The 57,671-nt window shown below is 44.1% G+C and carries 54 protein-coding genes (2 of these 54 cut by a window edge); 39 read left to right on the forward strand and 15 right to left on the reverse strand.

Annotated elements, in window-relative coordinates; all coding sequences use genetic code 11:
- From IRQ95_RS03160 to radD, 4 genes are all read right to left on the reverse strand, one after another.
- On the reverse strand, window positions 1-111 hold the 5' end (the start) of the coding sequence (locus tag IRQ95_RS03160; protein WP_194435552.1) for an ATP-binding protein. 1,230 nt of this gene lie to the left of the window's left edge; only the first 111 of its 1,341 coding nucleotides appear in the window; it begins with the start codon at window positions 109-111; the stop codon falls past the left edge of the window.
- The gene (locus IRQ95_RS03165; RefSeq protein WP_075649096.1) at window positions 101-760 is read right to left on the reverse strand and encodes a response regulator transcription factor; all 660 of its coding nucleotides are present in this window, start codon (window positions 758-760) and stop codon (window positions 101-103) included. The genes IRQ95_RS03160 and IRQ95_RS03165 overlap by 11 nt, the downstream gene beginning before the upstream one ends.
- On the reverse strand, window positions 760-1,164 hold the full coding sequence (locus IRQ95_RS03170; protein WP_194435553.1) for a PepSY domain-containing protein: 405 nt from the start codon (window positions 1,162-1,164) through the stop codon (window positions 760-762). The genes IRQ95_RS03165 and IRQ95_RS03170 overlap by 1 nt, the downstream gene beginning before the upstream one ends.
- A gap of 138 nt (window positions 1,165-1,302) precedes the next feature.
- Complete coding sequence (gene radD, locus IRQ95_RS03175) at window positions 1,303-3,045, reverse strand: DNA repair helicase RadD (RefSeq protein WP_194435554.1); 1,743 nt, start codon at window positions 3,043-3,045, stop codon at window positions 1,303-1,305.
- A 127-nt stretch (window positions 3,046-3,172) separates the two neighbouring features.
- On the opposite strand from radD, the gene rsuA reads away from it, so the two are divergent.
- The 5 genes from rsuA (at window position 3,173) to IRQ95_RS03200 (ending at window position 7,365) form a co-directional block, all read left to right on the forward strand.
- Window positions 3,173-3,874, forward strand: coding sequence for a 16S rRNA pseudouridine(516) synthase RsuA (rsuA, locus tag IRQ95_RS03180; protein ID WP_194435668.1), 702 nt, complete (start codon window positions 3,173-3,175; stop codon window positions 3,872-3,874).
- A 295-nt stretch (window positions 3,875-4,169) separates the two neighbouring features.
- Window positions 4,170-5,375 carry a Bcr/CflA family multidrug efflux MFS transporter gene (locus IRQ95_RS03185; RefSeq protein WP_194435555.1) on the forward strand — a complete coding sequence of 402 codons (1,206 nt, stop codon included), beginning with the start codon at window positions 4,170-4,172 and terminating at the stop codon, window positions 5,373-5,375.
- A complete protein-coding gene (locus tag IRQ95_RS03190) occupies window positions 5,375-6,040 on the forward strand; it encodes a DUF2913 family protein (protein WP_194435556.1) in 666 nt (221 codons plus the stop codon). Before IRQ95_RS03185 ends, IRQ95_RS03190 begins: the two co-directional genes overlap by 1 nt.
- 300 nt (window positions 6,041-6,340) lie before the next feature.
- A complete protein-coding gene (locus IRQ95_RS03195; protein ID WP_194435557.1) occupies window positions 6,341-6,826 on the forward strand; it encodes a T6SS immunity protein Tdi1 domain-containing protein in 486 nt (161 codons plus the stop codon).
- 164 nt (window positions 6,827-6,990) lie between these two features.
- Window positions 6,991-7,365 (forward strand): DUF6404 family protein, encoded by a 375-nt coding sequence (locus IRQ95_RS03200; protein WP_194435558.1) that lies wholly within the window; start codon window positions 6,991-6,993, stop codon window positions 7,363-7,365.
- 25 nt (window positions 7,366-7,390) lie between these two features.
- On the opposite strand, the gene IRQ95_RS03205 is transcribed toward IRQ95_RS03200, so the two are convergent.
- Together IRQ95_RS03205 and IRQ95_RS03210 are read right to left on the reverse strand one after the other, a co-directional pair.
- Window positions 7,391-8,425, reverse strand: coding sequence for a methionine synthase (locus IRQ95_RS03205; RefSeq protein WP_194435559.1), 1,035 nt, complete (start codon window positions 8,423-8,425; stop codon window positions 7,391-7,393).
- Window positions 8,426-8,451: 26 nt separating this feature from the next.
- Window positions 8,452-9,429, reverse strand: coding sequence for a DUF1852 domain-containing protein (locus tag IRQ95_RS03210; RefSeq protein WP_194435560.1), 978 nt, complete (start codon window positions 9,427-9,429; stop codon window positions 8,452-8,454).
- A gap of 335 nt (window positions 9,430-9,764) precedes the next feature.
- On the opposite strand from IRQ95_RS03210, the gene IRQ95_RS03215 reads away from it, so the two are divergent.
- From IRQ95_RS03215 to choV, 7 genes are all read left to right on the forward strand, one after another.
- The gene (locus IRQ95_RS03215; RefSeq protein ID WP_194435561.1) at window positions 9,765-10,574 is read left to right on the forward strand and encodes a sulfite exporter TauE/SafE family protein; all 810 of its coding nucleotides are present in this window, start codon (window positions 9,765-9,767) and stop codon (window positions 10,572-10,574) included.
- 515 nt (window positions 10,575-11,089) lie between these two features.
- Complete coding sequence (gene betI, locus IRQ95_RS03220; RefSeq protein WP_194435562.1) at window positions 11,090-11,686, forward strand: transcriptional regulator BetI; 597 nt, start codon at window positions 11,090-11,092, stop codon at window positions 11,684-11,686.
- Window positions 11,687-11,702: 16 nt separating this feature from the next.
- Window positions 11,703-13,163 (forward strand): betaine-aldehyde dehydrogenase, encoded by a 1,461-nt coding sequence (betB, locus tag IRQ95_RS03225; RefSeq protein WP_194435563.1) that lies wholly within the window; start codon window positions 11,703-11,705, stop codon window positions 13,161-13,163.
- A gap of 18 nt (window positions 13,164-13,181) precedes the next feature.
- A complete protein-coding gene (gene betA, locus IRQ95_RS03230; RefSeq protein ID WP_194435564.1) occupies window positions 13,182-14,882 on the forward strand; it encodes a choline dehydrogenase in 1,701 nt (566 codons plus the stop codon).
- Window positions 14,883-14,916: 34 nt separating this feature from the next.
- Window positions 14,917-15,855: a choline ABC transporter substrate-binding protein gene (locus IRQ95_RS03235; RefSeq protein WP_194435565.1), complete on the forward strand. Its 939-nt coding sequence runs from the start codon at window positions 14,917-14,919 to the stop codon at window positions 15,853-15,855.
- Window positions 15,856-15,913: 58 nt separating this feature from the next.
- On the forward strand, window positions 15,914-16,756 hold the full coding sequence (choW, locus tag IRQ95_RS03240; RefSeq protein ID WP_194435566.1) for a choline ABC transporter permease subunit: 843 nt from the start codon (window positions 15,914-15,916) through the stop codon (window positions 16,754-16,756).
- A gap of 1 nt (window position 16,757) precedes the next feature.
- A complete protein-coding gene (choV, locus tag IRQ95_RS03245; RefSeq protein ID WP_194435567.1) occupies window positions 16,758-17,942 on the forward strand; it encodes a choline ABC transporter ATP-binding protein in 1,185 nt (394 codons plus the stop codon).
- Window positions 17,943-18,073: 131 nt separating this feature from the next.
- Here choV and IRQ95_RS03250 read toward each other — a convergent pair whose 3' ends face one another.
- Complete coding sequence (locus IRQ95_RS03250) at window positions 18,074-18,937, reverse strand: LysR family transcriptional regulator (protein ID WP_194435568.1); 864 nt, start codon at window positions 18,935-18,937, stop codon at window positions 18,074-18,076.
- A gap of 186 nt (window positions 18,938-19,123) precedes the next feature.
- Here IRQ95_RS03250 and IRQ95_RS03255 point away from each other — a divergent pair, with 186 nt between their 5' ends.
- The 8 genes from IRQ95_RS03255 (at window position 19,124) to IRQ95_RS03290 (ending at window position 28,294) form a co-directional block, all read left to right on the forward strand.
- On the forward strand, window positions 19,124-19,633 hold the full coding sequence (locus IRQ95_RS03255; RefSeq protein WP_194435569.1) for a YgjV family protein: 510 nt from the start codon (window positions 19,124-19,126) through the stop codon (window positions 19,631-19,633).
- Window positions 19,634-19,711: 78 nt separating this feature from the next.
- Window positions 19,712-20,761 carry a TRAP transporter substrate-binding protein gene (locus IRQ95_RS03260; RefSeq protein ID WP_194435570.1) on the forward strand — a complete coding sequence of 350 codons (1,050 nt, stop codon included), beginning with the start codon at window positions 19,712-19,714 and terminating at the stop codon, window positions 20,759-20,761.
- A 186-nt stretch (window positions 20,762-20,947) separates the two neighbouring features.
- Window positions 20,948-22,954: an alpha-glucosidase gene (locus tag IRQ95_RS03265; protein ID WP_194435571.1), complete on the forward strand. Its 2,007-nt coding sequence runs from the start codon at window positions 20,948-20,950 to the stop codon at window positions 22,952-22,954.
- Between the two features lie 117 nt (window positions 22,955-23,071).
- Window positions 23,072-24,694, forward strand: a complete 1,623-nt coding sequence (locus IRQ95_RS03270) for a dihydroxyacetone kinase subunit DhaK (RefSeq protein WP_194435572.1) — start codon at window positions 23,072-23,074, stop codon at window positions 24,692-24,694.
- Between the two features lie 104 nt (window positions 24,695-24,798).
- Window positions 24,799-25,881: a glycerol dehydrogenase gene (locus IRQ95_RS03275; RefSeq protein WP_194435573.1), complete on the forward strand. Its 1,083-nt coding sequence runs from the start codon at window positions 24,799-24,801 to the stop codon at window positions 25,879-25,881.
- 426 nt (window positions 25,882-26,307) lie between these two features.
- Complete coding sequence (locus tag IRQ95_RS03280) at window positions 26,308-26,754, forward strand: hypothetical protein (RefSeq protein ID WP_194435574.1); 447 nt, start codon at window positions 26,308-26,310, stop codon at window positions 26,752-26,754.
- A gap of 974 nt (window positions 26,755-27,728) precedes the next feature.
- Window positions 27,729-28,010: a type II toxin-antitoxin system Phd/YefM family antitoxin gene (locus IRQ95_RS03285; protein ID WP_194435575.1), complete on the forward strand. Its 282-nt coding sequence runs from the start codon at window positions 27,729-27,731 to the stop codon at window positions 28,008-28,010.
- Window positions 28,007-28,294 carry a type II toxin-antitoxin system RelE/ParE family toxin gene (locus tag IRQ95_RS03290; RefSeq protein WP_194435576.1) on the forward strand — a complete coding sequence of 96 codons (288 nt, stop codon included), beginning with the start codon at window positions 28,007-28,009 and terminating at the stop codon, window positions 28,292-28,294. Before IRQ95_RS03285 ends, IRQ95_RS03290 begins: the two co-directional genes overlap by 4 nt.
- Before the next feature lie 42 nt (window positions 28,295-28,336).
- On the opposite strand, the gene IRQ95_RS03295 is transcribed toward IRQ95_RS03290, so the two are convergent.
- Window positions 28,337-29,185: a methyltransferase domain-containing protein gene (locus IRQ95_RS03295; RefSeq protein ID WP_194435577.1), complete on the reverse strand. Its 849-nt coding sequence runs from the start codon at window positions 29,183-29,185 to the stop codon at window positions 28,337-28,339.
- A 392-nt stretch (window positions 29,186-29,577) separates the two neighbouring features.
- On the opposite strand from IRQ95_RS03295, the gene IRQ95_RS03300 reads away from it, so the two are divergent.
- Together IRQ95_RS03300 and IRQ95_RS03305 are read left to right on the forward strand one after the other, a co-directional pair.
- Window positions 29,578-30,087: a ClbS/DfsB family four-helix bundle protein gene (locus tag IRQ95_RS03300; protein ID WP_194435578.1), complete on the forward strand. Its 510-nt coding sequence runs from the start codon at window positions 29,578-29,580 to the stop codon at window positions 30,085-30,087.
- A gap of 487 nt (window positions 30,088-30,574) precedes the next feature.
- On the forward strand, window positions 30,575-31,024 hold the full coding sequence (locus IRQ95_RS03305; protein ID WP_194435579.1) for a GNAT family N-acetyltransferase: 450 nt from the start codon (window positions 30,575-30,577) through the stop codon (window positions 31,022-31,024).
- Between the two features lie 412 nt (window positions 31,025-31,436).
- On the opposite strand, the gene IRQ95_RS03310 is transcribed toward IRQ95_RS03305, so the two are convergent.
- Window positions 31,437-31,775: a cytosolic protein gene (locus IRQ95_RS03310; protein WP_194435580.1), complete on the reverse strand. Its 339-nt coding sequence runs from the start codon at window positions 31,773-31,775 to the stop codon at window positions 31,437-31,439.
- A 619-nt stretch (window positions 31,776-32,394) separates the two neighbouring features.
- Between IRQ95_RS03310 and IRQ95_RS03315 the strand changes: the two genes are divergently transcribed.
- The gene (locus IRQ95_RS03315) at window positions 32,395-33,309 is read left to right on the forward strand and encodes a hypothetical protein (protein WP_194435581.1); all 915 of its coding nucleotides are present in this window, start codon (window positions 32,395-32,397) and stop codon (window positions 33,307-33,309) included.
- A gap of 199 nt (window positions 33,310-33,508) precedes the next feature.
- A complete protein-coding gene (locus IRQ95_RS03320) occupies window positions 33,509-34,105 on the forward strand; it encodes a tyrosine-type recombinase/integrase (protein ID WP_194435582.1) in 597 nt (198 codons plus the stop codon).
- Window positions 34,106-34,390: 285 nt separating this feature from the next.
- Here IRQ95_RS03320 and IRQ95_RS03325 read toward each other — a convergent pair whose 3' ends face one another.
- Window positions 34,391-35,149: a hypothetical protein gene (locus tag IRQ95_RS03325; RefSeq protein ID WP_194435583.1), complete on the reverse strand. Its 759-nt coding sequence runs from the start codon at window positions 35,147-35,149 to the stop codon at window positions 34,391-34,393.
- Between the two features lie 793 nt (window positions 35,150-35,942).
- Window positions 35,943-37,133, reverse strand: coding sequence for a Bcr/CflA family efflux MFS transporter (locus IRQ95_RS03330; RefSeq protein ID WP_194435584.1), 1,191 nt, complete (start codon window positions 37,131-37,133; stop codon window positions 35,943-35,945).
- Window positions 37,134-37,340: 207 nt separating this feature from the next.
- Here IRQ95_RS03330 and IRQ95_RS03335 point away from each other — a divergent pair, with 207 nt between their 5' ends.
- Window positions 37,341-38,003 (forward strand): Crp/Fnr family transcriptional regulator, encoded by a 663-nt coding sequence (locus IRQ95_RS03335; protein WP_194435585.1) that lies wholly within the window; start codon window positions 37,341-37,343, stop codon window positions 38,001-38,003.
- Between the two features lie 109 nt (window positions 38,004-38,112).
- Here IRQ95_RS03335 and IRQ95_RS03340 read toward each other — a convergent pair whose 3' ends face one another.
- Entirely contained in the window at window positions 38,113-38,853 is a 741-nt protein-coding gene (locus tag IRQ95_RS03340; protein ID WP_161987039.1) for a sulfite exporter TauE/SafE family protein, read from the reverse strand.
- A 275-nt stretch (window positions 38,854-39,128) separates the two neighbouring features.
- Between IRQ95_RS03340 and hpfG the strand changes: the two genes are divergently transcribed.
- From hpfG to IRQ95_RS03355, 3 genes are all read left to right on the forward strand, one after another.
- Window positions 39,129-41,660 (forward strand): (2S)-3-sulfopropanediol dehydratase, encoded by a 2,532-nt coding sequence (gene hpfG / locus IRQ95_RS03345; protein ID WP_194435586.1) that lies wholly within the window; start codon window positions 39,129-39,131, stop codon window positions 41,658-41,660.
- A gap of 94 nt (window positions 41,661-41,754) precedes the next feature.
- Window positions 41,755-42,714: a (2S)-3-sulfopropanediol dehydratase activating enzyme gene (hpfH, locus tag IRQ95_RS03350; RefSeq protein WP_194435587.1), complete on the forward strand. Its 960-nt coding sequence runs from the start codon at window positions 41,755-41,757 to the stop codon at window positions 42,712-42,714.
- Between the two features lie 79 nt (window positions 42,715-42,793).
- On the forward strand, window positions 42,794-43,855 hold the full coding sequence (locus tag IRQ95_RS03355) for a galactose-1-epimerase (protein WP_194435588.1): 1,062 nt from the start codon (window positions 42,794-42,796) through the stop codon (window positions 43,853-43,855).
- Between the two features lie 144 nt (window positions 43,856-43,999).
- Here the strand turns inward: IRQ95_RS03355 and IRQ95_RS03360 are convergent, their stop codons facing one another.
- Window positions 44,000-44,758 carry a DeoR/GlpR family DNA-binding transcription regulator gene (locus IRQ95_RS03360; RefSeq protein ID WP_083627253.1) on the reverse strand — a complete coding sequence of 253 codons (759 nt, stop codon included), beginning with the start codon at window positions 44,756-44,758 and terminating at the stop codon, window positions 44,000-44,002.
- 18 nt (window positions 44,759-44,776) lie between these two features.
- Window positions 44,777-45,664 (reverse strand): PfkB family carbohydrate kinase, encoded by an 888-nt coding sequence (locus IRQ95_RS03365; protein ID WP_228481186.1) that lies wholly within the window; start codon window positions 45,662-45,664, stop codon window positions 44,777-44,779.
- A gap of 211 nt (window positions 45,665-45,875) precedes the next feature.
- Here IRQ95_RS03365 and yihU point away from each other — a divergent pair, with 211 nt between their 5' ends.
- The 8 genes from yihU to rnk all read left to right on the forward strand — a co-directional run bounded on the left by yihU (window position 45,876) and on the right by rnk (window position 53,653).
- Window positions 45,876-46,769: a sulfolactaldehyde 3-reductase gene (gene yihU / locus IRQ95_RS03370; RefSeq protein ID WP_194435589.1), complete on the forward strand. Its 894-nt coding sequence runs from the start codon at window positions 45,876-45,878 to the stop codon at window positions 46,767-46,769.
- 521 nt (window positions 46,770-47,290) lie between these two features.
- Complete coding sequence (locus tag IRQ95_RS03375; RefSeq protein ID WP_194435590.1) at window positions 47,291-48,151, forward strand: class II fructose-bisphosphate aldolase; 861 nt, start codon at window positions 47,291-47,293, stop codon at window positions 48,149-48,151.
- 76 nt (window positions 48,152-48,227) lie between these two features.
- Complete coding sequence (locus IRQ95_RS03380; protein WP_194435591.1) at window positions 48,228-48,854, forward strand: TRAP transporter small permease; 627 nt, start codon at window positions 48,228-48,230, stop codon at window positions 48,852-48,854.
- 14 nt (window positions 48,855-48,868) lie between these two features.
- Window positions 48,869-50,158: a TRAP transporter large permease gene (locus IRQ95_RS03385; protein WP_194435592.1), complete on the forward strand. Its 1,290-nt coding sequence runs from the start codon at window positions 48,869-48,871 to the stop codon at window positions 50,156-50,158.
- Window positions 50,159-50,222: 64 nt separating this feature from the next.
- Window positions 50,223-51,269, forward strand: a complete 1,047-nt coding sequence (locus IRQ95_RS03390) for a TRAP transporter substrate-binding protein (RefSeq protein WP_194435593.1) — start codon at window positions 50,223-50,225, stop codon at window positions 51,267-51,269.
- A 55-nt stretch (window positions 51,270-51,324) separates the two neighbouring features.
- Window positions 51,325-51,591, forward strand: coding sequence for a PTS sugar transporter subunit IIB (locus IRQ95_RS03395; RefSeq protein ID WP_194435594.1), 267 nt, complete (start codon window positions 51,325-51,327; stop codon window positions 51,589-51,591).
- 76 nt (window positions 51,592-51,667) lie between these two features.
- The gene (locus IRQ95_RS03400; RefSeq protein ID WP_194435595.1) at window positions 51,668-52,918 is read left to right on the forward strand and encodes an AGE family epimerase/isomerase; all 1,251 of its coding nucleotides are present in this window, start codon (window positions 51,668-51,670) and stop codon (window positions 52,916-52,918) included.
- A gap of 324 nt (window positions 52,919-53,242) precedes the next feature.
- Complete coding sequence (gene rnk, locus IRQ95_RS03405) at window positions 53,243-53,653, forward strand: nucleoside diphosphate kinase regulator (protein WP_194435596.1); 411 nt, start codon at window positions 53,243-53,245, stop codon at window positions 53,651-53,653.
- A gap of 41 nt (window positions 53,654-53,694) precedes the next feature.
- On the opposite strand, the gene IRQ95_RS03410 is transcribed toward rnk, so the two are convergent.
- Entirely contained in the window at window positions 53,695-55,137 is a 1,443-nt protein-coding gene (locus tag IRQ95_RS03410; RefSeq protein ID WP_194435597.1) for a DUF2867 domain-containing protein, read from the reverse strand.
- Between the two features lie 95 nt (window positions 55,138-55,232).
- Here IRQ95_RS03410 and IRQ95_RS03415 point away from each other — a divergent pair, with 95 nt between their 5' ends.
- The 3 genes from IRQ95_RS03415 to IRQ95_RS03425 all read left to right on the forward strand — a co-directional run.
- Window positions 55,233-56,606 carry an MATE family efflux transporter gene (locus IRQ95_RS03415; protein WP_194435598.1) on the forward strand — a complete coding sequence of 458 codons (1,374 nt, stop codon included), beginning with the start codon at window positions 55,233-55,235 and terminating at the stop codon, window positions 56,604-56,606.
- Window positions 56,607-56,727: 121 nt separating this feature from the next.
- A complete protein-coding gene (locus tag IRQ95_RS03420; RefSeq protein ID WP_194435599.1) occupies window positions 56,728-57,399 on the forward strand; it encodes an ABC transporter ATP-binding protein in 672 nt (223 codons plus the stop codon).
- Window positions 57,380-57,671 carry the 5' end (the start) of an ABC transporter permease gene (locus IRQ95_RS03425; protein WP_194435600.1) on the forward strand. It continues 2,162 nt past the right edge of the window, so 292 of the gene's 2,454 nt are visible here — the first part of the coding sequence; its start codon is at window positions 57,380-57,382; the stop codon falls past the right edge of the window. Before IRQ95_RS03420 ends, IRQ95_RS03425 begins: the two co-directional genes overlap by 20 nt.

A 57,671-nucleotide genomic window follows, 5' to 3' on the forward strand; every position in this document is an offset into this window, starting at 1 on the left:
AACGGTCACTCCGGCGGCAATGATCATTGCAGTCAGCCAGACAACAGCCGCCAGTACTAGGCGGCTTTTTAAGCTAAGCTGTTTGATTAAAGACAGCTTTTTACTCGGCATTCAGTTGGTATCCCAAGCCACGCACAGTTTTAATCACGTTTGGCGCGATCTTTTTACGGATGCGTCCAATAAACACTTCAATTGTGTTCGAGTCACGGTCAAAGTCTTGCTTGTAGATGTGCTCGACAAGTTCGGTACGTGATATTACTTTGTCAGCGTTATGCATAAAGTAGGCGACAACTTTATATTCGAGCGCTGTTAAGCTTACCGCCTCACCTTGCCACATCACTTTCGATGTACGTGTATCAAGGCTAAGGTTACCCACTTGCATGATAGGTGACGCATTACCAGACGCGCGGCGCAGCTGGGCACGAATGCGCGCTGTTAGTTCAACCATCTCAAACGGTTTGGTAAGGTAGTCATCAGCGCCGGCGTTGAGACCTTCAACGCGTTGAGTGAGCGTGTCACGCGCACTGAGAATCACCACTGGCGTATTGATATTCTCATCTCGAATGCCTTTTAGTACCGTTAAACCATCAATTTTCGGCAGGCCAAGATCGAGTACGATTACGTCCCACTCTTCTGACGTGGCGCGATACAGCGCATCAATACCATCTTGAGCAAGTTCTGGTACCCAACCCGTTTGTTCAAGTGCTTCAATAATTTGTTCGCCCAAACGAGGCTCGTCTTCCACTACAAGTATTTTCATTATTCGTCTTCTGTATTTTTGAATGCTTTTTTAATGTTACGACCGCGAATTTCTATCATTTCTAAGGTTTCAGCGTTGTACTCAACCTTGATGATATTGTTGTTATAGTTAATTTTTAGTTCATAAACCCAAATATCGTCGTCTTCTTCGAGTTCTACTTTGATGATTCGTCCATGCAGATCACGTTCTACCGCAGCGTACATTTCAGAGAATGGGCGAATGTAACCTTTTTGTACGGCTTCGTAGACTTCATCTTGGTCTTCTTCAAATTCGACCTTGGTGCCTGGTTTCTCGACGTCACGAACCAGATCATGACCATTGTCATGCTTGTGGGCATAGCTAGGGAAGGCGAGTAAGCTACACCCAGCTAGTGCGATAAGGCTGATGAACAGCTTTTTAAACATAGTGTTACCTTTGCTCAAACTTTCTATTCGTTGGCGGGCGAAGTGACGATGGTCACTGACTCCAGCATTAGATGTATTATAGATATTTCAACATGAACACAAAGTGAATCAATCGAGTTTATGCTTATTTTGCCGTATCTAACCTTGTTTTAGCTCGTCGGCAAATATACGGTCACGCATTTTCCAAAATCGTCCAACTTTACGCGCTATCACAAATTGTGGTGGTCTAAAACGATGCTGGTGGGCAACCACTTTACTTGGCGATGATTCCTCAAAAGCGCGATGCTTGTCAGCCAAATGAGGGCGAACAAATTGTGCGTGGAAACGTTCTTTCTGTTTTGCCGTTGTCAAAGACCAAAACTCATGCACTGCGGCTTGGTTGTCTCCTCGATAAGTGACTTTGAGTTGGTTCTTGCCTTTGTCGTCTTTGAAGGTCGACAATTCCATCTCGATACACTCAAAAACCAGAGCGTCTTTGAGGTTTAATGCCTCTTTAAGCTTTTTGTCTGGGTCGACAAGCGTCGCATCACACTCGTGACAAATTCGCGCGGCGATATCGTTGTCTGCACCACACTCGCCGCAATATTTAGCGCGGAAGCGATAGCCACAATGCTCACGTTCACCGGTTTCGTCATCTTCAAAATAGCCTTGGCAGCGTCGACCAAAGTGTTCGAGCAGAAAACCGTTACTGTCCAGTTTGCCCCAGAAGTTATTGTTAAAGCCACAAGCAGGGCATGGAATGGTAATGATTTCGCTATCAGAGTCGGGCTTTGGATTGCCAACTTCAGGTTGGTACAAATCATAGCTGTTGCCAGCGTAATCGAGCACCAAACACTCATCCTTACCTGGCGATAGACGCAGCCCGCGTCCGACAATCTGTTGATACAAGCTAATCGATTCGGTTGGACGTAAGATCGCAATTAAGTCGACGTGTGGCGCATCAAAGCCCGTGGTTAATACTGATACGTTGACCAAGTACTTAATCTTTTGATCTTTGAACTGCTGAATGATTGCGTCGCGCTCTGGCGTAGGTGTGTCACCAATAACAATCGCGGTTTGTCCTTCTGGCAGCAAACTATAGATTTCCTGTGCATGGCGCACCGTAGCCGCAAACACCATGATGCCCAGCTTCTGCGATGACAGGTGAATGATCTGTTCGACAATTTGTGGCGTGGCGCGCTTGGCTTGATCAATCACCATATCCAGCTCTGACTCTTTGTAGCGTCCGGTGCTCGCAGGCTTTAACTGGGAAAAATCATAGCTCAGTACGGGGGCATCCATCATTTTTGCATGGGTGAGGAAGCCCTCATCTAGCAAGTAGCGAATAGGCAATTCAAAAATACAGTCGCGGAAGAAACGCGCTTCTTCACTGCGTACTTGTCCTCGGGTGTGGTATTGGTAGATCCAGCCGATGCCAAGACGATAAGGTGTCGCGGTGAGTCCAAGGACTTTCATACCTGGGTTCAGCTCGCGTAGGTGACTGATCACCTTCTGATAACTAGAGTTTTTTTCTTCTGGTACTCGGTGACATTCGTCGATAACCAATAGCGAGAATTGATCTTTAAACGCGTCAAGATTGCGCACCACAGACTGCACTGAGGCAAACACCACTTGTTGATCGGTCTCTTTGCGTCCCAACCCTGCGGAGAAAATAGCGCCAGTTAATCCATAACCTTCATACTTTGCATGGTTTTGCTCAACCAACTCTTTTACGTGAGCGAGTACCAATACTCGACCTTTTGCTAAGCGGGCAAGTTCAGCTATGACAAGGCTTTTTCCTGCTCCTGTTGGTAGCACGATGACCGCTGGTGTCGAGTGTTTACGAAAGTAGTGAATTACCGCTTTGACGGAGTCGGATTGATAGGGGCGCAGGGTGTACATAAATTCTGTGAAATAGCTCAACTATTTGTTTTAGTCGCACTATAATAGCGCAGCTAACTAAGTTGAGGTATCCATGCAGGAAAATAAAACGCAGGCAAATAAAACGCAACCAAACAAATTACAACAAGTGCGTTTGGACAAATTTCTGTGTGACGCGCTCGGTGCGACACGTAAAGAAGCAACCAAAATTATCAAAAGCGGTGAAGTAACGGTAAACGAGCAAGTGATTAAAAGCGGCGCGGTTAAAGTTACGACTGAATGCGTGGTGGAGTGGCAAGGTCGTGAGATCCAACTGCAAGGTCCACGTTACATCATGTTGTACAAGCCGGATGGATTTGTTTGTTCACATGAAGATGGTTTTAACCATACAGCGTTTGTTCTACTTGATGAAGTTAAGATGGAAGACTTGCACTTTGCAGGTCGCCTTGATGTAGATACCACAGGCTTGGTTTTGATTTCCGATGATGGTCAGTGGTCACACCGAATCACGTCACCGAAGCATAAATGTGCCAAGACTTATCGTGTATGGTTGGCTGATGCAATTGGTGATGACTACGCAGAGAAGTTGGCGCAAGGTATTGAATTGCGTAATGAGAAAGAACCAACGTTACCTGCAAGTATGGAGATCGTCGATGCCTCTAACAATGAGTTGTTGCTAACCATTACGGAAGGTAAGTATCACCAAGTAAAACGTATGTTCGCTGCATTGGGTAATAAAGTTGATCAGCTGCATCGCGAGCGCATTGGTAATATCGTTCTTGATGAAGATCTTGAACCGGGCGAATACCGCTATCTTACTCAAGAAGAAATTGATTCAATTTGGAAATAAATTAAGCGCCAATCATCACTCGAAATAGGGGGTGATTGGCTGGATTAAAAATAATCAAATCAACAGACTATTTAATTGATTTAAGCACTAGCAATTTTTGTGATTTTCATCGAGGATAGGCTGCTAACCGAGTGACATGGGTTTTAAACTTGAACGTTAGGCTCCCTAAAATAATTACACCCGTCAGCGTTCATTTTTAGAGTTACTTGGTATATCCCATTGGAATGGGTTTGTCTCAATTTTGCTAAGTTGCAGCAAGGATCGCCGCAGCTAAAATGCAACCACTAGGAGACGTATGTCTAACACTGCAACACAACAAGCCAGTGCCCCACAAATCAGTTTTTTATTGTTTTTAGTCTTGGGTGCAATTGGCGCTTTAACGCCGTTAGCTATCGATATGTATTTGCCTGCCATGCCAACCATCGCGCGAGATTTGGGCGTAGGGGCTGGTGAGGTTCAGTTTACTTTAACTGCTTATACTGCGGGATTCGCGTTAGGCCAGTTAATTCATGGTCCACTGGCAGACAGTTTTGGTCGCAGACCTGTACTGCTGCTTGGCGTACTGTTTTTTGGCGTCGCATCAGTCGTCAGTGCGACGACCAATGGCATCGATGCGCTTACATGGGTTCGTACTGCACAAGGTTTTGCGGGTGCGGCAGCGGCTGTCATCATCCAAGCGGTCGTACGTGACATGTTTGATCGTGAGGATTTTGCGCGTGCCATGTCGTTTGTCACGCTGGTCATCACTATAGCGCCACTCATCGCGCCAATGATCGGTGGTTACCTGGCGATTTGGTTTGGTTGGCGTTCGATTTTCTGGGTACTAGCGATTTTTGCCGCGATTGTGATTGTGTTGGTGCTGTGGAAAATCCCAGAAACCTTGACTGCGGAAAAACGCCAGCCACTGCGTCTAGCAACCACGCTGCGCAACTATGTACGCTTATGTCGTAACCCAGTCGGAATGGGGCTTGTGCTATCAGGCGCGTTTTCATTCGCTGGGATGTTTGCCTTTTTAACTGCGGGTTCGTTCGTTTACATCGATATCTACGGTGTGCGCCCAGATCATTTTGGTTACCTGTTTGGTCTTAACATTGTCGCGATGATCATCATGACCAGTATTAATGGTCGTTTGGTGAAAAAAGTCGGCTCACATGCAATGCTACGCTTCGGTTTGTGGGTACAGCTTGCGGCCGGTGTTGGTTTGTTTGTTGCTTGGTGGCTTGATTTAGGCTTGTGGGGCATCGTTGTTTTTGTGGTGATGTACATTGGTACGTTATCCACCATCGGTAGTAACGCGATGGCGCTACTATTAAGTGGTTATCCAACCATGGCAGGTACGGCCTCGTCTTTAGCAGGCACGTTACGTTTTGGTATTGGTTCAATTATCGGGGCTGTTGTGGCAGCGTTGCCAAATGGCGTTGCTTGGCCGATGATTTTAGTTATGACGGCATGCTCAGTTTTGTCTGCCGCATTTTATTGGTTATACGGAAGAAAAGCTTAATGGCTGAATATACAGTTGAAATTCAAAAGTTGGTAAATGCTGCGTTAGAAGAGATCCACGCCGAGCATCAAGCAAAGAAATTGGTTAATGCACCAGTGGCAAACAACAATTTCATGATTCGCTGGGTGACAAAAGCATTAAAAGGCCAACGATTTCATCGTTGTGTGGTTGATGATTTGACTGGTTGGCAGAAAGCTGGTCGTACGAAAGGGAACGCATCAAACTTAATGTTTACCTTTGAGTGCATTTCGTCATTCTATAAAGACTTCTTCCCAGAAGGCCAAGATACACAAGCGATTAAAGATCGCGATATTGACGCTTTTATCGATGCAATGGAGGAGTCGGGTTGGGAAGTGACAACTTCTGAACCTTTGGTTGGTGTGGGTAAGGTGCAAATTTTTACTGAGGGACCAAACTCACTAGCATTGTGTACTGAACAGTGCGACAACTGTTTTGATGGCGACTTAATGGTAAAACCAATGAGCTGGTTTGTGCGCGGTAATCATGCAGAGTTCGTTGATGCGGCTGCGAAAGCGGGCTTTATGGTGCATAAAGTGACCGACTATAAGTCAAACGTCAAATATCACGGAGAGTACTTGGTGTTCCCCGACAATAAAGGTACTCAATTGGCTGAGATCCCTTTGGGCTACCAAGTCGCAAAATAAAGACTCTTTATTGAAAACAGAAAGCTTCCCTCGGGAAGCTTTTTTTGTATTTGAGGCTAGAAACAGTCGAGCAGATAGAAACGATCGAGATGGCTGATAGGAATTATCTTGGTAGAATTTAGCCAAATTCATTTGGTCTGAAGGTGCGAGTTACATCAACATTAGACAGTGAGATGCTATTTCATCAAATGAAAATAATTTGTTCTCATCGCAGTGGAAAAATGAGTCTTGGCTTAAATCAGCTGAATATGTTTGCATCTGGGTTACTCATTACAGGTTCGGTTGATACCCAAGGGCGACATGAATAAATTACTGATAGGAATAGCGGCTATTGTGTTTTCCCATTTTGCCAACGCAAATTCTTATAATCTCATTTCTCCGTTAAAAGCCAGTGAATACATGACATGCTGGTCGTTACATTACCCAAATTACACCCAAGTATTTGGCTACTCATCACTAGGGCACGTTTTCTTGCGTGACCCTGTTTTGAAAAACTATATTGTGCTTCATCCATACAAAGGTGCAGCGAAATCTTATGGTGAGCATGACTCTATAGCCGAGTTTGAGCGTGCAGTACTCAAAGAAGATAGTTTTGCTTACTTCGTATTAGACACTGAACGCGTGGCGGAACTCAATCAGCGAATTGGTCCGCTTGGCGAAGAGGAAGTATTTATTCCTACGCCGTATCCATTTATTGGGGGTAATGAGTCACTTCAGTCTTACGATAAAGGTAACGTGTGGGTGATGCTTTCAATTGTCGCAGAACTGCGAGGGTTGTGTGAGTAAGGTGTCTCTTTGGTGGTGTGCTGATATCCAAAAATGGATAGAACTATGAGTGAAGCGAGAGCGCCCGATGCTCAATTTTTCAGTAACAGCGACTATCCTTAAAAGAAGTCTCGGACATGAGATAGGCCGTAACCACTTAAAATGGACGTTAAGGATACAGCAGCATGGGGTATCAAACAAAGCTAGAATTAGCGCATAAAGAGTTACATGAAAAGGGCGTTTGGAAATCGCACTACAACCCTCCTATTGCGAAAGCGATGGCTAAAATAGGTATGTGTATTCCACCCCCTTACTACCAAACATTTTTCGATAATTTCCTTATTTCTATGACACTGTTTGCGTCAGTTTGGGGCGCACTAAATTGGATAATGTTTTGGAGTGTAGAGGGCAAGCCCGTATTAGAAGCAATCTATATGTCGCTGCTTGCGGGCGTCTTATTTGGTTTGATTATGGCTAGCTTTTATCGCTATCGACGTAAACAGTTACAGCTCTCTGATTGGCGTTCTTTGGGGAGAGAAAAAGGAACTCAGTCAGACTAACTGAGTTCCTAAATTAAATGGCAGATTAGTTGCTGGCTTGTAATTCTTTGCGCACAATTTCCGTACCAGCGCTCAGTGCATTCAGTTTTGCTGTCGCGATGTCTCTCGGTAATGGTGCCATACCACAGTTGGTGCAAGGGTAGAGGTTTTCTGCATCGACAAACTCCAGTGCTTTGCGTAGCGTATCCGCGACCTCTTCCGGTGTTTCAATCGTATTGGTAGCGACGTCAATTGCCCCAACCATCACTTTCTTGCCACGAATGAGCTCTAGCAGTTCAATAGGCACACGAGAGTTATGACACTCAAGCGAGATGATGTCGATATTCGATTTTTGTAGTTTAGGGAACACTTCTTCGTACTGACGCCATTCAGTGCCGAGCGATTTTTTCCAATCCGTGTTGGCCTTAATGCCGTACCCGTAGCAGATGTGAACCGCCGTTTCGCATTTTAGCCCTTCGATGGCGCGCTCAAGACAAGCAATACCCCAGTCGTTAACATCGTCAAAGAAGACATTAAATGCAGGCTCATCAAACTGAATGATATCGACACCGGCTGCCTCAAGTTCTTTCGCTTCTTGATTGAGAATTTTGGCAAATTCCCAGGCGAGTTTCTCACGGCTTTGATAGTGATCATCATACAGGGTATCAATCATGGTCATCGGCCCTGGCAGTGCCCATTTGATCGGTTGATCAGTTTGCTGACGTAAAAATTTCGCGTCTTCGACGAAGACGGGCTTTTGTCGGCTCACAGGACCAACAACCGTAGGCACGCTGGCATCGTAGCGGTTGCGGATCCGAACGGTTTTACGATTTTCAAAATCGACGCCGTTAAGGTGTTCGATAAACGTTGTCACGAAGTGTTGGCGTGTTTGTTCGCCATCACTGACGATATCGATGCCTGCGCTATGTTGATCTTGTAATGACAAGCGCAGTGCATCTTGCTTTCCTTGGATTAACTCATCATCTTGTAATTTCCAAGGTGACCAAAGTGTCTCTGGTTGAGCGAGCCAAGTGGGCTTAGGTAAACTGCCTGACGTTGCAGTGGGTAATAGTATTTTCATAATAATTCTGTCTTCCACTCGTTGAGTTATAAAGAGTAAGTCTCAGACCATTGGTCAAGAATGGCTTGATACGGCTTAATGAAGTGCTGCTCGGCAAACTTGCCTTGCTCAATGGCCAAACGGCTGCGTTCTTCTCGGTCGTAGACGATTTGAGTGAGTGAATGATCTAAGTTGTTTAGATTTGGTTGATAGCATTTACCTGCCGCCGCATTCGCGTTGTAGATTTCTGGTCGGTAAATTTTTTGGAATGTTTCCATGGTGCTAATGGTGCTAATCAATTCAAGGTTAGTGTAGTCATTAAGTAAGTCACCAGTGAAATAGAAGGCAAATGGCGCGACACTATTTGGTGGCATAAAGTAGCGTACTTGTAGTCCCATTTTTTGGAAGTATTGTTCTGTTAGTGAAGATTCATTTGGTTGATATTCAACACCTAATATTGGATGTTGATTTTCGGTGCGGTAATACGTTTTGTTATCAGATACGCTGAGGCAAATTACTGGCGGTTTATTAAAGTTCTGTTTGTAAGTGCTTGAGTTGATAAACAAGTTAAACAGTTTGCCATGCAGTTCGCCAAAATTGCTTGGTATACTAAAGGTATTCTGATTTTTATTATGGTCGAGTAAAAGAACACTGAAATCGTAATCTCGAACATAAGATGAGAAATTATTTCCGACAATACCTTCAATGCGTTGATCTGTTTTATGGTCGACAATGTAAGTTTTCAAAATCTCGATAGATGGAAAAGCTTCAGCGCCGTTTTCGATATCCATATCAACAGAAATAATTTCCAATTCTAAAGAGTAACGGTCACCGTTTGGGTTGTCCCAATTCGCCAGTGCGTTGAAATTGTTGTCTATCATTTTTAGGGCATTACGCAAGTTTGCTTGTCGTTGCTCGCCTCTGGCTAAGTTGGCAAAGTTAGTGGTGATACGCGTGCTATCAGCGGGTTGATAATTCTCATCAAAGATAATGCTGTTAATCGCAAAAGAAAATTCTTTACTCATGTTAAATTGATATCCTATTCCTAAATTGAGCTGACTTATTCCTTACTTAAACTAGGGTTTATGAAAATATTTAATGATTGCCTAGTTTCAAGCTCATTGTTGTTATTGGTTTCGGTGTGTTAACAATGATTAATCTTGAGTAAAGAAAGATGAAGTATTTATACGTTTCGCAGTGTTTAAATGAAAATGGAATTACTTCAATCTCAACATGAATAATTTTCATGGATACTTTTTATTGAAGTGTTATTTGTTTGTTGGTTATATTGTTGCGCTTTTAGCGTTGATGATTTTAGACAGCGCCCAATCGACATAAACTAGATTTAAAGGAAGATTAAATGAGTGACATGATGTTGCTGGTTGTTTTGTGCGCTTTACTCGGCGCTGGCGTTGGTTTTTTAGCCGGACTCTTGGGTATCGGTGGTGGGTTAGTCATCGTCCCTATATTAACCGCGATATTGCTGCATTTAGATCTATTGCCCGCTGAACAGGTTGTTGTGGTTGCGATTGCGACATCTTTAGCATCGATTCTATTTACCTCTACCTCTTCAGCTATCGCTCACCATAAAAATGGTAATGTGCCATGGGATTTAGCGCCTTGGATCATGACTGGTGTGGCGGCTGGGGCGCTTATTAGTGGCTTCATGGCCGCATTACTGCCTGAACAAGTAGTGCGCATCGTGTTTGCTGTTAGCGTTGTCTTGATTGCAGCAAAAATGTTTTTTAGCAGCAAGAATGACTCACCAAAACAACGCGAGATTCCCAATAAAGGAGTGTTGACCACTTTCACCACTATTACGGGTGGGCTTTCTGCAATGATTGGCATCGGCGGTGGTGCCTTATTGGTGCCGCTACTCACGTTTTTCTCGATTGATATTAAAAAAGCCATCGGTTGTGCTTCTGCGTGTGGCATTGTTATCGCATTGTTTGGTTCTATTGGCTATGTGAGCTCCGGTGTAGGCTATTTCTCTGTAAGAGACGGTTTTGCGGGATTTGTCTATTTGCCTGCGCTGCTGGGTATAGTGAGTACATCCTGGTTTACTGCGCCATTGGGTGCAAAAGCAACCAATTACTTACCAGTGCCTACGATCAAAAAGATTTTTTCCGGCCTGTTGGTCGTTATGGCGACGAATATGATCTTGAATTAAGTTGTCACGTTAAACCCTTACTTGGCTGCGTTCGCAGCCAAATTTAACTCTCATCGCTCGTTTCGCAATCTCTAACCGTTTTGTACTTCTTTCATTCTCTATATGACTTTTATCTGTTGCTGGGCCACTTTCGCTTCAGATTGGCATACCCCCAGATGGATATGGGTAATCCATCAATGACTCATTTTGTTAACACGCTACAAAATGAAATAATTAGAGTGCTAATTAATTTTTATCTTGGTGTGACGTCAGGTTGGTGATTGACATTAGGCTTGGATATAACGTGGGATTGTTGCTGTTCATATTATTTATTTAATTTAAACAGTGCTTTGTGGTGTAATTTCATTTTTCGGGGTAAACTAATTGCTGTTCGTTAAGTTTAGTTCATCTCGACATCTCCGCGTGGGAAAAACCTAACATTGTTAACAATTTTATGAATATCGTTTGAGTTCTAATAAAAAATCAGGCATTTTATATTTAACTAACCGTTCAATTAAAAATAACAAGGATGTAAAATGCCCAAGGTCGGGATGCCTCAAATCAGAAAACCTCAGCTTGTAAATGCGACGATGTCGGTGATTGATCGCGTGGGTTTGCATGCCGCAAGCATTTCGTTGATCAGTAAAGAAGCAGGGGTTTCGACAGGGATCATTAATCACTATTTTGGCGGTAAGCATGGTCTACTTGAAGAAACTATGCGTGAAATTTTAAGGCAGCTTTCGGCCTCAATTATTCTCAAACTACAGCAATTGCCCAAGAATGCCCATTACCAAAGAATCAATGCGATTATCGATGGTAACTTTGTTGGCTACCAAGCTGAAAACCAAGTGGCAAAAACTTGGTTGGCATTCTGGTCTTATTCAATGCATGACGAACAGCTCAAGCGCCTACAACGCGTCAACGAAAAACGTCTGCTTTCCCATCTTAAAATTGAACTCAAAGCGATGTTTAGCCACGAGCAAGCCGAATTAGTCGCTCATGGTATTGCTTCACTTATCGATGGTATTTGGCTTCGTGGGACGCTCAATCCCGAAGGTATCGACGCTGTAAAAGCGCGCGTCATCATTAATGACTACCTAGATAAGCAAATTACCTATTATACAAAACAATAAAGAGTCACCACTGCAAATGGATATCAAATCACACTATATCAATGGTGGGATGCACTTTGGTCAATCTGAGGAGTATTTCACTACTTACAATCCAGCCAATAATGAGCCCTTAGCTCAGGTACAGCAAGCTGACCAACAGGTGCTGGAGTTCGCGATTGAGTCTGCTAAGAAAGGCTTCCAGCAATGGTCAGCGATGAGCGCCACGGAGCGCAGTCGTATTTTGTTTAAAGCGGTAGCAATACTGCGCGAACGTAATGACGAACTTGCCGAATTAGAAGTTCTTGATACAGGTAAACCAATTCAAGAAGCCATTGAAGTCGATATCGCAACTGGGGCTGATGTTATCGAATACTTTGCTGGTTTAGCTCCAAGTCTTCAAGGCGCACAGCAGCCGCTTAGTGAATCACAGTTTTTCTATACCAGAAGAGAACCACTGGGCATTTGTGCTGGCATTGGTGCTTGGAATTACCCAATTCAGATTGCGATGTGGAAATCTGCTCCGGCATTGGCTGCGGGCAATGTGATGATTTTTAAACCTTCAGAAGAAACGCCTTTGACCGCACTCAAGCTCGCGGAAATATACAGTGAAGCCGGTGTGCCTGATGGTGTGTTTAATGTGGTGCAAGGTGATGCGCGCGTCGGCCAGATGCTGACTGCTCATCCAGAAATTGCAAAGGTCTCCTTCACCGGTGAAACGGGCACAGGTAAAGCGGTGATGCGCGATAGTGCGGCAACACTTAAGCAAGTGACCATGGAGCTGGGCGGTAAATCGCCACTGATTATCTTTGCCGATGCCCCACTTGAGCAGGCCGTTTCGGCGGCAATGGTAGCGAATTTTTACACTCAAGGGGAAGTCTGTACTCACGGAACGCGGGTTTATGTTCATCAAGATCTTTACCCTAGCTTTATTGAACAGCTCAAGCAGCGCACTGAGAAACTGATCATCGGCGATCCGCTTAATCCAGAAACGCAGATCGGCGCGCTGATTTCTAAGCAACACGAACAGAAGGTATTGAGTTCGATTGAAGCCGCGAAACAAAGTGGCGCGTCACTTTTGATTGGCGGCAACAAAATCACAACGGGCGAGCTTGCGAAAGGCAACTTTGTCACACCAACCGTGTTTGTGGATTGTGATGAATCAATGGCTCATGTTAACCAGGAAATCTTTGGACCAGTGATGTCTGTAATGACGTTTAGTGATGAAGATGAGGTTATCGCTCGTGCTAACAATACGGATTATGGTTTAGCGGCGGGGGTATTTACTCAAAACCTTTCAAGGGCGCATCGGGTTATTCACCAGCTTCAAGCGGGGATCTGCTGGATCAATACTTGGGGAGACTCCCCAGCAGAGATGCCAGTAGGCGGCTACAAACTCTCGGGTATCGGGCGTGAAAATGGTATCGAAACTCTCAAACACTATACGCAAACCAAGAGCGTGTTGGTGGAATTGGGTGATTTCGTAAGCCCTTACGCTTAAAGAGCAGAGGAGTCTGATATGCAAAAACAATATGACTATATCATCATCGGTGCTGGCTCTGCAGGTTGTGTGTTGGCTGATCGACTGAGTGCTTGCGGTAACTACCAAGTTCTGCTGCTTGAAGCAGGCGGGAGCGATAAAAGTATTTTCATTCAAATGCCAACCGCGCTTTCTTATCCGATGAACAGCGATAAGTATGCATGGCAGTTTGAGACAGTCGCGGAGCAAGGACTTGATGATCGCCAACTCCATTGTCCTCGTGGCAAAGTGCTGGGTGGCAGTTCGTCGATTAACGGCATGGTTTATGTCCGCGGTCATGCTTGTGATTTTGATGAGTGGGAGCAACATGGCGCAAAAGGCTGGAATTATCAAAACTGTTTGCCATATTTTAAACGTGCCGAAAATTGGGTCGGTGGGGGAGATAAATACCGTGGTGACACTGGTCCCGTTGGTACTTGCAACGGCAACGACATGAGTCTTAATCCTCTTTATCAAGCGTTTATTGATGCAGGTAAAGAAGCGGGGTATCCACAAACCCAAGACTATAACGGTTATCAGCAAGAGGGCTTTGGTCCGATGCATATGACGGTTGATAACGGAGTGCGCGCTTCGACTTCAAACGCCTATTTAAGCCGTGCCATAAAGCGCAGCAACTTTAAGCTGATTAAGAAAGTGACGGTGGAAAAAATTCTACTCGAAAACAAGTCTGCGGTCGGTGTTGTGTTCTATAAGTCAGGTAAACAGAAAACATATTTAGCAAATAAAGAAGTGATTTCCAGTGCGGGTTCGATTGGTTCGCCGCAACTGTTGCAGCTTTCTGGTATTGGTCCTCGTCAGGTGCTCGAAAATGCGGGTGTCAGTGTTATTCATGATTTAGCAGGCGTAGGCCGTAACCTTCAAGATCACCTAGAAATCTATTTTCAATACCATTGTAAGCAACCTATCACGCTTAACAGCAAACTGGGTTTGATCAGTAAAGGATTGATTGGTACAGAGTGGGTACTGACGCGCAAAGGACTTGGCGCGACCAATCACTTTGAGTCGTGTGCGTTTATTCGTTCGCGAGAAGGTGTGAAATGGCCGAATATCCAGTACCACTTTTTGCCAGCAGCGATGCGCTATGACGGTCAAGCCGCATTTGATGGTCACGGCTTCCAAGTGCATGTTGGACCCAATAAGCCAGAAAGTCGCGGCAGTGTAGAGATCATTTCCAATGATCCAACGGATAAGCCAAGAATTGAGTTTAACTACATTTCTACCGATCAAGATAAGCAAGATTGGCGCGACTGTATTCGTTTAACTCGTGAAATTCTTTTGCAACCAGCGATGGATGCGTTTCGTGGTGAAGAGATTCAGCCGGGAGTTGACATTAACAGTGACGATGCGATTGACGCATGGGTAAAACAAAACGTAGAGAGTGCTTATCATCCTTCTTGTACCTGCAAAATGGGCGCAGACGATGATCCGCTTGCAGTACTTGATGAGCAGTGCCGAGTGAGAGGCATTGATGCGCTACGCGTGGTCGACTCTTCGATATTCCCAACCATTCCTAATGGCAACTTGAATGCGCCAACCATTATGGTCGCCGAGCGTGCAGCGGATTTGATCTTGGGTAAACCTCTCCAATTATCACAAGATACTCCAGTTTGGATAGCACCAAATTGGCAAGAGATGCAGCGCATGCATCCACCAAAAAGAGAGTTGGATTCTCTCGCTTAAATAGAAAGTTAGTAACAAATACAAGGAATAAAAAATGTCTACGATGACAAAACTGCTCTCAACTGTCGCACTTTCAACTTTTGCTGCTGGTGCATACGCAAACCAATGTGAAACCGTGCGTTTTGCGGATGTTGGTTGGACAGACATCACCGCTACTACCGCGGTAACCAGTGAAATTCTAAAAGGCTTGGGCTACCAAACCAAAACCGATTTGCTCTCTGTTCCGGTAACCTACTCTTCGATGGCCAATGGTGATATCGACGTATTTTTGGGTAACTGGATGCCAACTATGGAAGGGGACATTGCAAAGTATCGTCAAGCGGGCACAGTTGAAACCGTTCGTGCCAACTTAGAAGGGGCGAAATACACTTTAGCAGTGCCTAAATATGTTTTTGACGCGGGAGTGAAAAACTTCGCCGATCTCGCTAAACATGCCGACAAATTCAAAGACCGTATTTACGGCATCGAGCCAGGTAATGACGGCAACCGTTTAATTCAATCGATGATTGATAGCGATGCATTCGGGCTAAAAGAGTTTAGCTTAGTCGAGTCTAGTGAAGCGGGGATGGTGTCGCAGGTATCGCGTGCGGTGCGCCGTGATCAATGGATCGTCTACCTTGGTTGGGCGCCACACCCAATGAACAGCAATGTTGAAATGGAATACTTAGCTGGTGGTGATGACTTCTTCGGCCCAAATTATGGTGGGGCGAATGTCTACACTAACGTACGCGCTAACTACATCAATGAATGTCAAAACGTTGGGCAACTGCTTCAAAATCTTGAGTTTAGCCTTGAGATGGAAAACCAGCTCATGGAAGCGATTCTTAACCAAAAACAAAAGCCTGCGCGCGCGGCCCAAGAATGGTTAAAGGCAAACCCAACGCAAATCGAAGCATGGCTGAAAGGCGTGACTACGCTAGAAGGTAAGGATGCGACTCAAGCGGTTACAAGCTACCTAAACTCGAAAGCATAACTTGTATTTAAGAGCGCTAGTTAGCTAGCGCTCATCATAAAAACACAAAGGATTTATTGTGAAATTTATTACGGACAACAAAATTCCGTTGGGTGAATGGATGGAAACGGGTGTTGATTGGTTAACACTTAACGCCGCGGGCTTATTTGACGCAGTTTCCTTCTTTTTAGAAGGTATTATTCTGTTCGTTGTGGATGTGTTTAAGTGGATGCCACCAGCACTACCGATTTTAATCACTGCGGCTTTGGCTTGGTTGCTGCATCGAAGCTTACCATTGGTATTGTTTGTGGTGGTTGCTTTGCTGACTATTTTAAATTTAGGCTACTGGCAAGAAATGCTGGAAACCTTTGTCCTCGTATTTGCGGCGACAACGATTTCCGTATTAATTGGCGTTCCAGTAGGCATTATGGCTGCGCATCGTCCGTGGCTTTACACCTTGTTAAGACCCATTCTTGATTTAATGCAAACCGTTCCGACCTTCGTTTACCTGATTCCAACCCTAGTTCTGTTCGGCTTAGGTATTGTGCCGGGGCTGATCTCGACCATTATTTTTGCCATTGCCGCGCCAATACGCCTGACTTATTTGGGTATTACTAAAGTGCCGGAAGAACTGATTGAAGCAGGTAAAGCATTTGGCGCAAGCCGGATGAAGTTACTGTTTAAGGTGGAATTGCCCGCGGCGCTGCCAAGCATCATGGCGGGAGTGACACAATGCATCATGTTATCGCTATCTATGGTGGTTATCGCGGCACTAGTGGGGGCGGATGGCCTAGGTAAGCCAGTCGTTCGTGCACTTAACACGGTAAATATCTCGCAAGGCTTTGAAGCGGGATTGGCGATTGTATTGGTGGCGATCATTCTTGACCGCTTGTGTAAAGCACCAAATCAGAAGGAGGCGTAACATGGACGCAATTACAATTGAAAACCTCGATGTGGTGTTTGGCAGTGAGCAAGAGAAAGCACTATCTCTGTTAGATGCAGGTAATAGTCGCCAAGAGATTATTGATCAAACTGGACAGGTGGTTGGCGTTGATAATGTGTCACTGTCGATTAAACAAGGTGAAATCTGCGTTTTGATGGGCTTATCAGGCTCGGGTAAATCGAGTTTGTTGCGAGCAGTGAATGGCTTAAATCAAATCTCTCGGGGCTCGTTGAAAATTAAAGATGGCGACCAGATGGTTGAGCTCTTGGGGTGTGACGAGTCAACACTGCGCCACTTACGCACTCATCGTGTGTCGATGGTGTTCCAAAAGTTCGCGTTAATGCCTTGGCTTACAGTGATTGACAATGTGGCATTTGGGCTTGAAATGCAGGGAATGCCAAAACAGCAGCGCCGCCAAAAAGCACGTGAGCAACTGGAGATGGTAGGGCTAGCTGAATGGGAAGATAAATTTCCTCACGAGTTATCTGGCGGCATGCAGCAGCGTGTTGGCCTCGCACGTGCCTTTGCCATGGACAGTGACATTCTATTAATGGATGAACCATTTTCGGCGCTGGATCCATTGATCCGCACTCAGTTACAAGATGAACTGATTCAACTGCAAAAACAGCTCAATAAGACCATTTTGTTTGTCAGTCATGATTTGGATGAAGCATTAAAAATTGGCAACAACATCGCCATCATGGAATCAGGTAAATTGATTCAACATGGTAAGCCGGAGCAGATTATTCTGGCGCCGGAAAATGACTATGTAAAAGATTTTGTCGCGCATACCAATCCACTTAATGTGCTGAAAGGTCGCTCATTAATGCAAGCGCGTGATGAGCTGCAAACCGATGAGGACAAATTGCTGATTTGTGAGAAGCAGCAGCTGTGGGTCGACAACCACAATGATCAGATTGCACTGTTAGATAACAATAGATCCTTGGTTGATTGGTCGCAACAGGCAGTAGAGCTCGAATCAATCGAGCAGAGTAGTGTGGTGTTGGTAGACCCTGAAATCAGTATGCGTGATGCGATAGAGCTTAAGCAACGAACCGATCAGCCTTTGGTGTTGGTTGAAAAGCAAACCGTGATCGGTGTACTAGGCGATAACGAGCTTTACGATGCTTTATTGGGTAACTTTAGAGGCAGAGAAGTCGCATAATCTCGGCGAGCGTATCACCTAGCCAAGTAAGTTACTTTTAGTTTAAGAGGTTGGCTGTGCATACAGTCAACCTCTTGTCAGTTATTGATCCCACTTTTACTTACTCTCTTATAGCCAACGCAAAAGCTGTTTTACTTGCTGACCACTTTTTGAATAAACGCCTCGCGCACTGGATCGGCAATCTCACGGTTCCAAAGTAGACCCACCTCCCACTCGGCATGCTTGCCGGTTAGCGGAATAAAGCGAATATGCGGCTGACTGATTCGCGCAACGCTTGCAGGAATGATGGTGTAACCTAAGCGGGCAGAAACCAGTGCTAACGCAGTCACAATGTCGTTGGCTTCTTCAAACACGGCAGGGCGCTGTTTTGCTTCCCACAAATAATTAGTGATGTGCTTGTTCAACGTCGGGTTTTTATCACGACTTAAGCCAAGATAGTTGTAGTGACTAAGCGAGCCCCACAAATTATCAAAGTTTAACTTCTCTTCGTTGTGAATCGCGATGGCAAGGCGGTCCGAGTATAGCGGGATAGCCTTAAGCGGCGGATCGACGGGTAAACGGTCAAAGCCCAGTTGTAGGTTACCTAATTGCAGCTCCTCAACCAGTTGGTGTGAAGGGTAGTCGTTAAGCGTGACGTGAACATTAGGGCAATCTTGCTTGAACTTAGCAATATAGTTGGGCGCTTCATGGAAAGAAGAAATACCAAAGCCGATATTAAGATGACCTGAGGTACCTTCCGCGACGAAAGTTGCTAAGCGTTGAAATGACTCAAAGCCTTTAAGCACCCGCTTGGCTTCAGGCAGTAAAACCTTACCCATTGGGGTTAATTCTGCGCCATGTCGACCGCGATCAAATAATGAAACTTTTAGCTGTTCTTCGAGACGCTGAATCTTCTTAGTCAGCGCGGATTGAGTGATATAGAGGTGTTGCGAGGCAACACGGAAGTTCTTGTCGTCGGCAAGCTGGCAAAAAGTGCGAAGTAAATCTATATCCATTCTGTTTTGGAATCGAAAGTTGAATTTTATTCATTATAACTAATCAAATATGTAATTTATAGTCAATTCATGTAAGAAAAGTGACAAGTTCTTACAAATATAAGCTATTGATAGTTATATAGAATTCTAGCTAAACGCGGTGTTAGGCGAGATTGATAGTCAAAAAGTGGACATAGAAGAAAATAGATGAACGAGACGTTGGTTCAAGGATTAGGGTTTGTAGCATTAGGTTTAAACCTATTCGCATCATCGACGACTAACGATAATCGTATGCGAGCAATAATTTGTCTCTCCTGTTTGACGTTCTCGATTCACTATACCTTGCTTGGGGCTGTCGTGGCTGGGTTGAACTTATTAGTCAACTCGTTCCGCGCGCTAGTTTCAGTGAAATATAAAGGACTGAAAGTCTTTTACGTGTTCCTAGCAGTGCAGATTGCGATGAGTGTTTACTTCTACTCAGAGCCACGTGATGTGTTACCGGCGATTGCATCAATCATTAGTTGCTACGCGCTGTTTATTGCCGAAGGCATGCGAATGCGAATTGCCTTCCTGATTTGCACCTTAACTTGGATGGTCAATGCGATCTTGGTTGGCTCTTATGGTGGCTTACTCAACGATATGTTTAACGCCACTATGCTCTCAATCACCATATTTAGGTTGAAAAAACAACAAAAAATACAAATACAGACAAATTAATTCTCAATTAGTATCTACGACTCTTTGCCCTAATAATCCTAACAAAAGAGTCGCACCAATAATGAATAAGGAAACAACATGAAGAAAACTCTACTGGGCCTTGCCACTGCACCTCTTCTTGCGGCGGGTGCTGCGAACGCTGCGGATTACAAACTAACAATCCCACACGTAACCACAGCAGATAGCTACAACCACCAATCGCTACTTGTATTGAAGAACTTTGTAGAGTCTCGCTCTAACGGTCAAATTCAAGTTGATATCTACCCAGCAGGTCAGCTATGTGCTAACGCAAAAGAGTGTATCGCTGGGGTTCAAGCAGGTATGTTCGATTACTTCCAAACTACAATTCCTGAGCTAGGCAGTTTCTGGCAACCAGTTGGTGCATTTGACCTTCCTTACTTGCTACCAAATGACCGCGTAGCAGAGTGTGTGTACGACAACGAACAACTTATTGCTGACGTGCGTAAAGAGCTAATGCAACGTGCGCCAAACGTGCGCCTAATGGCAGTATCAAACTCTGGTGGCTGGCGTAACATCGCAACCACTAAGAAAGAAGTAAAAACACCGGCTGATGTAGAAGGTCTAAAACTTCGTACCGTACCGGCAAAAACTCAGCAAGACCTTGTGAGAGCAATGGGCGGGGCACCAACACCAATCGCTTGGCCAGAAGTATACACAGCGCTTTCTACAGGCATGGTTGATGGTACTAAGAACGGTATCGTAGATATCATCATGAACAAATTCCATGAAAGTATCGGTTACATGATCCTTGATGGTCACGGTTACATGGGCGGCGCTTGGGTATTCAACGACATGAAATTTAAGTCGTTCCCAGATGAGCTAAAACAAGTGGTCATCGATGGTATCGCGGCACAAAACCAGTACCTACGTTCATACCCTAAACACCGCGAATACGCAGCTTATGAAGAATTCAAGAAAGCGGGCGGTAAAGTTTACAGCCCAACAGAAGCGGAAAAACAAGCATTTATTACGGCTGCGGCACCCGTTAAAGAAGAATTCTTGAAAGCGACAGGCGCTGAAGGTGAGAAATGGCTACAACGTTTTGAGAATGAAATCAAAACTTGTGAAGCGAAGATCCAAGCAGATTACGACATCCAATTTAAGTAATCAGCCCCTTATCTGACTCGATTGACGCTGCAGCGGTGTTCACCAGCAATCTTATCGCAGCGTCAATTCGTTAAGAGTAACAAATTTAATATATACGCTAGCTAGGCGCAGCACACCTAAGGCTTTTTCCTCGGGTGAACACCCAAGTTGCGCCTAAATTTTATCTCTATTTCGGAAGCTGTTCGAATGAAACTTACCCAAACTCCATCAGGCTTTACTATTAGCCACAAAAACAGAACTGTATTTGAACACTCACAAGTTAGCCCTGCTTTGTACCTAGGTATTGGCCAAGGCACTTTTGATATGTACCGCGGTAACTTTGATATTTCTGATTATGTGTCAGAGCGTTTACCGCTGAAGAAATTCGCGATCACAGAAAACTCAGATGATGTTGTGGTTACCTTTAGCCTAGATGGCGAAGCGGTACTTGAAGCGCGCATGTACGAAACGGCAGAGTCGCGTCTTAAAGTTGAATTCACAGCGCTTGATGAAAAATACAACCGTTTTTGGGCACGTGTATCGGCAACTGAGTCTGAGTCAGTGTACGGCTGTGGTGAGCAGTTAAGTTACTTAAACCTACGTGGCAAGAACTTCCCTCTATGGAGCTCTGAGCCGGGTGTTGGTCGTAACAAGAATACTTACACGACTTGGCAAGCAGACGTTAAAGACAAAGCGGGCGGCGACTACTACACCACAAACTACCCACAACCAACATTCGTTTCTGATAAGAAGTACTTCTGCCACTTAGAAACGCGTGCTTATGCAGATTTCGACTTTACTCACGCTGAGTACCACGAACTGCAATGTTGGAACATTCCAGAATATCTACTGTTTGATGCTGAAGAGTCATTCCCAGAGCTAATGACTAACATTACTGGCGTATTTGGTCGTCAACCAGCATTGCCTGAGTGGGTATACAACGGTGTGATCTTAGGTATCCAAGGCGGTACTGATATTACGATTGAAAAAGTTGAAGCAGCTAAAGCCGCTGGCGTTGAAGTTGCGGGTGCATGGTGTCAAGACTGGCAAGGCATCAAGATGACCTCATTTGGTAAGCGCCTACAGTGGGATTGGCAGTGGAATGCGGATCTTTACCCTGGTCTAGATACTAAGATTCACGAGCTAAAAGAGCAGGGCGTTCGCTTCCTAGGTTACATCAACCCTTACGTATTGGAAGACTTCCCGCTATACAACGAAGCGTTTGAAAAAGGCTACTTAGCAACTAAAGAAGACGGTTCAAAATACGTTGTCGACTTCGGTGAGTTTGACTGTGGTGTGGTTGACTTTACCAACCCTGAAGCATGTGAATGGTACAAAGGCGTTATCAAGCAAAACATGATCGATTTCGGTCTTGATGGCTGGATGGGCGACTTTGGTGAATACCTACCGACAGACTGTTCACTATACAACGGCGTAAGTGCTGAAATTGAGCATAACAAATGGCCGTACCGCTGGGCGAAAGTACAACATGAAGCGATTGAAGAAGCAGGCAAAACAGACGATATCCTGTTCTTCATGCGCGCTGGTGGCACAGGCATTCAAGGCTACTGTCATGCGCTTTGGGCTGGTGACCAATCAGTGATCTGGGAAAAAGATGACGGTCTTGCATCGGTTATTCCAGCTGCACTATCAGCGGGTCTAATGGGTAACGGTATCAGCCACAGCGATATCGGTGGTTACACTACGTTACACGGTAACGTGCGTTCTAAAGAACTATTCCAACGTTGGGCTGAAATGGCGGCGTTTACACCAATTATGCGTAGCCATGAAGGCAACCGCCCTGGTGACAACCACCAATTCGATACTGACGCAGAGACACTAGCGCACCTAGCGCGTATGACTAAGATTTACAAGCATCTTAAGCCGTACATCAAAGCTGCAGTTGAAGAGAACGCAACCAAAGGTATGCCAGTACAACGCCCACTGTTCATGCACTACGAGCAAGACTCAGAAGCGTACCAAATTCAGTACCAATACCTGTTTGGTCGCGATTTGATGGTTGCACCGGTTTACAACCAAGGCGAAACAGTGAAAGAGCTTTACCTACCAGAAGATGAGTGGGTTCATGTATGGACTGGTGAAACGTTCACAGGCGGTTGGATCAAGGTTGATGCGCCTATCGGTCAACCACCAGTATTCTTCCGCAAGCAAGCGCAAGATGCTGAGCTACTAGCGGCAATCAAGCAATTCTAATTGATGCTGGCTCAGGGTATTCCTGAGCCACATTTCCAAACCAAAAAATAATAAGTGGCGCCCTCATCTTGACTGGGCTCTCCCCAAACTCGTTTGAACAAAATTTCTGGAATAACTATGGCTGACTTAATTCTAAATAATAAAGAGTCGTTCGTAATGGACTCAATCCAAGGCACTCTTTACACCTCTACGCTTGAAAACCTAACTTTCCTAGACTTTGAAAATGACATCAAAGTCGTTGCACGTAATGACTGGAGCAAAGAGAAAGTGGCACTAATTTGTGGTGGTGGCTCTGGTCACGAGCCAGCACACGCAGGCTTTGTTGGTAAAGGTATGCTAACTGCGGCGGTATGTGGCGACCTGTTTGCAGCACCAAGCGTGGACTCAGTGCTTAACGCGATTTTGCACGTAACAGGCGATGCAGGTTGTTTAGTGATCATCAAAAACTACACTGGCGACCGTCTGAATTTCGGTCTAGCGGTGGAAAAAGCGAAAGAGATGGGGCGCAAAGTTGACCTTATCGTTGTCGGTGATGATATCTCTATCCCTAATAACCCTCAGCCTCGCGGTATCGCAGGTACGCTATTTGTACAAAAAGTAGCGGGTTATGTGGCTGAAAACGGCGGCACGTTGGAAGAAGTGAAACAAGCGGCTCTTGATGCACACCAAAAAACAGCGTCTATCGGTGTGGCACTAACGAGCTGTTCACTACCGGGTGAAAGCAACGACCGTATCGCGCAAGGCAAAGCGGAGCTAGGTCTAGGCATCCACGGTGAAGCGGGTATCGAAACCATCGAGCTACCAAAAGCAAAAGATCTTGTTACCACTATGGTTAGCAAGTTACTAGAAGCGAAACCAACCACAGACAACGCGATTCTGCTTAATAACCTAGGTGGTCTATCTCCAATTGAGATGAACATTGTGGCTAAAGAAGTGATGGAATCAGAACTGGGTAAAAACACTAAGTTCATCGTAAGCGGCGCACTGATGACTGCGATCGACATGAAAGGTTTCTCTATTTCGACCATTCAACTAACCGATGAAATCGCTAACGCATTGGTTTCTCCTGTTGAAACAGCAGCTTGGCCTGGTGCGGTAGCGCGTCGTGAAGTGCCAGTGACTAAGTGCGAAAACCAAATCGCGAAGAAAGCATTCACGCCTTCACACGATGAAGAAACGGCGTTAGTGCTAACTAAAGTGTGTCAGGCAATCATTGATATTGAAGGTGAGTTAAACCACCTAGACTCAATCGTGGGTGATGGCGACACCGGTTCTACATTTGCTGCGGGCGCACGCAAGGTTCTGGCTCAGCTAGAGGCTAACAACTTGCCATTACAAGATAAAGCTAAGTTGATGACAACCATCGCTGACTGCCTAACGTCAGTCATGGGTGGCTCTTCAGGCGTACTGCTTTCAATCATGTTTACAGCAGCAGGTCGCGACTTCGAGCAAAACGGTTCATTGCCACAAGCACTGCAAGCGGGTCTTGGTCAAATGATGGCTTACGGCGGCGCGAAACCGGGTGACCGTACGATGATCGATGCGTTACACCCAGCGCTAGAAGCGTGGGCTCAAGAAGGCTTTGTAGCCGCAATCGCAGCAGCAAAAGCGGGCGCAGAAGCGACCGTGACAATGACTAGTGCGAAAGCGGGCCGTTCTTCTTACCTAAACAGCGACAGCTTAAATGGCACTAAAGATCCAGGCGCATTCGCAGTAGAAACGGTATTCAGCCAGTTCTAATTGATAAGCCATTTCAGAGGGACACTATTGTGTGTGTCCCTCCAATATCTCCAATAACGTCGCACTAGTGACGAGAACCAGAATAAATTTAAAAGGATCCCATCATGGATAACATCATCATCTCACCAAGCAAATACATCCAAGGCGAAGGCTCACTAGATAACATCGGTAAATACGTATCGGTATTTGGTAAAAAACCTCTAGCAATCGCGGATAACTTCGTAATGGGTCTTGTGCGTGATCGCGCTGAAACCAGCATTGTTGGTGAAGGTCTAGAAGTTAACTTCAACACTTTCGGTGGCGAATGTAGCCGCGTTGAGATTGACCGTTTAATCGAAGTACGCAACGAGCAAGGCAATGATGTGATCATCGGCTTCGGTGGCGGTAAAACGCTAGATACAGCAAAAGCTGTGGCGTACTACGCAAAAGTGCCAGTGGTAATCGTACCGACTATCGCTTCAACGGACGCACCAACATCTGCGCTAGCGGTAATCTACACGCCAGAAGGCGAGTTCAGCGAGTACCTACTGTTCCCACAAAACCCGAACATGGTGATCATGGATACGGGTATCATCGCAGCTGCGCCAGTACGTACACTTGTAGCTGGTATGGGTGATGCACTGTCAACTTACTTTGAAGCTCGCGCTAACGGTCTTTCAGGTAAAGCAACCATGGCTGGTGGCGCGCCAACACGTTCAGCTCAAGCACTGGCTAAGCTATGTTACGAAACCCTAATCGCTGATGGCGTGAAAGCAAAAGCAGCGGTTGAAAATGGCGTATCAACTAAAGCGGTTGAGAATATCATTGAAGCGAATACTTACCTATCGGGTATCGGTTTCGAAAGTTCAGGTCTTGCGGCTGCACACGCGATTCACAACGGTCTAACTAAGCTTGAAGAGTGTCACCACCTACTACACGGTGAAAAAGTGGCGTTTGGTACACTAACTCAACTGGTACTAGAAAACGCGGCACAAGCGGAAATCGAAGAAGTACTAAGCTTCTGCCGTTCTGTAGGTTTGCCAACCAACTTGCACCAAATGGGCGTGAAAGAACTTAATCTAGAGAAATTGATGGAAGTGGCAGAAGCATCATGTGCAGAAGGTGAAACTATCCATAACATGCCATTCCCAGTAACAGCGAAGTCTGTTTACGCAGCAATTCTAACAGCGCATAAGCTAGGTCTATAAGCCTTCGTTCTACAGGGTATTGTCTCTGTAGATAAAGGTTTTTTCTGAGTGCAAACGGCTTCTAAGGAAGCCGTTTTTTATGGGTGGAATTTGGGGATTATTGGTTTTTCTTATTGGGACAGACACTTTAAGCCCTTAAGACTTTCTTATGGGGTTATCTGGAGTTGTTGCGGTGATGATTGAGAAGGGGATTAAGGGACAGACACTTCAAACCGGAGTGCGATTGGCGAATCTTTAGGAGAGATTTGGTATAACAATGAGAACCCATTTCCTATTCTGGGAGGCGCTTTAACCAAGGAATTAAAAGCAAGGCCAAGAGTTTTGATAAGCTAAGAGGAATTGGTAGAGCAGGAACGTTACCTGATGGAAGGAATATCAATATGCGATCAAATAGTAGTGGCGGAAGGCCCACTGTGGAGATACAAGATGGGAAAAAGAGAATCAAAATTAGGTAAAACTAATGATGTTCAAGAAATTCAAAAATTTATATCTTGGGAACCGATACCAGACACACCGAGAAGAGTAATTTGTAATTCTCTTTCTGATGGAGATGAGGGACTATGTATTGAGTTGAGTGAATACTTTCTACCGAATGATGCTCAGAGCTCTGTACCAAGAAAATTGAGAATTAAGTTTGACGCTTTTATTGCATATCGAAATATAGATGAGAGCTATAGGCTACGTCTGTTAGAACAGAACCAAAATCGGGAAGTAAGTTTATTTATTGTGGAGAGTTCATATTGGCTAGATTGGCTGCAAAAAGAAAGTCATGGTTATTATGAGGATCGGAAAGTTGTTCACTATCTCATAATGTCTATGAACGACTGTATTGATGTTCTGTCTGAGTTTGAACCTGATATAGAGATAGTGTAAAGAGCTTTAATTTGTTGTTTTTCTTATTGTAATCTGATCCCGTACTTTTCATATTGTATTAAGTGTTTATTTATAACTGAACTTGTAAGCATCTCAATAATTGAGTGTTTTACTATATTTGAAGATAAACTATAGCTGAACTTTACAGTTAAAAACGACCACGGACTGTCATTCTGCACCTCAAGTAGAGCAAGCGATTATCTTTGCTAACGCGAGGAAATTTGAAGTTTACTGATGACTCAATCGAGGGGTTGCCGGGACAGACACTTTAAGCCTTAACCATATACACGCAATTGGAAAGGTGGAATGCGAGGTTCTGGTGTTCCAATATCCTCTTTGAAATAGAGCTTACTATGAAATTGACAGAGTTACATGATTGGGAAATTAGATGTGTTGAAGCTGAGCATGAATCGAAATCTGCAAATTTGTACATACATCACTCTGAAACGAGACGAAATTTGATTATACGCATACTTGGAATAAAACGCTTCTATGCATCAGACATGATGCTACAGAACGTTATTTTGGATGTGTTAATGTTGAAACCAAATTCGTCATCCGGTTATCTTGAACATTGTAAGAATCTATTGAATTTGGCTGATGTAACATTCGATAGAGATGACATTATATTCTATATTGAGCCTTCTGTTGGAGTTGAAATAGCTTGTCTATGCCATTCGGTAGAGTTGTCAGAAGTTTCGTCGTAGAAAACTATTGACGATAAATGCGAATACATGGAGCTTTTGTTTCTCTGGTTTTGTCCGGTCGGTTTTAGGTGTTCCTGACACCGAAAACCTAAAAATGCATCCTGAATTTTTGACTAGTGTATTAGTTATCTGAAGTTATTGCGGTAGTCATGGAGCGTTGGGATTCAAAGAGAGGTGGATGGATTTAGCTGTGGAATGGTTTGTTGCTCATGTTGGCACGTTAGACTATTATTTGTACGTTAAATTGTACTTAATGGAGTACTTGAAATGAGTCGTATTCATTTTGATAAAGATATTCAGCCATTGTCTGAATTCCGTGCCAGTGTGGCTTCTTACATTAAACAAATCAATGAGACTAGGCGCCCTTTAGTGATTACCCAGCGTGGTAAAGGCGTTGCCGTTGTACTTGATGTGGCTGAGTATGAAGCTATGCAAGAAAAGATAGAACTGTTGGAAGAAATGCGAGCTGCGGAAGCTGAACTAAACTCAGGTCTTGGTGTTTCAAATGAAGATGCACGAGCTCAAGTGTTAGGGCGAATCAATAGATGAAAGTAGTGTGGTCTCCGTTAGCGCTAAATAAACTTGGTGATATTGCTGAGTTTATCGCTTTGGATGATCCATCTGCAGCTGAAAAGTGGGTCAACGAGGTGTTTGATAAAGCTGATTTACTCGCGACCATGCCAGAAATGGGGCGTCTTGTTCCTGAAATGCCTTGCTCTAACTATAGAGAGGTTATTTTTGGTCACTATCGTCTTATTTACAGCTGTAGTCACGAAATTCGAGTGCTGACTGTTCGTAATTGTCGTCAGTTGCTAACCGATGACGATGTGTAAACGGCTTCCTAAGAAGCCGTTTGGGTCGAGTGATTTTTAGCGTTAGGCTTCAGACTTGTGACCAATAACCAGAGCCATTTCGTCACCATCTTGATATGGTGTGCCTTTTAGATCGCTGTACGTACTCTTAACTTCAAGACCATGTGTTGCTAGCTCTTGGCTAAGCTCTTCAATAGTGAAGTGTTGCAGCCAATTAAACACACTCCATTCTTTATCTTCTTGAGAGATGACATACTGATCGAGAGTGACTTTTTCATCCTCATATTTGAATGAAGATTTGATGCACCAGTAGTCTTTTTCACTCCAGAAGCCATTCATAGAGTTCTTTTCAAGTTCTAGCGATTCATTTTGACTAGCAAATCTTGTTGCCGTGTAGACGTCTAATGCAATCGAACCGTTTGGAGCAAGTAACGACTTAAACTTAGTGTAAAGCAGTGCGCGTTGGTCCGGGTTGAGTGCACATAAGTCGCACATAACTAAAGTAATGAGATCAAACTTGCGCGTATCACTGTACTCTAGGTAGTTACCATAGTTGTACTCGATCGCCAGATTGGCTTGTTTAGCTTGTTCGGAGGCATAGCTTAACGAGTTACTGGAGAAATCTAACCCAACAACAGTTCCGATACCTTTTGCTTTAATGCGATGGGTATACAGACCAGGACCACAACCGAAATCAATAACTTGCGATGTTTCATTTAATTTAAATTCTGAAACTAACCATGCAACAGACTCTTCAATGAATGAAGCCGTTCTAGAAGCGAGGCTTAAATCAGGATTAAGGTGAAAAGACAACATTTGCTTTGCAATATGTTCATCAGTCCAAAGAACATCCGCGGTATATTGAGACCAGACAATAGGTTTAGTGGTAGCTTGATTAATTTTTTTAAACACTTTGGTAATTCCGACAATGGGTTATTGTCATCCTCACCGCAAACTAGAGGGCGGTTAAATTCCCTAAAATGCAGTCAGGACGCGTTAAAGATGTAGTTTGGTTATTAGTAATCATTGCAGATGCCTCCTTTAAAATAGTTAAAATCGAGCGCAGATTATATCAAGTTAAAATTGTGGTCAATTTATCTCGTTCGGGCTTTAGATACTGGCGTAAACAGTGCGATAAGTGTGTGTTGTCGCGCCTTTTTCAGCTAAAGCGCTTTATGTCTCAGTAATCGACTAAATGGTGAGGTAGGTTAGTCTTTTCTTTAGTAACTGACTGATTAATTGTGCGTTATCTATGTAGAAAGTTGTTTGTTTGCACAGGGAAGTCAGAAAAACAGGAGCCTGTCATGTCTTCAGTACCCACTAACAAAGAACAGTTGGAGTTAGCGATAAACTCGATATTCACTAAGTTAATGGTGGACTACCGTGCTGTGCCTGAGAGTGCATGCCGATTGTGCGAAATTGAAGGGAATATTAAAGGGACCAAGATAAGTGTCAGTGACACGTTGGCTTACTTGATTGGTTGGGGCAAATTGGTGCTTAAATGGCATCGTTTAAAGTCGACTAACCAGCATGTCGATTTCCCCGAGACAGGGTACAAATGGAATCAGTTAGGCTTGCTGGCTTTAAGTTTTCATCAACAATACCGCGACTGGAAATATGACGATTTGCTGGTTGAGCTAGAGTCTACAACTAACGAGATATTGGCTTTGATTGGCAGTTTGAGTAATGAAGAGTTATACGGCGTTGCATGGTATGAGCAGTGGACGCTAGGGCGAATGATTCAGTTTAATACCTCTTCACCAATGAAAAACATGCGTACACGAGTCAGGCGTTTTACCCGAGAGTTAAGCTAAGGGATGTGACTATTTTGATGGTTGAGCATAGATACGTAAGTATGTGGTCTGGTATGTCCCGTTTGATTGAGTTCTGGTTTCGTGCCGACAGGGAATTTAATTGCAGGGCGTGAAGTCGAGTTGTATTTGGTGATGAAGGACTGCTAGGTAAGTATGATGCGGTGGTATGTACCGCTCAATGCCTGTTTGGACTTCTAAGACCTTATCGTCAGCGGTCCAATTACTCTTTGTTGCACCAAAGAGTAATCAGAAAGGTGCTTTTGTTTCTCTGGTGTTGACCGGTCGGTTTTAGGTGTTCCCAACACCGAAAACCTAAAAATGCGTCCTGCATTTTTTCCTATACCGCAGGTGAACTTACGCTAACGAGGTGCTTAAAAGTACGCAACTGAACTTTAGTGTTTTAGGGAAAGTGTTATAGGGACAGGCACTTTTAGTGGACACTTTTAGCGCCAATCAATATTGATTATTTTTACAGGAAGTAGCGAGCATGAACCTAGAGCTTAGAAATATAGATGCCAGCAATTTTTATCAGATTTGCCAGTTGGAAGTCGCTCCAGACCAGCTCAATCATGTCGATAGCAATGCTATTTCGTTAGCCGAAGCGAATTTCATGGAGTTTGCTTGGTTTAGAGGGATTTATTTAGGCGATCAGCCTGTTGGATTTGTTTTGGTTAATGCAGATACCGTGTCAGGTAAATTTGAGCTGTGGCGATTAATGTTAGATAAATCCCAACAATCAAAGGGCTATGGTCGTACTACGATAAATTTACTGATATCGGCATTAGTTAATGAATTTGGTATATCTGCGCTTTATACCAGTGTCGTCGGTGACGAAGGCGGTCCGAAAGGTTTCTATTTGAGTTGTGGTTTTGTGCCAACAGGGAATCTAATTGCAGGGCGTGAAGTCGAGTTGTGCTTAGGTTTGGAGGATTGCTAGGGGTGTTGGGTGAGGTGGTATGTCCCGCATAGTACCTGTTTCGACTTCTAAGACCTTATCGCAAGCGGTCCAATTACTCTTTGTCTTGCCAAAGAGTAATCAGAAAGGCGCTTTAGTCCGTTGGTGCTGATCAGCCGGTTTTAGGTGTTCCCGACACCGAAAACCTAAAAATGCGTCCTGCATTTTTGCCTAGTATATTGGTAATCTGAAGTTGTATGTGAAAACAGGGCAGATTATTAGTACCAGTTATCTTGTTTGTATTGCCCATTGCAATAATAGTTGCTGACGAATTGACAGGACTTCTTATAGGGACAGACACTTCAAGCTCTTTAAGGTTTCAATTGGGACAGGCACCTTAAGCTGTGGTTTGTTCGAGATGCCAGTTTGCCGATTTATGCTTAATGAGTAACGCTTAGCCTAAACGGGTGATAAAGGTTTGCTCGTCATCGACAAAAGCAATAAAGCCGCCGTGATAGATAAATACTCGACCACGCCCTTCGACTAGGCAAGCAAGCTGTGGATTCAAATCTTCGGCGTTATCTTTACTTTGAAAAGTGCCAGTATCCGTGATGACGCCGTCAAGTGAAGGCAAATATCCATAAGTACGTTTGGCTTGATCAATCAGACTCAATTCGCTGGCGCGCGAGAAGCAAGAGGGGATCGCGCCTGCGTCCTCTATAAACATGGTCTTAAATTCTTCAAAAGCGGTAATCACCAGCCAGTCGATGTCGTTAACATGATGGATAAACATTGGGTTTCTCGATAGTTCTAATACGGAAATTGTATCACTATCACAGGAGAGTAGTAGAGTTTTAATGTCGAGTGGCGGAAGCCACTAGCTGGCATTTACTATGTCAGCTTGAAACGCGCTTTTGCCCCATTGTCATTTAGAGTTGAAACTCATTAACAGGCTGTTAATGCAAGCTTGTGATACATTTTCTAATCGCTTTACGAAGTATCAGATATCAAAAAAACCTGCCAGTGAAAGATCTTCAGTTATGGGGCATCGAGTGAATACTATGCTCAATTTTATGGACGCTTTTGAAGTGCTAAACGTAAGTTTTTGTCCCATTAGACTTCATACCTTATGACTCACCGCCATACTCAAAAATAAAGTACACTTTTTTGAAGAAAGCTTGCTGTGTTATAAAAGATTTGTTATTCATAAAATATGAAACGAATTTATGTAAACGCAATTAACACGACCACTACCACCACGATAGATTTCGGGGGGTAGCTTTTTGCGTCTTTAAAAAACCCTCTGAGCGAAATTGCCAGAGGGTTTTTTTATACCTAAAATTCTAATTTAATTAGTGAAAATCAAAATTTTCTGAGTTGAACAGAATAGACAAGCTTTACTTGGAGCAGATATGAAATTAGCAAAAAATGAAAAGATAGATAACTCGGCTCCGCAGGTGCGCGGTGAAGCAAAGGCTCCTACTGGGGCAGCTGAAACAACGCCAGTCATCATTTACGGCAAGCGTCGTATCAAGGATGGCATGTTAGAAGAGTTTAAGATCCAGTATCAAGCGTTTTCCAAGTCTGTCTACGAGAGCAATCCAGACGTTAAAGCTATCTTTGCATTTCCTGACAAAGAAGATCCATTGGTTTACTGGCATGTTATTTGGGTTAAGAGTGCAAATGCTTTCGCTAACGATTGGGACCGACCAAGTGAGAGTGAACCGTTATGGGCTACTTATAAAAGCACAGCAGAAGATCCTGATACACTGATTGTGTATGGTGGTTGGGATAAGGATACACTTGCTGAGACTCAGAATATTCCATGTGTGCGTTACGATTTTAAGAAAAGCATGGCTGGTTTTATTAAAGCTGATGGCGGAGGAGAAGAGGGCCCTGCATTATTTGGATTTACAATGCGCTATGTTAAACCAGGCCAGATGAAAGAGTTGGGGACTTCTTTTCAGACTGTATGTAATTTATGGTATGAAAAAATTCCAGGGATCTTGATGGCCGCTGCATTTCCTGATGAAAAGATCCCGAATTTAGTCCATGACTTAAGGCTCTTTGCAAACCATAGCGCATTTTTGGCGCATGTAGATAAATCAGATAAAGAATTGACGGAAGCGATGGAGAGGTGGTTTGAGAACTACGACACAAGCATCCCATTCTCGGGTCAGCTTTACGCCGCCAGCACGAAAGATGATGCTCTGCATACAAGCTCGATCAAGTCCAGTTCAACCCCGCGAGCCCAGCTTGATACGTTCCATTTTGGGAAGTCTGGTATGTTGGGCCAGATGCCGAATATGACGAGAAACGACTCGTGAACTATCGACTCTAATAATTCGCAAAACCAGGCCAATGTTACGGCGCGTCATGCCTCTACATTGGCAGGTGCGCAATGCATTAACCATGGTATTACTTAATCTAAATTGATTATGTCCCCCGACGTTTCAGAGCTTCCTAAACCCTACTAAATTTGACTGCCAAACTTCATGTTGACCAAAACACTGAGAGGAGGTCATCATGAGAAAGTTATCTTCTGGAAAATGCAGTGGCATCAAAAGGCCATTTAAGCTTGAAGAGATCTGGCGGATCAGAACTAGGCTGGAGATTGAAAATGATCTGATGCAGCTCGCACTACTGAACCTAGCTATAGATAGCAAGTTAAGAGCGAGTGATTTACTAAAGCTACACGTTTACGATGTTTCTTCGCAAGGAATTATCTATGAAAGGGTTCAGTGCATTCAGCAAAAAACTGGCACCGATGTCCACTATGAGATTACTCCGAGAACACAGCAAAGTATTAGCCGATGGATTTTTGCAGCATGCCTAGAGGCAAGCAGTTTTCTATTCCCGAGTAGCCGACGCTTTGGGCAACCTATCAGCTACTCATTCTATCGTTCAATTATCAGGAACTGGGCTGTAAAACTGGGACTGAACGCTGACTATTACGGCACTCATTCAATGCGCCGCACCAAAGCCACGTTAATATATGCCAGAACGAAAAACATCAGGGTCGTACAGATTTTACTTGGACATTCGAAGCTAGATAACACAATTCGATACCTTGGCGTTGAACTAGAAGACGCTCTGAGGTTATCTGAGAAAACAGACTGCTGACAGGTGCTGAAACAGGCTTTTCTTCTGAAAAGCCTGTGCCCCATTTAGTGTTAGATCTCTTACTCATTCATATCTTGTTAATCTGAGTTTGACCTACTCAAACTTATCCACTTGAGCTGAGTAGTTAGCGTTCCCGTTTTTAGGCGACAATTTGCAGCTTAGTATCCCTTGTCTTACTTTAACTAATTGATAGTTAATTGAACCAATATGACTAAGAGTGCATTATTAAAGAATGAAAAGACGACAGTTTGTCGACTAATAAGCGTTATGTTCACGAAGCAAATATCAGAATAATGCGACAATCCATTCTCGAAATTTTGGGAAAATCATTATTAATGTCGTAATCAGCCCCACAGCAGAGTAAACCAAAGGTATGTAGTAGTGGTTGTGTACTGGTTTACGCTTTGTGAAAAGTCGCTTTTTGTTCTTGTGCCAAAACTCAATATCTTTATCTGAAGTTTTTGCATCACTCAAGAAAATTTGCCATTTATTACCGTGTCTTAGCTTGTGGAAACTGAAACCAGCACTGAGCTTTTCTTGCCAAAGAGCTAATTGGTTTTCATTTTGAAACTCATAGGTTAATGCAGGGGCATGATGCATAACTCTGCCAATCTGAATACCGTGCATTGTGAACTCAAAGTCAGCATGATTTTTGACTAAATCCTGTTCTTTGAACTTTAAAGCGGCTCTTCGGCAGAGCAAATAAAAATAATAAGTCTGCTTCAATGAAGCGACTGAGTTTTCAGAAAGTAAGTCGAATTCATCTCGTAAGCACTTCAGAGTATACAGTTGATAAATAAAAAGAAGCACGAAGAAAAGGGTAAGGTTTCCTACACTAACAGAAGCTACCCCTGTTGAGATTGTTAATGGGGTCGTGATATTGAATGAGACCATGAAAATAGAGAATGTAGACAAGCTTAATATTGTTTTCTTCAATTTGTCATATTCGGCAGTAAAACTGAAAGTCTGCATTTCGTCACGAACAGAGTCCATTGCAGCCTCTCTAACACCGATAATGTCGTATGGAACTCGCAGTTTCTTCATTTAAATCATACCTCTAAGCCACTCGATGGATATTATAAGGGCAAGGAATAATTTTAGTATGCATACGTGTGAACAATGTGAAAATAACAAAGCATTTAAGGTATCAAGATACTTTTTCTAATCTGGAACAAGTGTTTTAGAACGATAGACCTAAAACATTTCTGTCCAAAAACGTTCTAGCCCACATAACCACAACAATAAGCAAAAATGCAGGATAGCATTTTTAGGTTTTCGGGGTCGGGAACGCCTAAAACCGGCTGGACAAAGCCAGAGAGACAAAAGCGCCTTTCCAGTTACTCTTTGGTAAGACAAAGAGTAACTGGACAGCTTACGGAGCAGTAAGAGAAATATGATTAAGTCTTAAGCGGGACATACCAACGCCACAATTTTAATCATCTGCCCAGTTTGACTGTAATGATGAACACCAGATAGCTTGAATCTATACCCAAGTGACTTCAAAATGCAGGATTCAGAGCGTTGTCATTGATTCGATTTCAAGGAAAACAACGCAGCGTAATAGCCAGCTCTTTCCAAGTTGTTTGACGCAGCAATCGGGTCAATGACACGCTCCCAAAGGGCGAGTTGTCTTGGCTTGTTTACTTTGTTGTCGATTCTTGATTTAGACCCACTAGACCTTTAAATCGCCGCCGCGTCTACAACCAAGTCATTCTCGCTGAAGCTAGCATCTCGAGGTTACTTGGGTATAAAACTAATAGCTAATGATTGCTTCAAATCCACTTAGACTTCGGTCTATATTCCCTAAAGTGCCCCACACAATAAACTATGGAAATGCTTATTCTGCTTGGAATACATAGTTTCTATGTCTGCCAAAAAGTACAACGCAAGCGGGTATCAATAGCCACATATGGAGGGTTACTAAGTCGGGGATATTGATGTTAAGAGTCTGAGTTACCCATGTCACAAGACCGCTGCCACTTAGCTGTATAAAGCCCAATAGCGCAGCAACCGTACCCGCTTTCGTTGGGTATAGACTTAATGCCTGAGCAGCGGAGGGTGCAATAATGCAGGCAAAACCGATAGAAGCTATAAAAATAGGCAGCATAAACCCCCAAGCCGTTAAATTGTAAGCTAATGCCTGAAGTAAAATCCCTGATGTTATCGTTAGGGCTAAGCCGAGTCGTAATACATTACGTCGGCCGAGTTTATTTATAGCTAATGGGGTGACGATATAGGCTACTATATTAATGACAGCATTCACGGTAAACCAAAAGGTGAATTCAGAAGCCTCTAATCCTATATTTGACACCAACCAAATCGGTGCAGAAGTAATGTAGGCCAGCACGGCACTTGTGGTGAGAGCACATAGCGATGCATGAAAGAGAAATATGGGCATTTTCAATATCGTAATAAAACTTTGAAAATCACTCGTTACTGGCTGGTGTTTCTGCTTGACTTGGGGTAACTCGCGAACGAATCGCCACACCAGAATTCCAACAACCAAGCTACATAGCGCGAGAAAGGCAAAGTTTGACCTCCAGCCAAAGTTCACGGTGAGCCAATGCCCTAATGTTGGGGCTAAAGCGGGAACACTCGCCATTGCGCCATTAAGATAGCTAATCATATGACTGCTTTGTGAGGCGTTAAAATTATCTTTTACTAAAGCGAATGCGACAACGGTTGTCGCGCTTGCCCCAAAACCTTGCATAAAGCGAGCAGTCAGAAGAACATCAATGGATTGTGCGTAATACACAACGATTGAGCTAACCATGTAGACACAGATTCCGAAAAAGGCAATTGGCTTTCGACCATATTTGTCTGATAGTGGCCCAACAATAAGTTGTCCAATCCCTAAAGAGATCATAAAAAAGGTAATTGATGCTTGAAGGTTTGACTGTTCAACCTTCAAAGATGATGCAATGTCATTAAATGCGGGTAGATATATATCAATCGCTAATGGACTTAGGACAATCAAAGCCATCGAGATGCTTGCGAGCATGATAGAGTGATTTCGGTGAGTTTTCATGTTGCTCCAGATACTAAAAATTAGAAACTAGTGATATCGTTGAACCCCACACACAACCCTCGTTGCTAGGTGTAAATCTTTGTTGTTAGCCGTGGGCGGGTGGGACTTGCGAGAGAATTTAACTTATTGCAGGGTGTTGAAAACATGACAATTGTCTGGATCGGGCATTACCACAGACAAATATAAAACTTAAGAGAAAAATCTAATATGGATGAGGCTTTGCTGCAGGAAGGCTATGATGTTTTTCGATGTTTTGTAAATAAACAAGCATTACGAACGATTTCGATTTGTCAGGGCGATTACATTATTAAACAGCACCAAACAATGAATGAAGTGTATTGGGCGGCCCCTGCTAAATTTATGATTAGGCATACCGCTGAGAATGGTAAAAGTCTTAGCTTGGGTGATTACTCATTAACAGATAACCTCTTTGGTGAAGTTGAATATTTTTCTAGAAAACCGAGCTCCTTCGACATGATTGCGACGGATAAACTAGAGCTTGCGGTAATTCCTGCGGATCGTTTAAGGGATTTCTTGCTGCAAGAAAGTAAAGCTGCTTTTTGGCTTAATCATCGCATTGCGACTATTCAACAGTTTACAATGACTATTGCGTTAGAGCGGGCATTGTATCCTTTGAAATTCAATATTATTCAAGATTTGATCCATAGACATTCAGCGCAAACACCGTGGTTCAACCATGCGTATATGTACCAAGAAGCAGAACGGTTTGGGTGTACAGAGCGAGCTTATGCGCGAGTTATACGTGAGCTAATTGATGAAGGTTTGATTAAAAAGCAAGATGATAAATCGACTTTGATCCCTGTTGACATAGAACGCCTCAAGGCGATCGTCGCAGCATATCAGCAGTAAGTTATGTTGATTCTCGCCCGCATAGGTGCAGCATTAGCAATGCAAAAAACAAAAACGACACTCACCATGAGTGCCGTTTTACCAACTACTGACCAAAACACCAAAATGTCTAAAAACTTACATTTTTGAACACCAGCATAAAGCCCATCACTAACAAGAAACTATGTACGATTTTGTGGTAGTCGATTTTGTACTTCTGCAGGAAGTGGTAGCCAATCATACCGCCTGCTAAACCAAGTGCAAACGCTGGCATTGCCGATAAAACGTGCGAAATAACTTCCTCAGTAATCAACCCTTCATTCCAGAAACTTACGTTGGCACCGATCATTTGCAACATAAAGAAGAACGCCAGTGTCGACTTGGTTTGGTCTGCTGTCCAAGGCTGCATTGATGTGTAGGCAATCACTGGTGGACCTGACTCACCGACGCTCGCTCCAAGCACGCCTGAAGTAAAACCTGCACCAATCGTTAATGGCATTGAAGCCTCTTTAAACAAAGGCTTAGTCGCACGTAGCGAGTGGATACTAGAAATAATTAATACCGCACCCATCGTCAATAGAATGTACTGCGATGGCATGCTTGCTAGCAGTTTTGCGCCGACAAAAGAAGCGGGTACTGAGCCTGCAAACAGGATCAAACCTGTCTGACGTTGAATAGAATGTCGCATTTTCCACACGATTGGTAATGTCACCAACCAGCCGAAAATACCTGCAATAGGAACCGCCGTTTGAGCACCGACAATCAGTGACAGCAAAGGTACGGAAACGAGTGCTGAGCCAAAGCCAGTCAAGCCTTGAGTAAAGCCTGCTAGTGCGATGATCAGCGAAATAAGAATTATCGTGGTGTCCATAAATCCATGTTTAGAGCTTAGTGAATGTACGATCACTATAGATTTATTATAATTAATTACCATTATTTGTGTCACATTTTGTTGTTTTTTGTTTGTATGGTTTCGCTTTGTGACCATCCTCCCATACAATTTCTACCTCTTTCGTATAATCAACCTCAGTAGTTTCGGGCATTGCGAGCAGTCAAAATGCCAATGTTTAAATAGTGACTTTGAACCGTTGTGAGTTCAAAGAATTGAGCATTGGCATCTTGATTCTTTATTTTATGAGGTTAGCTATGGAAAACTTCCAAGCAGACAAAGAGATGTTGTTTGAACTGAAAACAACCTCTCACACAGATGCAATCGGCACAGAGGCATTTGATAAGGTTTATGGTTTGGGTTACGAAGTAGGGCATGCGGATTGGTCTCCGTTCCCACGCGTGAATCGTCTGCGCCAAACGTTCTTAGATCGTCCATACGACATTGATGTGGAAAGATTGCGTTTAGTAACAGAAGCGTATCGTGACAATGAAACTATGCCACGTATTGTGCAATGTGCGTTGGCGTTTCAAAATATTCTGCTTAACAGCACGTTGCACATCTACGACGAAGATTTGATCTTAGGTGAAATTGCAGCGCCTGCCAAAGCATCGCCAATCTATCCTGAGTTCTCAGTTGACTGGATCATCGACGAAATTCTTAACTCGCCATTTGAAGAACGCTCAAACGATCAGTTTTATATTCGTAATGAGCAAGAGCGAGCGGAAATTCTTGAGTTGTGCGCTTACTGGAAAGGTAAGAGCGCCAATGAGTTCATCACCGCAAACTTAGATGACGATCAGAAGAAAGGTTCTCACATGGGTGAGAAAGTGTTCCAAACCAACAACTATCATTTTGCTGGTATTGGTCACTTCGCAATGGACTTCAATAAGCTGATGACGCTTGGCTACAATGGCGTATTAGAGCAGGCACAACAAGCTTTTGCTGGGCTTTCAAAACAAGATCCAGATTATGGTGATAAGCGTGATTACTACACCGCAACCATTATTGCGCTAGAAGCGGCGATTAAATACATCACCCGTTACGCGCTGCTTGCGGAAGACATGGCGTTCGCCGAGTCTGATGAAGTTCGTAAGCAAGAATTGCAAGCGATGTCGGCGAACTGTTACCAAATTGCTGGTGGCGTACCGCAAACATTCTGGCAAGCGGCTCAGTTGTTCAACTTTGCTGTGACGATGACGCAAATAGAAGGCAATGGTCACTCCATTTCTTACGGTCGTATGGACCAGTGGATGCTACCGTTCTATGCCAAAGATCGCGCTGAAAACGGCGTGGCCAAAGAGTTTGTTTTAGAAGTGCTGGAGGTGCTTTACGTTAAGATGAACAACCCAACCAAGCTGAAAGACAAAGGCACAGTTAAGGTGCGCAATGGTCGTGGCTTTGGTGGTGAAAGCTTAACGATTGGCGGTGTTGATCAGCAAGGTAACGATGCCACTAACGATCTAACCATGCTGATGCTTGAAGCATCTGTGCATACACGCATGATGAACCCTTGGGTGTGCGTGCGTTTACACGATCAAACGCCATATGAGCTTAAAGTAAAAACCATTGAATGTATTCGCGCAGGCTACGGTCATCCGAAATTGTTCAATGATGGTCCAGCGATTAAAGCGATGCAAGGTAAAGGCGTGACGCTTGAAGAAGCGCGCGATTACGCGGTTGTGGGCTGTGTTGAGCCGACGATTCCAGGTAAAGAACACGGCTGGCTGGATGCGGGCTATGTGAACACCGTGAAAATGATGGAAATGGTGATCAACGGTGGTCGTATTTTGTCGGGTCCTAATGCTGGCATGCAGCTTGGCCCGGATACTGGCAGCCTTGAAACTTATCAATCATTTGAAGAAGTGTTAGAGAGTGTGGACAAGCAGTTTGCTTATTGGTGTGACCAACTGTGTAGCTGCCTAAACATTACTGACAAGATGCATCGAATGATAAAACCAACGCCTTACATTTCAGCGTTCTTTGAAGGGTGTATCGAGTCAGGTAAAGACATGACTTATGGCGGCGTTAAATACAATGGCACAGCCCCACAAGCGGCGGGCATTGCTAGTTGTGCTGACTCATTGGCGAGCATCAAAAAGCTCATGTTTGATGATAAGAAATACACAGGTAAACAGCTGTTAGACGCGGTAAAAGATAACTGGGATGGTCACCAAAAACTGTATGCCTTGGTTAATAGCTCGAAGATCCCACACTTTGGTAATGATATCGACGAAGCGGATGAGCTATTTAACTACATGTTTGAATGTTACTGCCGTCATATTAAAGGTCGCCAAAACCCACGTGGTGGTAAGTTCAGCCCGGGTGTTTACACTGTAAACGCTAACGTAGGGATGGGGTTATACACTAACGCATCATTGGATGGACGCAAAAACGGTGAGCCAATCTCGGACAATATGGGACCGGTGCATACCGCGGGTGGCTCACACGATATTAGCGGCCCAACGGCAGTGATCAACTCCGTCACCAAAGTGGACCATAGTTTGGCAACAAACGGTACGCTACTAAACCTACGTTTCCCTGAAGATGCCGTTTCGGGTGTTGAAGGTCGCGATATTCTGCTCAGCTTTGTTGATGAGTACATCGGTAAGCAGGGCATGCACGTACAATTCAATATCATGAGTTCGGAAAAAATGCGCGCAGCGCAAAAGAATCCAGAGCTTTATCGCGATATGTTGGTGCGAGTTGCTGGTTACAGTGCTTACTTTGTTGAGCTGGGTAAACCGCTGCAGGACGATTTGATACAACGTACAGAACTACGATTCTAATTAACCCATAGTGATACCCAAACCATTGCCCACTAGTATCTGGGATTATGAGTGGTTTGGGTTTTCACGTTTTAACACTAGGTTGAGGTGAATTGTGTCAAACCAGGCGATAGTGCTAAATATCCAAAGGTTCACGCTGCATGATGGACCGGGTATTCGTACCGAAATATTTCTTAAAGGTTGCCCTTTGCGCTGTGATTGGTGTGGCAACCCCGAAAGTTTTAAACGCGATATTGAAGTCGGCGTTTACCACAACAAATGCATTTCCACTGAACATTGCGGCTCATGTTTTGATGTCTGTCCTGATAATAAAATGCTGATCTATTCCGACGCCATGTTGCAGCAGATCGATAGACACCAGTGCACCAGCTGCTTGAATTGTGTCGAGGAGTGTCCTTCGGAAGCAATAAAGCAGTGGGGCGAGTCGATGTCCGTTGATGAGTGTATGGATCTGATACGTAAAGACCGCGGATTTTATGACCGTTCAGGCGGTGGAGTGACGGTTTCTGGCGGAGAACCTTTGCTGCAAAGTGATTTTGTGGTTGAGTTGTTTAAAGCCTGTAAGGAAGAGGGGATTCATACCTGTCTTGAGTCGAGCTTCTATGTCAATTGGAACCGGATTGAAAAGGTTCTGCCTTATACGGACCTGTTTATTTCTGATCTCAAGTTAATGGATAGTGCCAAACATAAGCAATACACCGGCGTTGATAATCGTAAGATTTTTAATAACTTAAAAGCGCTGAGTAAACTCGACAAAGCGCTGATTTTACGGATACCAGTGATACCAACTATCAATGACGATAATGGCAATATTTCAGCTACTGCTGACTTTATTGAGCAGGAACTTGATGGTCGAGTTAGTATCTTGCAGTTGCTGAGTTTTATGCGCTTGGGTGAGGACAAATACCAGTCGTTGGGTCTGCCTTACAAAATGCAATCACTGCAATTCGACCGCCATGAATTTCAGGCTCGAGTGAGCGAAATTGCCAACTACTTTAATCAACGCGGTATTCGCTGCTCAGTGGGAACGAAAGAGCAGAGTGAAACAGTTTAGATAGTACAAATAGAAATGCTAAGTGATAGTGATGGTATCAGTTGGCGAATAAGATAAAACGGATAAATGAGGTAACTACGTGGAACTGAAGATTGAAAATTGGGGACAGGTTGAAGGTCAAACTGCACCGGTAAAACTGATTACGCTGACCAACAGCCAAGGTATCTCACTGCAGTTGACTAACTATGGCTGTATTGTTACTTCAATTAAAGTGCCAGATCGCAATGGTGTGCCAGCAGATGTTGTGCTTGGTTACGAAAGCCTAGAAAAATACCTTGGCGGGCATCCTTTCTTTGGTGCGGTAGCGGGTCGTTATGCTAACCGTATTGCAGAGGGTCGTTATGATCTCGATGGCGAAGTGTTTCAATTAGAAACCAATGAAGCGCCAACTGGGCAACACCTTCACGGTGGTGCGAAAGGTTTTGATAAGTACGTATGGGATTTTGAAATTGAGGAACAAGAAGAGGCAACATACGTTCATCTAACGCGAGTATCGCTCGATGGTGAAGGAGGTTACGGTGGCACTTTGAATGTGACTCACACCATCGGTTTAGATGAATTCAATCAAGTTCACTATAACTTCCAAGCTTTTACTAATAAGCCTACGGTTGTTAATTTAGTTAACCATAGTTACTACAACTTAGCGGGTCATGATTCAGGTACAGTTGATCAACATGAATTGAAGCTTTATTCCCAGTTTTACACTCCGGTTGATGATAACTCCATTCCAACCGGTGAAATTCTGTCGGTTAAGGGAACGGGTCTCGATTTCACCGAGACCAAACAGATTGCTTTGAATAAAGCGATGATGCCGTTAGGCGGCTTTGACCACAACTGTATCCTCGATGGCTCGAGAACAGAAGGAGAGTACAGCTATGCGGCGGAGCTTTATGAGCCGCAAAGTGGACGCATGATGACGGTTCTCACTACGCAGCCAGCTGTACAGTTTTACAATGGATTTAAGCTGTCAAACAAGCATTGGGTAGGGCGTAACGGTGAGCGTTATGAGTCTTGCCATGGTATGTGTTTGGAAACACAGCACTATCCAGATAGCCCAAACAACGTGCATTTCCCAACGACTCGTCTTAACCCTGGTGAGTTGTTTGAAGAGAAGACGATTCACCGCTTCTCAATCAAATAGCTCTAAAGAAAATGATGTTGAAGCACAATTAGAAAAGGCCCTTAGAGGGCCTTTTCTTTATTTATTACAAGTGGTTGTAATAGGTATAAAAAAGCGACTTAGATAAGTCGCTTTTTACGTTAATGCGTTCACAACACCGCGTATCTATGAGCAGATAACCACTTCTGTTTCGCCCTGTCTAGCCGCAGTTTCAATGGCTGGGCTAGGCTTCGAGTCAGTAAAGAAGTAATCAACGTCTTTGATGTTAGCAAGGGTAATAGACCCTTTTGGAATGAACTTGCTTGAGTCCATCGCCACTAACACATGGCGTGCTGCCTTCATCACTGTTTGGGTGAATACGGTTTCGTTGAGATCGTATTCTAACAGTGTGCCATCGACATCGATCGATGCTGCGCTTGTTACTAAGTAATCAAAGCGGAAGTTAGAAATGAACTCCATGGCTTCAGTACCAACAATACCGCCATTGAATGCCTTCACTTTGCCGCTAGGGATCAATACATCAATAGACTTGTTAGTGTGCAGAACACTAGCTACACGTAGGCTATTGGTGATGACCTGTAGATTACTTTTCGTCGCTAAGTGGCTCGCGATGATTTCTGTTGTCGTACCAATCGAAATAAATACGGTAGAACCATCAGGTATCAAATCAGCAATTGCTTTGCCCATGGCATGCTTTTGCTCGGTATCGGATACTTTTCGAACCTCATAGTCGAGATTATTTTTTGTCGCTGGCGAACTTGCACCACCGTGGTGGCGGATCACAAAGCGAGCGTCGCTGAGCTTTTTAATATCACGGCGGATGGTCTGTGTAGAAACTTCAAGAAGCTCTGCGAGATCTTCGACGCTGTAATAGCCTTTGTCATTGACGAGCTGAATTAATTTATCTTGTCTGGGATTAGTCACTTTAATCCTCTTTTTTGTTTATTTCTGAAGTTTTTGGTCCACTTCTGATCTAGCCGGGATCCCTTCTCGACCACCTCTTTTAGTGCATTTTAACGCTGCTACTAGGTTTGAGAAAACAATCGCCTCACGGCTTTGTTTCGATTCTGCGACCGCAACCGCTAAAGCACCATGAAAAACATCGCCTGCACCAGTCGTGTCCACCACATCAACTTTGATTACTGGCTCATGACAAATTTCGTTACCTTCTAGCCAGTAGCAGCCCTGTGAACCTACTGTAACATAAACTTTGCCATCTGTTTGTTTTTTAGCGATTTTAAGACCTTCAATTGGGTCACTGCTGCCAGTGAATTTTTCAAGGCCAGGCTCAGAGAACGCCACATGATCGGCTAGTTTCACAAGCTCGTCAATAGGATCTGGTGAAAGGTCTGCGTCTAGTACAGAAGGGATATTGTGTTTTTTCGCTTGCTCTAAAGCGTACTTTGCACCCTCTGGCCAACGTACGTCAGTGAGTATGGTTTTGTACTGTGAAAAGTCGATAGTTTCAAGTTGCTTTGGATCGCGGCTGAGTGATTGATCTTGGTAATTAATGATCATTCGCTCACCTTCATCATCAACCAAAACGGCTGAGAATGCCGAAGAAGCGCCGGCCACATGCACTGCTTTATTAACGTTTACACCATAGCTAGCCAGCTCAGATAGCATGGTATCTGCCACGCCATCTTGACCAACACGACCGATAAAATCGACTTGGTGACCCATCTTAGCAACTGCGACAGCCGCTGTTGCAGCAGGGCCTCCGCCAACTTCGAAGTAGTCTTTAGCTACGTATTTTCCGCCAGTTGTTGGCAAAGTGGCTACACGTTGAATACGGTCTAGAACCGTAATACCTAAACATGCAATTGTCATAATGTTCTTCTCTTTAACGTTTACTTTATTGGATTGCGACTTCGCAAATTAATGTCTGCAGTATATTCACATTTAGACATTTAACTAGGACTGTAATCACAAAACGACCAAAACAAACAAAAAACAACAAAATGTGACATTTGTTACGGTTGCAATGTCAATTTATGTTTATATTTGTCTCAACTTAATCGCTAACGTGAAGGAAAGAACAATGTCTACTATTGGATTTATTGGTTTGGGTCAAATGGGTACGCCAATGGCGCTGAATTTAATCAAGGGCGGCCACTCAGTAAAAGTTTTTGACATCAACCAAGATGCAGTCCAGCAGCTAGTTGAACAAGGCGCTACAGCAGCGAGATCTCCTGCTAATGCGGCATTAGATTCGGAATTCGTTGTCACTATGCTGCCAAACGGTACGCTAGTTAAAAATGTCATCTTGGGTGAGAACGGTGTTACGACGACACTCGATAAAAATGCACTACTTATCGACATGTCGACGATTCACCCGCTTGAGACTGACAGCCTAATTAAACAAATGACAGAACTTGGCTTCTCAATGATGGAAGCACCAGTAGGCCGCACTTCTGAGCATGCTGTTCGTGGTGAGCTACTTATCATGGCTGGTGGCACAAAAGAACAAGTAGAGCGCGCTAAGCCGCTGTTTGATTGTATGGGTAATGAGACGGTTGATTGTGGCGGCGCAGGTAAAGGTATCCGCGTTAAGATCATCAATAACTACATGAGTATTGCTCTAAATGCACTTTCTGCTGAAGCCGCAACGCTTTCTGAAGCCATTGGTCTGGATTGGGAAACCTCAATGAAAGTGATGAGCGGCACGCCTGCAGGTAAAGGCCACTTTACAACCACTTGGCCAGGTAAGGTGCTAGCAGGTGACCTATCGCCAGTATTCATGGTTGACCTAGCGCATAAAGACATCGGTATTGCACTGGATCTTGCTAACCAAGTTAACGTGCCAATGCCTTGTGGCGCTGCGGCTCGTGAAATGTACAACCTAACTCGTGCGGCAGGTCGTGGTCGTCAAGACTGGACAGCGGTACTTGAGCAGCTACGCGTAAGTTCAGGTCTTGAACCAAAAGTGAAATAAAAACGGATCGTAAATTAGTTATCTAAGATGAAGATTAAGCAACATTTTATGACATTTTTTATGTTTTTTGTTGCTTATTGTTCCTTTGGAACTATCGATTTCTCATTGCCTAGATGCATGGTTTTTCAATTATTTTGATTACCAAAGACCATGAAAACGCAACAGACCTTCATTGTCTAAATGAAGGGTCAAATAGCGAAATCACGAATATTAATAAGTAATAGATTGTTGTAGATGCCCTAATTCTAAAGGGGTAGGGCGCTTTTTGTGCTGGTGAGTTTTGTCGTCAATATTTCGTTGAAACAGTCAGTTATAATTAAATAACAAACGGTGAGATATTGAGTTCTAGCAGAAATTTATGCTTGTTGAGTGTTTTGTGACTTCGTGTACATTTATGGCAATGAATGTCATTAAAGTGACAGAAAGTGTTATCCATCTAACAGAAATTGACAACTTGGATTGGTAACTTCTGTCTTAGCAAAATTAGAGTCGAGAGACTAAAAGTATTACAAGGAAATAAAATGGCTTACGTATCTGGTAACACAATGATTAATGAAGCGTGGAAAAACGGTTATGCAATCGGTGCTTTCACAGCTCACAACCTAGAAACGATCAAAGCAGTGCTATTAGCGGCTCAAGAAGAGCAATCGCCAATCATGATTCAAATTGGTCAAAAAGCAATTAACGAAATGGGTATGAAACCACTTCGTACTGCGATTGACTCATTAATTGAATATCACCAAATCACTGTGCCAGTGTGTGTTCACCTAGACCACAGCCGTAAGTTCGAGCAATGTATGCAAGCTGCGACCTGTGATTTCCAATCGCTTATGTTCGATGGTTCAGCGCTAGATTTTGAAGAGAACGTACGCATCACTAAAGCTGTGGTAGACGTAGCGAACGCGCTAGGTTTAGGTGCGGAAGGTGAGATCGGTAAGATCGGCGGCACAGAAGATGACATCACAGTTGATGAAAAAGACGCAATGATCACCACGGTTGCAGAAGCACTGGATTTCTCTGAGCGTACTGGCGTTCACTACCTTGCTGTTTCAATCGGGACAGCGCACGGTGTTTACAAAACAACCCCACAATTGAAATTTGACCGCCTGTCAGAAATCAAAGAAGCAGTACAAAAACCAATCGTTCTTCACGGTGGTTCTGGTGTGCCAGATGATCAAGTTATTGAAGCGGTAAAACGCGGTGTAGCGAAGATCAACGTTGATACTGAATTACGCCAAGGCTTTATTGACGGTGTACAAGCGCACTGGCAAGCAAACGCGAAAGACTACGTACTTGCAGACGTGATGAATACTGGTATCGCATCAATGAAAGAAGTGGTTCGCCACAAAATTCGCCTGTTTGGTTCAAACGGCAAAGCATAATTATAAAAATGACTTGGGTGCTATTTACCTCGGCACCCAATTATCCCAAGCCCTATAAAAAAAAGATGGTGATTCTATGCTAACAACAATAGAAAAAGCATTGAATACAGTGACTACTCCACTTGCGAAAGTTTTGCGCCATGTTGCTGGTGTATTACTTCTCGTGATGACGGTGATGGTTGTCGCTCAAGTACTCTTCCGTTATGTACTTAACGTGCCTTTAAGCTGGACTGATGAGATGGCTCGTTTCTTGATGATCTACATGACTTATCTCTGCCTACCGTTCGTGTACTTGGCCGACAAAAACATCGCAATGACGTTCGTGACTGAAATTCTAGAGAAAAAAGCGCCACGCGTGTTTTCATTCTTAGGTCTGGTTGGCCACATTTCGGCAATCCTAGTGTTTGCTGTTTGGATTAAATTTGGTTGGAACTTCTACAACACTGGTTCAGTAATGGCTGACAGTCTGCCAATCCCAATGTACGTAATCTACATCATTCCACCAGTAATGATGGCTGTCACTTGCGTTTATGCGCTACAGAAGTGTATCCAGTCTATTCGTGGCATGTTAGGAGATTTTACTGACGTTTCTCAAAGCCAAGCGACGGTTGCTCTTTATGAAGCAGCAATAATCGAAGAAGAAAGTTCTAACGCGACTGAAAGCAAAAAAGACGCGAACCTAGAACCTAAAGTAGCATCTTAAGAAGGCGTTAAACTATGGTATCTCCAATCTTTCTAGTCTATTTCTTAGTACTGCTTATCGTCGGCGTACCAGTACTATTTACATTGGGTCTTTCCCCAATGATCACTCTGTTCCAAAACGACCAAATGTTGTTTGCGAACATGCTTTACCAACGTCTTTACTCGGGCTTAGATAGCTTCTTACTACTTGCTCTACCATTCTTTATGTTGGCGGGTGAGTGTATGACAGCGGGTGGCATCACACCACGTATCATCGCGTTTGCTCAGACAATGGTTCAGCACTTGCGCGGTGGTCTAGGTCACGTTGTTATTCTTGCGGCGACAATCTTCGGTGCACTAACAGGTTCAGCGGTAGCTGCGACCTCTGCAATCGGCGGCATGTTGCTTCCTGAAATGAAGAAGTACAACTACGATACGGGTTACTCAGCGGCACTGACTGCTGCTGCTACGGTACTTGGTAACATCATTCCGCCATCAGGCATCATGCTTATCTACGCGTTTGTAATGAACACGTCAGTAGCTGCGATGTTCTTGGCAGGTGTGACTCCTGGTATCATTCTGTGTGTGGGTCTTATGATCATGAACCACTTCCAGATCAAAAAATACCCGCAAGTACAAGCAATGGAACGTGCACCAGCGATGGAGCGTCGCCAAGCATTCCGTCTAGCGATTGTTCCGCTAATGACGCCAGTGATCATTCTTGGTGGTATTTACGGTGGTATCTTTACACCAACAGAAGCGGCAGCAGTAGCAGTAGCTTACGCAATCGTAGTTTCTCTATACATCATTAAAGCAACTAACGTTAAAGCAACTTACGCACTGTTCGCGAAAGTAGCAGTGAACGCAGCATCGATTCTTATCATCGTTGCAGCGGCAAGTGGTTTTGCATCGCTAATCAGTCTATCTGGTGTTTCGACCATGGTTGCTGATTTCATGAATGGTATTACTGATAACCCTTACTTATTGTTCGCCATTATCAACGTACTGCTATTCATCATTGGTATGTTCTTAGACGCGGGTCCTGCAATCCTAATCTTTGCTCCGATTTTCGCGCCAATCATGACAGCAGCGGGTATCGACCCAGTTCACTTTGGTGTGGTTATGTGTGCAAACCTTTCTATCGGTTTGGCAACTCCACCAATGGGTCTAGTACTGTTCGTAGCATCAGGTGTATCGAAGGTATCTGTATCTGAAATCTCTAAGAAAATCATTCCATTCCTCATCGTAGAAATGGCAATCATCTTCCTGATTTCGTTCTTCCCGTCATTGGTAATCGGTCTACCTCAACTAGCGGGCATCATGTAACCCAACTTGAGGATGCGGCACTGCACGCGGTGCCGCTTAACAAGAATTGTGTGAGGACAATGGAATGAAAAAGACACTATTTGCATTATTAACGACAGCAGGAATGTTCGCTAGCACAGCAGTTTCGGCAGCCGTTGAATTTAATGTGGTTCATCTAACATCACCAGAGAGCTACAACAACCAGTCGCTACTTGTGTTTAAGAACCACCTTGAGACGCGTTCCAATGGTGAGTTGAAGGTGAACATTTATGGTTCGGGGCAGTTATGTGGGTCTGGTAAAGAGTGCATTGCAGGAATTCAAGCGGGGATGTTTGATTATTTCCCAACGACAGTCTCTGAAATCGCTTATTACTGGAATCCGGCAGAATCATTTGATTTGCCTTATCTTCTGCCAAATGACCGTGTAGCTGAGTGTGTTTATGGTAACGACCAGTTTATGGCTGATGTGCGTACCAATGTTCTTAAAAAGGCACCAAATGTACGTTTAATGATGGTCGCGAACTCAGGCGGTTGGCGTAACTTCGCTACTAGCGAAAAAGAAATACGTAAACCAGAAGATGTGGCTGGCTTAAAAATTCGTACGGTACCGGCGAAGATCCAACAGGATTTAGTACGCGAGCTAGACGGGGCTCCAACACCAGTCGCGTTTCCAGAGGTATATACGGCACTATCAACGGGTGTTGTAGAGGGGACCAAGAATGGAATCGTCGATATTATCCAGAGCCGTTTACACGAAAGTTTAGATTACTTAACTCTCGATGGTCATGGCTATATGGGTGGTGCTTGGGTGATGTCAGATGCGAAATTCAATTCGTTATCTCCTGAGCTAAAACGTGTTGTGCTTGACGCGATCAAAGCTCAACAACAGTACCTAAACTCATACCCAAAACATAATGAGTATGCGTCGTACGAAATCTTCAAACAGTCTAACGGCAAGATCTATAACCCAACGGTGGAAGAGAAAGAAGCGTTTGTCAAAGCAACCCAACCAGTGATTGATAACTGGCAGGCGAATGCAACCGATGAAGGGAAACAGTGGCTTGATCGATTCCAAAACCAAATTAGAACTTGCGAAGCTGAAATCGAAGAGTCGTACAAGCTAACGATGTAATACAAGTAGGGAAGTCCCTGATTATTCGGGGAGCTTCTCTCATAGGAGACAGTCGATGATTAATGATAAAGGCAACTTAGAGGCTAAGGCGCAAAAAATCCTTAAAGCAATGGGCGGTGTTGAGAACATCGTAGCAGGCAGAATCGACAATTGTGCGACTCGCCTACGTATTCAGGTTAAAGACTTAGAAATCGTCAACGAAGGTTTACTGCGACGTCAAGGTGCACTCGGATTTATCCGCTTACCGGATAACCAGATTCAAGTGGTGTTTTTTGACGTACACAACCTAGCTGAAGAAATTCGAACTCAAGCTGCGAACTGATAACTCAAAACAAGTAAATCGCTGCTTAAGTTAAATACCCAAATTAAATAGATATAAGAAATAATAGGAAACAAATATGAAGTGGATTAACACCAAATCTCACACCTCTTGGTTAGATACTGAAACCGATCGTATCTTTGAATTCGGCCGTCGTTCAGTGGTTCCTAACGGATTTGGTTGGGTGGGTAACAACGGTAACATTCGTGAAGAGATGGGCACTCGTCTTTGGATCACTGCACGTATGCTGCACTGTTATGCATTGGCTGCACACATGGGTCGTCCTGGTGCGTATGACCTAGTCGAGCACGGTATTGCTGCTCTTGAAGGTCCACTAAAAGACCACACTCATGGTGGTTGGTTCGCGACAATCGATAACTCAGGCGAGGGTATCGTTGATTCATCTAAACAAGGCTACCAACACGCATTCGTACTACTAGGTGCGGCAAGTGCGGTTACAACAGGTCACCCACGTGCACACGCTCTACTTGATGAAGCGATTACAGTGTACGAAAAACACTTCTGGGTTGAAGAAAAGCAGATGTGTTACGAGTCATGGGATCAAGCGTGGACTGAAACGGAAGATTACCGTGGCGGTAACATGGCGATGCACTCTGTGGAAGCATTCCTAATCGTTTACGATGTGACTAAAGACAAGAAGTGGCTAGATCGTGCACTAAACATCACTGAGTTCATGATCAACAAAACAGCGAAGAGCCTGAGCTACCGTGTAAACGAACACTTTGATGCTGACTGGAATCCACTACCAGACTACAACAAAGAAACGCCAGCAAGCCACTTCCGTGCATACGGCGGTACACCTGGTCACTGGATTGAGTGGGGTCGCTTAATTTGTCACCTACGTGCAACGTTGCTAGAAATTGGCGCAGAGTGCCCAACATGGCTACTAGAAGATGCAATTGGCTTGTTTGATGCGACCGTACGTGACGCATGGCACGTGGATGGCGCACCAGGTTTCGTTTACTCAGTTGATTGGGACGGTAAGCCAGTTGTACGTGAGCGTATCCGTTGGGCGCCTGTTGAAGCGATTGGTACAGCATACGCGCTATACGCAGTAACAGGTGAGAAGAAATACGAAGATTGGTACCGTACATGGTGGGATTACTGCCGTACTTACCTAATCGACTACGAAGGTTGTTCATGGTGGCAAGAGCTTGATGTAAATAACCAAGCTGGCACAAGCGTAGTATGGGATGGAAAACAAGACATTTACCACCTAATGCACTGTCTAGTGATTCCTCGCTTGCCACTTACTCCGGGCTTAGCGCCTGCACTTGCTTCTGGTTTATTAGACGTGAATCTGAAATAAGTTTAGTTAAATTATAGATTTAGGCTCGTATTGCGATGGCGATTTCCGCTTAGGTGATACGGGCCTTTTTATTTGGCATCTATAAAAATTACATCGTATCAGAACCTCAATATGGCTGGGTTACAGTGAGAAATGTCGTTTGATAGCTCATTTTTAAGACATTAATTTGCCAAAGCAGATCTTTATCGGCACATTACTAGTTAGACAATTCAGTTTATACCATTCAGCCTCCAGACTTCATTAATCGAAGTCTGGAGGCTTTTATTTGGTATGAGGATGTCTTGAAAAAATACGGTAAGCGTATTTTTGTTGTATGAGGACAGTATGAATATCAAACCTGAAATTACCCTTTCATCTCTTGATGTAGATAGAATTTACAACTTGATTGAATCTTTACCGCGCAATGCAGTTTCAACAGAAAAACTAGAAGAGGAACTAGAGCGTGGCAATATCGTCGCACCACAAGAAATGCCAGCCAATGTGGTGACGATGAACTCGCGTGTACGTTTTGCGATTGAGGCAACGAAAAAAGAATTCGAAATGACCTTGGTTTATCCAAAGGATATGAATAATAGCCTTGATAAAGTCTCGATTCTTGCACCGATTGGCAGTGCTTTATTGGGCTTGTCTATTGGGGATACCATTCAATGGCCAAAGCCTGATGGTTCGAATGTCGATGTGACGATACAAGACATTACCTATCAACCAGAGCGAGAAGGTGAGTTCTTAGTCTAAACAGACTGCCCAAGTTATTTTGTTAACTTGGGCATTTTGATTTACCCGTCTTGCGCCTTAAGTTTTGCCTTTTTCACGATGGCTTTAACCATCCCCTTAAAAATAAATAGATGCGCAGGCATCATCGCAAACCAGTAGAGTAGTCCACGAAAGCCTTGTGGATGCCACCAAGCCGTGATGTTGAGGCTTCGTTTGTCTCCTAAATCTGTAATGGTGAATTCCAAGCGTCCGAGTCCCGGACCCTGCATACCGAAAAGTAGCGATAGAAATTGGTTTTTCTCACAGCGTATCACTTTCCATGAGTCGATAAAGTCACCAACTTTAAGCTCTGGTCCTTCTGGCATGCGGCGAATCGGTTTACGCCCGCCAAAGAAGATGTCGAGCCACTCGCGAGTTCGCCATAAGTAATTGGCAAAGAAGTATGGATCGTCTAGGCGACCTAACGTTTTAACAACCTGCCAGATCTGTTCAGCAGAGAGAACCGTTTCTATACTTGCTCCCGTTTGCTTCGGGTAATAACCATAACCGGCTTGCCAGCGTTTTAATGCCGCTGGGTCAAAGCCCCAAACCTTGCTACGTACAAACTTGCCTTCTTGTGCGATGCTGGTGGTCACCATCTCTTCAAAGCGTATCATTTTTTGTGGGAAACGCTGTTCAATCTCACGCGAGTCGGCAACAAAATCATGTTCCAGACCAGCTAATAAAGCGCTACCAATATTGGATGGTACAGAAGTCACCATTCCTAGCCAATATGATGCAATTTTCGGGGTAAGCAGAGGCGTGGCAAATAACCGGTATGGGCGCTGACTGGCAGCACAAATGACTTTGAATTGGTCTCGATAGCTGAGGATGTCAGGACCGCCTGCTTCATAAAGCTTGTGTTCTTCGGTTGGGCTTTTAGCGAGCTCGAGTAGGTAATGGTTGAGGTTTTGTAGTGCAATGGGGTTGGCTTTGGAATCTACCCATTTGGGGGTGACTAATGCTGGCAGATTGTAGACAAAATCACGCATGATTTCGAAAGCGGCGGAACCAGGGCCTATAATCACGCCCGCCCTTATTTCTGTGATTGGTACATGACTCGTTCTTAAGATTTCTCCCGTCATACGGCGGGCTTTAAGGTGCTCAGAATTCCCAGTCTGAGGTTGAATGGCACTAAGATAGATAACTTGTTCTACATTGCTTTGATCAAGGGCTGCCGTGAAGTTCTCTGCCAGTGATATTTCATAGTCTACGAAGTCATGCCCCTCGGCCATGCCATGGACAAGAAAGTAAACGATATCAAATTGGGGGACTAACTTGAGCGTTGCCTCTCGATCGGCGAGATCAAGATAGGTGATAGTAAGAAGTGGGTGGGGGAGCGTTCTCGCTTTTAGATACTCGATTTGACGCGCTGCTGCGGTTACGTTGTAACCTTGCTCACAGAGTTGATGGAGTAGCTGAGATCCAATATAGCCAGAAGCACCGAGCACGAGAACTTTCTTCATTATGCACCTAAATGTATGTTCTTGTTTTTAATTGAGTATATAATGTACCGCTGCGTTGGCAATATGACCAACCAAAATAGTTGAGGTTGTTTTCGATGCTTTTCTCCCAAGTCATTGCTCATACTCGAGGCGACTTTATTCGCCGTCTGATCGCGATTGCATTGCCAATCACGTTACAGAGCATAATGTTTTCTAGCCGAAGTTTAGTCGACGTACTGATGTTAGGGCAGCTTGGTGAGGCGGAAATTGCCGCGGTTGGCGTTGCTGCTCGCGCGACGTTTGTCACCACAATCATGTTGGTGGGTGTCACGACGGGTGGAGCAATGCTGACCGCTCAGTATTGGGGCGCTGCAAATAAGCAAGGTGTGAGAGAAAGTACGGCTTTAACTTGGTTTATGGCGACCATCTTTGCGTCTCTTAGTGTTTTGTTGTTTGTCTTTTTCCCACAAGAAATTATGGGGCTTACCACTGACTCTGAAGAAGTAAAATATCTTGGTAGTCAGTATTTAGTGATTTCGTCCGTGACGATGCTGGCGGTGGCTTGCGTAGCGAGTATGGCGGTAGGGTTGCGTGCTGTTCATCAACCGGGCTTAAGTACTTTCTTCAGTGGGATTGGTATTCTTTCAAATATTTTCCTCAACTGGGTGCTGATTTTTGGTAAGTTCGGCATGCCTGCACTAGGTATCAAAGGTGCCGCTATCGCGACGGTTATCAGTGGCGCAATCGAAGTGGGTTGTCTTTACGGTTACTTGCATTTTAAACACCATCTTTTGGCGTTTTCCTTCTCTGATATCCTGGCCACATTGAAAGTGGATAAGGTTGTGCGCTTTCTCAGGCTATCGATGCCAACAACACTGAACTTTCTCGCCTGGGCTGGCGGGCTCTTTGCGTATCACGCAATAATGGGACAGTCAGGTGTAGAAGGACTTGCCGCTTTGTCAGTAATGACTCCGGTAGAATCTATTTCATTGGCGATGCTGATTGGTATGGCCAATGCTTCGGCGGTACTGATCGGCAATCAAATTGGCGCGAAACGGTATGATGAAGCCTATTATCAAGCAATTGGTATCATGCTACTTAGCTTGGTCGTGGCGGTTGTGGTCGCTATCCTTTTGTATTTGTGTCGAGATCTCGTGCTTAGCTCGTTTAGTGCTCTCACGCCAGAAACTCGAGCGTTGACCGACAAATTTATTGTGGTGTTAAGCTTAGGTTTATTGCTTCGCTGTATTCCAATGATGGCGATAGTCGGAGTGCTAAGAGCGGGGGGAGACGTAAAATTTTGTTTGTACCAAGATCTGATAGCACAGTGGGTTATCAGCATTCCACTCGCTGCTGTTGCTGCAATCTACTGGGGTTGGAAGCCAGAAGTGATTTATGTGCTGTTTTTAACTGAAGAACTAGTTAAATGGGGAGGGTCCATTTATCGTGTTAAAAGTAAGAAATGGTTGAGAAATTTGATTGAAAATTAGAAACATAGTTCTTTGATTATGCAATTGATTACATCGAGTGTGATCTGTCATCCAAAACGCTTCCTACTCGACGTGAATTGGTGTAAATTCACAAACTCAAATTTTTGATAGTGAGCGATTGATGTTACGACTAACAGACCTATGTAAAGGCTACGTAGATGGTGGAGAGTTTCACCCAGTTCTGCAAGGTGCTGAGTTAATATTATCGCAAGGCCAACAGATTGCGTTGATGGGTGAAAGTGGCTCGGGTAAGAGTACATTGCTCAATCTTATCGCGGGTCTGGATGTTGTAGACTCTGGCGAAATTGAATTCCCTCATTTTTTAATGAATCAGGAGTCTGAGAGTAATCGCACCGCCTATCGACGTAACAACATTGGTCTTATATTCCAACAGTTCAATTTACTCCCTACGCTCAATATCGCTGATAATATTCGTTTTTGCCGCCAACTAAAGGGACTTCCAGAAGACCAAGGTTTGTGGCGCCAAATTCTCTCTGCCCTTGACCTTATGCCTCTACTTGGCCGATACCCTGAAGAAGTGTCTGGAGGACAACAGCAACGTGCGGCTATTGCACGAGCGCTGTATATGGAACCTAAATTGTTGCTGGCCGATGAGCCAACCGGAAGTTTAGACGAACGCAATGCAGAAGCTGTTATGCGCTTATTGACATCATTAACTCGTCAGCTCGACTGTACCTTATTGCTCGTAACTCACAGTGAGCAGGTTGCTCAGCATATGGAAGGGCGTATACGTCTTCAAGGAGGGCAACTGCATGTTATGGCCCGTAATTAAAGCACTGCTTGGCCATTACAGACGTTACCCTTTTCAAATCCTTCTTGTTTGGCTTGGTCTTACTCTCGGTGTTTCGTTATTAGTTGGCGTAACGGCTATCAATGAGCATGCTCGTAAAAGTTACCAGCATGGTGAAAAGCTATTCTCAAATCCACTGCCTTATCGCATTCGTCCTAAACATGCGATAAATCATATTCCACAAGGTTACTACATTCAGTTGCGTCGTGAAGGCTTTACTCAATGTGTGCCATTTGCAACCAGCAATATCTCTA

The sequence above is a fragment of the Vibrio fluminensis genome, from assembly GCF_015278125.1.
GTDB classification, from domain to species: domain Bacteria; phylum Pseudomonadota; class Gammaproteobacteria; order Enterobacterales; family Vibrionaceae; genus Vibrio; species Vibrio fluminensis.

Coding starts and splice junctions, on each gene's coding strand:
- IRQ95_RS03165 (WP_075649096.1), bottom strand. CDS start 760: ATGAAAATACTTGTAGTGGAAGACGAGCCTCGTTTGGGCGAACAAATT.
- IRQ95_RS03170 (WP_194435553.1), bottom strand. CDS start 1,164: ATGTTTAAAAAGCTGTTCATCAGCCTTATCGCACTAGCTGGGTGTAGC.
- radD (WP_194435554.1), bottom strand. CDS start 3,045: ATGTACACCCTGCGCCCCTATCAATCCGACTCCGTCAAAGCGGTAATT.
- IRQ95_RS03185 (WP_194435555.1), top strand. CDS start 4,170: ATGTCTAACACTGCAACACAACAAGCCAGTGCCCCACAAATCAGTTTT.
- IRQ95_RS03190 (WP_194435556.1), top strand. CDS start 5,375: ATGGCTGAATATACAGTTGAAATTCAAAAGTTGGTAAATGCTGCGTTA.
- IRQ95_RS03195 (WP_194435557.1), top strand. CDS start 6,341: ATGAATAAATTACTGATAGGAATAGCGGCTATTGTGTTTTCCCATTTT.
- IRQ95_RS03200 (WP_194435558.1), top strand. CDS start 6,991: ATGGGGTATCAAACAAAGCTAGAATTAGCGCATAAAGAGTTACATGAA.
- IRQ95_RS03205 (WP_194435559.1), bottom strand. CDS start 8,425: ATGAAAATACTATTACCCACTGCAACGTCAGGCAGTTTACCTAAGCCC.
- IRQ95_RS03210 (WP_194435560.1), bottom strand. CDS start 9,429: ATGAGTAAAGAATTTTCTTTTGCGATTAACAGCATTATCTTTGATGAG.
- IRQ95_RS03215 (WP_194435561.1), top strand. CDS start 9,765: ATGAGTGACATGATGTTGCTGGTTGTTTTGTGCGCTTTACTCGGCGCT.
- betI (WP_194435562.1), top strand. CDS start 11,090: ATGCCCAAGGTCGGGATGCCTCAAATCAGAAAACCTCAGCTTGTAAAT.
- betB (WP_194435563.1), top strand. CDS start 11,703: ATGGATATCAAATCACACTATATCAATGGTGGGATGCACTTTGGTCAA.
- betA (WP_194435564.1), top strand. CDS start 13,182: ATGCAAAAACAATATGACTATATCATCATCGGTGCTGGCTCTGCAGGT.
- IRQ95_RS03235 (WP_194435565.1), top strand. CDS start 14,917: ATGTCTACGATGACAAAACTGCTCTCAACTGTCGCACTTTCAACTTTT.
- choV (WP_194435567.1), top strand. CDS start 16,758: ATGGACGCAATTACAATTGAAAACCTCGATGTGGTGTTTGGCAGTGAG.
- IRQ95_RS03250 (WP_194435568.1), bottom strand. CDS start 18,937: ATGGATATAGATTTACTTCGCACTTTTTGCCAGCTTGCCGACGACAAG.
- IRQ95_RS03255 (WP_194435569.1), top strand. CDS start 19,124: ATGAACGAGACGTTGGTTCAAGGATTAGGGTTTGTAGCATTAGGTTTA.
- IRQ95_RS03260 (WP_194435570.1), top strand. CDS start 19,712: ATGAAGAAAACTCTACTGGGCCTTGCCACTGCACCTCTTCTTGCGGCG.
- IRQ95_RS03265 (WP_194435571.1), top strand. CDS start 20,948: ATGAAACTTACCCAAACTCCATCAGGCTTTACTATTAGCCACAAAAAC.
- IRQ95_RS03270 (WP_194435572.1), top strand. CDS start 23,072: ATGGCTGACTTAATTCTAAATAATAAAGAGTCGTTCGTAATGGACTCA.
- IRQ95_RS03275 (WP_194435573.1), top strand. CDS start 24,799: ATGGATAACATCATCATCTCACCAAGCAAATACATCCAAGGCGAAGGC.
- IRQ95_RS03280 (WP_194435574.1), top strand. CDS start 26,308: ATGGGAAAAAGAGAATCAAAATTAGGTAAAACTAATGATGTTCAAGAA.
- IRQ95_RS03285 (WP_194435575.1), top strand. CDS start 27,729: ATGAGTCGTATTCATTTTGATAAAGATATTCAGCCATTGTCTGAATTC.
- IRQ95_RS03290 (WP_194435576.1), top strand. CDS start 28,007: ATGAAAGTAGTGTGGTCTCCGTTAGCGCTAAATAAACTTGGTGATATT.
- IRQ95_RS03300 (WP_194435578.1), top strand. CDS start 29,578: ATGTCTTCAGTACCCACTAACAAAGAACAGTTGGAGTTAGCGATAAAC.
- IRQ95_RS03305 (WP_194435579.1), top strand. CDS start 30,575: ATGAACCTAGAGCTTAGAAATATAGATGCCAGCAATTTTTATCAGATT.
- IRQ95_RS03310 (WP_194435580.1), bottom strand. CDS start 31,775: ATGTTTATCCATCATGTTAACGACATCGACTGGCTGGTGATTACCGCT.
- IRQ95_RS03315 (WP_194435581.1), top strand. CDS start 32,395: ATGAAATTAGCAAAAAATGAAAAGATAGATAACTCGGCTCCGCAGGTG.
- IRQ95_RS03320 (WP_194435582.1), top strand. CDS start 33,509: ATGAGAAAGTTATCTTCTGGAAAATGCAGTGGCATCAAAAGGCCATTT.
- IRQ95_RS03325 (WP_194435583.1), bottom strand. CDS start 35,149: ATGAAGAAACTGCGAGTTCCATACGACATTATCGGTGTTAGAGAGGCT.
- IRQ95_RS03330 (WP_194435584.1), bottom strand. CDS start 37,133: ATGAAAACTCACCGAAATCACTCTATCATGCTCGCAAGCATCTCGATG.
- IRQ95_RS03335 (WP_194435585.1), top strand. CDS start 37,341: ATGGATGAGGCTTTGCTGCAGGAAGGCTATGATGTTTTTCGATGTTTT.
- IRQ95_RS03340 (WP_161987039.1), bottom strand. CDS start 38,853: ATGGACACCACGATAATTCTTATTTCGCTGATCATCGCACTAGCAGGC.
- hpfG (WP_194435586.1), top strand. CDS start 39,129: ATGGAAAACTTCCAAGCAGACAAAGAGATGTTGTTTGAACTGAAAACA.
- IRQ95_RS03365 (WP_228481186.1), bottom strand. CDS start 45,664: ATGACAATTGCATGTTTAGGTATTACGGTTCTAGACCGTATTCAACGT.
- yihU (WP_194435589.1), top strand. CDS start 45,876: ATGTCTACTATTGGATTTATTGGTTTGGGTCAAATGGGTACGCCAATG.
- IRQ95_RS03375 (WP_194435590.1), top strand. CDS start 47,291: ATGGCTTACGTATCTGGTAACACAATGATTAATGAAGCGTGGAAAAAC.
- IRQ95_RS03380 (WP_194435591.1), top strand. CDS start 48,228: ATGCTAACAACAATAGAAAAAGCATTGAATACAGTGACTACTCCACTT.
- IRQ95_RS03385 (WP_194435592.1), top strand. CDS start 48,869: ATGGTATCTCCAATCTTTCTAGTCTATTTCTTAGTACTGCTTATCGTC.
- IRQ95_RS03390 (WP_194435593.1), top strand. CDS start 50,223: ATGAAAAAGACACTATTTGCATTATTAACGACAGCAGGAATGTTCGCT.
- IRQ95_RS03395 (WP_194435594.1), top strand. CDS start 51,325: ATGATTAATGATAAAGGCAACTTAGAGGCTAAGGCGCAAAAAATCCTT.
- IRQ95_RS03400 (WP_194435595.1), top strand. CDS start 51,668: ATGAAGTGGATTAACACCAAATCTCACACCTCTTGGTTAGATACTGAA.
- rnk (WP_194435596.1), top strand. CDS start 53,243: ATGAATATCAAACCTGAAATTACCCTTTCATCTCTTGATGTAGATAGA.
- IRQ95_RS03410 (WP_194435597.1), bottom strand. CDS start 55,137: ATGAAGAAAGTTCTCGTGCTCGGTGCTTCTGGCTATATTGGATCTCAG.
- IRQ95_RS03415 (WP_194435598.1), top strand. CDS start 55,233: ATGCTTTTCTCCCAAGTCATTGCTCATACTCGAGGCGACTTTATTCGC.
- IRQ95_RS03420 (WP_194435599.1), top strand. CDS start 56,728: ATGTTACGACTAACAGACCTATGTAAAGGCTACGTAGATGGTGGAGAG.